Source organism: Streptomyces macrosporus (assembly GCF_039533145.1).
In the GTDB taxonomy this organism is placed as follows: Bacteria; Actinomycetota; Actinomycetes; order Streptomycetales; family Streptomycetaceae; genus Streptomyces; species Streptomyces macrosporus.
Genome location: NZ_BAAASZ010000020.1, coordinates 200,053 through 255,697 on the forward strand (window position 1 = coordinate 200,053; position 55,645 = coordinate 255,697).

The 55,645-nt window shown below is 73.3% G+C and carries 53 protein-coding genes, 2 tRNA genes and 2 pseudogenes (1 of these 57 cut by a window edge); 26 read left to right on the forward strand and 31 right to left on the reverse strand.

The features are described 5' to 3' along the window. Window positions 1-205: 205 nt before the first annotated feature. From ABD335_RS12940 to ABD335_RS12950, 3 genes are all read left to right on the forward strand, one after another. Window positions 206-1,480 (forward strand): PucR family transcriptional regulator, encoded by a 1,275-nt coding sequence (locus ABD335_RS12940; RefSeq protein ID WP_344322424.1) that lies wholly within the window; start codon window positions 206-208, stop codon window positions 1,478-1,480. Window positions 1,481-1,676: 196 nt separating this feature from the next. Continuing rightward, window positions 1,677-2,939: an NAD(P)/FAD-dependent oxidoreductase gene (locus ABD335_RS12945; protein ID WP_344322425.1), complete on the forward strand. Its 1,263-nt coding sequence runs from the start codon at window positions 1,677-1,679 to the stop codon at window positions 2,937-2,939. 40 nt (window positions 2,940-2,979) lie between these two features. Continuing rightward, the gene (locus ABD335_RS12950) at window positions 2,980-3,510 is read left to right on the forward strand and encodes a GNAT family N-acetyltransferase (RefSeq protein ID WP_344322426.1); all 531 of its coding nucleotides are present in this window, start codon (window positions 2,980-2,982) and stop codon (window positions 3,508-3,510) included. 64 nt (window positions 3,511-3,574) lie between these two features. Here the strand turns inward: ABD335_RS12950 and ABD335_RS12955 are convergent, their stop codons facing one another. Together ABD335_RS12955 and ABD335_RS12960 are read right to left on the reverse strand one after the other, a co-directional pair. Further along, window positions 3,575-4,792 (reverse strand): CU044_5270 family protein, encoded by a 1,218-nt coding sequence (locus ABD335_RS12955; RefSeq protein ID WP_344322427.1) that lies wholly within the window; start codon window positions 4,790-4,792, stop codon window positions 3,575-3,577. 1 nt (window position 4,793) lies between these two features. Continuing rightward, window positions 4,794-5,336, reverse strand: coding sequence for an RNA polymerase sigma factor (locus ABD335_RS12960; protein WP_344322428.1), 543 nt, complete (start codon window positions 5,334-5,336; stop codon window positions 4,794-4,796). Between the two features lie 126 nt (window positions 5,337-5,462). Between ABD335_RS12960 and dnaG the strand changes: the two genes are divergently transcribed. Both dnaG and ABD335_RS12970 read left to right on the forward strand, forming a co-directional pair. Continuing rightward, entirely contained in the window at window positions 5,463-7,370 is a 1,908-nt protein-coding gene (gene dnaG, locus ABD335_RS12965) for a DNA primase (RefSeq protein ID WP_344322429.1), read from the forward strand. 126 nt (window positions 7,371-7,496) lie between these two features. Then, window positions 7,497-8,759 carry an RNA polymerase sigma factor gene (locus ABD335_RS12970; protein WP_425583624.1) on the forward strand — a complete coding sequence of 421 codons (1,263 nt, stop codon included), beginning with the start codon at window positions 7,497-7,499 and terminating at the stop codon, window positions 8,757-8,759. Window positions 8,760-8,802: 43 nt separating this feature from the next. On the opposite strand, the gene ABD335_RS12975 is transcribed toward ABD335_RS12970, so the two are convergent. The 5 genes from ABD335_RS12975 to ABD335_RS12995 all read right to left on the reverse strand — a co-directional run bounded on the left by ABD335_RS12975 (window position 8,803) and on the right by ABD335_RS12995 (window position 12,690). Further along, a complete protein-coding gene (locus ABD335_RS12975; protein WP_344322431.1) occupies window positions 8,803-10,278 on the reverse strand; it encodes an FGGY family carbohydrate kinase in 1,476 nt (491 codons plus the stop codon). Between the two features lie 28 nt (window positions 10,279-10,306). Beyond that, window positions 10,307-11,557 carry a cation:proton antiporter gene (locus tag ABD335_RS12980; protein ID WP_344322432.1) on the reverse strand — a complete coding sequence of 417 codons (1,251 nt, stop codon included), beginning with the start codon at window positions 11,555-11,557 and terminating at the stop codon, window positions 10,307-10,309. 2 nt (window positions 11,558-11,559) lie between these two features. Further along, the gene (locus ABD335_RS12985) at window positions 11,560-12,030 is read right to left on the reverse strand and encodes a cation:proton antiporter regulatory subunit (RefSeq protein WP_344322433.1); all 471 of its coding nucleotides are present in this window, start codon (window positions 12,028-12,030) and stop codon (window positions 11,560-11,562) included. Window positions 12,031-12,341: 311 nt separating this feature from the next. Next, window positions 12,342-12,415: transfer RNA gene (locus tag ABD335_RS12990), tRNA-Ile, on the reverse strand. 202 nt (window positions 12,416-12,617) lie between these two features. Further along, window positions 12,618-12,690, reverse strand: a tRNA-Asn gene (locus ABD335_RS12995). 203 nt (window positions 12,691-12,893) lie between these two features. Between ABD335_RS12995 and ABD335_RS13000 the strand changes: the two genes are divergently transcribed. Next, a complete protein-coding gene (locus ABD335_RS13000) occupies window positions 12,894-13,205 on the forward strand; it encodes a YtxH domain-containing protein (RefSeq protein WP_344322434.1) in 312 nt (103 codons plus the stop codon). A gap of 43 nt (window positions 13,206-13,248) precedes the next feature. Here ABD335_RS13000 and ligD read toward each other — a convergent pair whose 3' ends face one another. Further along, window positions 13,249-14,142: a non-homologous end-joining DNA ligase gene (gene ligD / locus ABD335_RS13005; protein ID WP_344322435.1), complete on the reverse strand. Its 894-nt coding sequence runs from the start codon at window positions 14,140-14,142 to the stop codon at window positions 13,249-13,251. A 186-nt stretch (window positions 14,143-14,328) separates the two neighbouring features. Between ligD and ABD335_RS13010 the strand changes: the two genes are divergently transcribed. From ABD335_RS13010 to ABD335_RS13020, 3 genes are all read left to right on the forward strand, one after another. Next, on the forward strand, window positions 14,329-15,108 hold the full coding sequence (locus tag ABD335_RS13010) for an IclR family transcriptional regulator (protein WP_344322436.1): 780 nt from the start codon (window positions 14,329-14,331) through the stop codon (window positions 15,106-15,108). Between the two features lie 27 nt (window positions 15,109-15,135). Beyond that, a complete protein-coding gene (locus tag ABD335_RS13015) occupies window positions 15,136-16,002 on the forward strand; it encodes an SMP-30/gluconolactonase/LRE family protein (protein WP_344322437.1) in 867 nt (288 codons plus the stop codon). A 63-nt stretch (window positions 16,003-16,065) separates the two neighbouring features. Then, window positions 16,066-17,046, forward strand: a complete 981-nt coding sequence (locus ABD335_RS13020) for an SCO2400 family protein (RefSeq protein WP_344322438.1) — start codon at window positions 16,066-16,068, stop codon at window positions 17,044-17,046. A gap of 87 nt (window positions 17,047-17,133) precedes the next feature. On the opposite strand, the gene ABD335_RS13025 is transcribed toward ABD335_RS13020, so the two are convergent. Then, window positions 17,134-17,601 (reverse strand): MarR family winged helix-turn-helix transcriptional regulator, encoded by a 468-nt coding sequence (locus ABD335_RS13025; protein WP_344322439.1) that lies wholly within the window; start codon window positions 17,599-17,601, stop codon window positions 17,134-17,136. 83 nt (window positions 17,602-17,684) lie between these two features. Here ABD335_RS13025 and ABD335_RS13030 point away from each other — a divergent pair, with 83 nt between their 5' ends. The 5 genes from ABD335_RS13030 to ABD335_RS13050 all read left to right on the forward strand — a co-directional run bounded on the left by ABD335_RS13030 (window position 17,685) and on the right by ABD335_RS13050 (window position 22,702). Next, window positions 17,685-18,701: an NADP-dependent oxidoreductase gene (locus tag ABD335_RS13030; protein WP_344322440.1), complete on the forward strand. Its 1,017-nt coding sequence runs from the start codon at window positions 17,685-17,687 to the stop codon at window positions 18,699-18,701. A gap of 127 nt (window positions 18,702-18,828) precedes the next feature. Next, window positions 18,829-19,257 (forward strand): organic hydroperoxide resistance protein, encoded by a 429-nt coding sequence (locus ABD335_RS13035; protein WP_344322441.1) that lies wholly within the window; start codon window positions 18,829-18,831, stop codon window positions 19,255-19,257. Between the two features lie 189 nt (window positions 19,258-19,446). Beyond that, a complete protein-coding gene (locus tag ABD335_RS13040) occupies window positions 19,447-20,802 on the forward strand; it encodes an extracellular solute-binding protein (protein ID WP_344322442.1) in 1,356 nt (451 codons plus the stop codon). Next, the gene (locus ABD335_RS13045) at window positions 20,799-21,764 is read left to right on the forward strand and encodes a carbohydrate ABC transporter permease (RefSeq protein ID WP_344322443.1); all 966 of its coding nucleotides are present in this window, start codon (window positions 20,799-20,801) and stop codon (window positions 21,762-21,764) included. The genes ABD335_RS13040 and ABD335_RS13045 overlap by 4 nt, the downstream gene beginning before the upstream one ends. Window positions 21,765-21,904: 140 nt before the next feature. Beyond that, entirely contained in the window at window positions 21,905-22,702 is a 798-nt protein-coding gene (locus ABD335_RS13050; protein WP_344323016.1) for a carbohydrate ABC transporter permease, read from the forward strand. Between the two features lie 113 nt (window positions 22,703-22,815). On the opposite strand, the gene ABD335_RS13055 is transcribed toward ABD335_RS13050, so the two are convergent. Continuing rightward, on the reverse strand, window positions 22,816-23,943 hold the full coding sequence (locus ABD335_RS13055; RefSeq protein WP_344322444.1) for an endo-1,4-beta-xylanase: 1,128 nt from the start codon (window positions 23,941-23,943) through the stop codon (window positions 22,816-22,818). A 169-nt stretch (window positions 23,944-24,112) separates the two neighbouring features. Between ABD335_RS13055 and ABD335_RS13060 the strand changes: the two genes are divergently transcribed. Both ABD335_RS13060 and arfA read left to right on the forward strand, forming a co-directional pair. Beyond that, window positions 24,113-25,111, forward strand: coding sequence for an arabinan endo-1,5-alpha-L-arabinosidase (locus ABD335_RS13060; RefSeq protein ID WP_344322445.1), 999 nt, complete (start codon window positions 24,113-24,115; stop codon window positions 25,109-25,111). Between the two features lie 85 nt (window positions 25,112-25,196). Then, entirely contained in the window at window positions 25,197-26,720 is a 1,524-nt protein-coding gene (arfA, locus tag ABD335_RS13065) for an arabinosylfuranosidase ArfA (protein WP_344322446.1), read from the forward strand. Window positions 26,721-26,817: 97 nt separating this feature from the next. Here the strand turns inward: arfA and ABD335_RS13070 are convergent, their stop codons facing one another. From ABD335_RS13070 to ABD335_RS13110, 9 genes are all read right to left on the reverse strand, one after another. Beyond that, the gene (locus tag ABD335_RS13070; protein WP_344322447.1) at window positions 26,818-27,984 is read right to left on the reverse strand and encodes an aldose epimerase family protein; all 1,167 of its coding nucleotides are present in this window, start codon (window positions 27,982-27,984) and stop codon (window positions 26,818-26,820) included. After that, a complete protein-coding gene (gene mmsB, locus ABD335_RS13075; RefSeq protein WP_344322448.1) occupies window positions 27,981-29,222 on the reverse strand; it encodes a multiple monosaccharide ABC transporter permease in 1,242 nt (413 codons plus the stop codon). Before mmsB ends, ABD335_RS13070 begins: the two co-directional genes overlap by 4 nt. Then, a complete protein-coding gene (gene mmsA / locus ABD335_RS13080) occupies window positions 29,219-30,784 on the reverse strand; it encodes a multiple monosaccharide ABC transporter ATP-binding protein (protein ID WP_344322449.1) in 1,566 nt (521 codons plus the stop codon). The genes mmsB and mmsA overlap by 4 nt, the downstream gene beginning before the upstream one ends. A gap of 27 nt (window positions 30,785-30,811) precedes the next feature. After that, window positions 30,812-31,921: a multiple monosaccharide ABC transporter substrate-binding protein gene (gene chvE, locus ABD335_RS13085; RefSeq protein ID WP_344322450.1), complete on the reverse strand. Its 1,110-nt coding sequence runs from the start codon at window positions 31,919-31,921 to the stop codon at window positions 30,812-30,814. A gap of 4 nt (window positions 31,922-31,925) precedes the next feature. Next, a complete protein-coding gene (locus ABD335_RS13090; RefSeq protein WP_344322451.1) occupies window positions 31,926-32,957 on the reverse strand; it encodes a Rossmann-fold NAD(P)-binding domain-containing protein in 1,032 nt (343 codons plus the stop codon). A gap of 100 nt (window positions 32,958-33,057) precedes the next feature. Beyond that, window positions 33,058-34,050 carry a zinc-dependent alcohol dehydrogenase gene (locus ABD335_RS13095; protein WP_344323018.1) on the reverse strand — a complete coding sequence of 331 codons (993 nt, stop codon included), beginning with the start codon at window positions 34,048-34,050 and terminating at the stop codon, window positions 33,058-33,060. 83 nt (window positions 34,051-34,133) lie between these two features. After that, window positions 34,134-34,268 carry a hypothetical protein gene (locus ABD335_RS13100; RefSeq protein ID WP_344322452.1) on the reverse strand — a complete coding sequence of 45 codons (135 nt, stop codon included), beginning with the start codon at window positions 34,266-34,268 and terminating at the stop codon, window positions 34,134-34,136. Continuing rightward, window positions 34,265-35,425, reverse strand: a complete 1,161-nt coding sequence (locus tag ABD335_RS13105; RefSeq protein ID WP_344322453.1) for a mandelate racemase/muconate lactonizing enzyme family protein — start codon at window positions 35,423-35,425, stop codon at window positions 34,265-34,267. The genes ABD335_RS13100 and ABD335_RS13105 overlap by 4 nt, the downstream gene beginning before the upstream one ends. A 136-nt stretch (window positions 35,426-35,561) precedes the next feature. Then, entirely contained in the window at window positions 35,562-36,461 is a 900-nt protein-coding gene (locus tag ABD335_RS13110) for an SGNH/GDSL hydrolase family protein (protein WP_425583638.1), read from the reverse strand. Window positions 36,462-36,843: 382 nt separating this feature from the next. Between ABD335_RS13110 and ABD335_RS13115 the strand changes: the two genes are divergently transcribed. Both ABD335_RS13115 and ABD335_RS13120 read left to right on the forward strand, forming a co-directional pair. Further along, complete coding sequence (locus tag ABD335_RS13115; protein WP_344322455.1) at window positions 36,844-37,338, forward strand: DUF3145 domain-containing protein; 495 nt, start codon at window positions 36,844-36,846, stop codon at window positions 37,336-37,338. A 70-nt stretch (window positions 37,339-37,408) separates the two neighbouring features. Further along, window positions 37,409-38,335, forward strand: a pseudogene (locus tag ABD335_RS13120) (NAD(P)-dependent oxidoreductase); the annotation flags it as partial. On the opposite strand, the gene ABD335_RS13125 reads toward ABD335_RS13120, so the two are convergent. Beyond that, window positions 38,293-38,955 carry a TetR/AcrR family transcriptional regulator gene (locus ABD335_RS13125; protein ID WP_344322456.1) on the reverse strand — a complete coding sequence of 221 codons (663 nt, stop codon included), beginning with the start codon at window positions 38,953-38,955 and terminating at the stop codon, window positions 38,293-38,295. The pseudogene ABD335_RS13120 and the gene ABD335_RS13125 overlap by 43 nt on opposite strands. A 156-nt stretch (window positions 38,956-39,111) precedes the next feature. On the opposite strand from ABD335_RS13125, the gene ABD335_RS13130 reads away from it, so the two are divergent. Next, entirely contained in the window at window positions 39,112-40,065 is a 954-nt protein-coding gene (locus ABD335_RS13130; protein WP_344322457.1) for a beta-ketoacyl-ACP synthase III, read from the forward strand. 119 nt (window positions 40,066-40,184) lie between these two features. On the opposite strand, the gene fabF is transcribed toward ABD335_RS13130, so the two are convergent. The 6 genes from fabF to ABD335_RS13160 form a co-directional block, all read right to left on the reverse strand. Beyond that, window positions 40,185-41,447, reverse strand: coding sequence for a beta-ketoacyl-ACP synthase II (gene fabF / locus ABD335_RS13135; protein WP_344322458.1), 1,263 nt, complete (start codon window positions 41,445-41,447; stop codon window positions 40,185-40,187). An 89-nt stretch (window positions 41,448-41,536) separates the two neighbouring features. Beyond that, window positions 41,537-41,785, reverse strand: coding sequence for an acyl carrier protein (locus ABD335_RS13140; RefSeq protein WP_344322459.1), 249 nt, complete (start codon window positions 41,783-41,785; stop codon window positions 41,537-41,539). Window positions 41,786-41,844: 59 nt separating this feature from the next. Next, window positions 41,845-42,879 (reverse strand): ketoacyl-ACP synthase III, encoded by a 1,035-nt coding sequence (locus ABD335_RS13145; protein ID WP_344322460.1) that lies wholly within the window; start codon window positions 42,877-42,879, stop codon window positions 41,845-41,847. Between the two features lie 21 nt (window positions 42,880-42,900). Further along, on the reverse strand, window positions 42,901-43,866 hold the full coding sequence (locus ABD335_RS13150; RefSeq protein WP_344322461.1) for an ACP S-malonyltransferase: 966 nt from the start codon (window positions 43,864-43,866) through the stop codon (window positions 42,901-42,903). 100 nt (window positions 43,867-43,966) lie between these two features. Then, window positions 43,967-45,169, reverse strand: a complete 1,203-nt coding sequence (locus ABD335_RS13155) for a PucR family transcriptional regulator (RefSeq protein ID WP_344322462.1) — start codon at window positions 45,167-45,169, stop codon at window positions 43,967-43,969. 186 nt (window positions 45,170-45,355) lie between these two features. Next, window positions 45,356-46,330 carry an aldo/keto reductase gene (locus tag ABD335_RS13160; protein ID WP_344322463.1) on the reverse strand — a complete coding sequence of 325 codons (975 nt, stop codon included), beginning with the start codon at window positions 46,328-46,330 and terminating at the stop codon, window positions 45,356-45,358. 251 nt (window positions 46,331-46,581) lie between these two features. Between ABD335_RS13160 and ABD335_RS13165 the strand changes: the two genes are divergently transcribed. Then, window positions 46,582-47,136, forward strand: coding sequence for an SMI1/KNR4 family protein (locus ABD335_RS13165; RefSeq protein WP_344322464.1), 555 nt, complete (start codon window positions 46,582-46,584; stop codon window positions 47,134-47,136). 5 nt (window positions 47,137-47,141) lie between these two features. Here the strand turns inward: ABD335_RS13165 and ABD335_RS13170 are convergent, their stop codons facing one another. Beyond that, window positions 47,142-48,476, reverse strand: a complete 1,335-nt coding sequence (locus ABD335_RS13170) for an MFS transporter (RefSeq protein WP_344322465.1) — start codon at window positions 48,474-48,476, stop codon at window positions 47,142-47,144. 73 nt (window positions 48,477-48,549) lie between these two features. Between ABD335_RS13170 and ABD335_RS13175 the strand changes: the two genes are divergently transcribed. After that, the gene (locus ABD335_RS13175; protein ID WP_344322466.1) at window positions 48,550-49,113 is read left to right on the forward strand and encodes a CGNR zinc finger domain-containing protein; all 564 of its coding nucleotides are present in this window, start codon (window positions 48,550-48,552) and stop codon (window positions 49,111-49,113) included. 39 nt (window positions 49,114-49,152) lie between these two features. Here the strand turns inward: ABD335_RS13175 and ABD335_RS13180 are convergent, their stop codons facing one another. Continuing rightward, the gene (locus ABD335_RS13180; protein WP_344322467.1) at window positions 49,153-50,037 is read right to left on the reverse strand and encodes an NAD(P)-dependent oxidoreductase; all 885 of its coding nucleotides are present in this window, start codon (window positions 50,035-50,037) and stop codon (window positions 49,153-49,155) included. A 197-nt stretch (window positions 50,038-50,234) separates the two neighbouring features. On the opposite strand from ABD335_RS13180, the gene ABD335_RS13185 reads away from it, so the two are divergent. Further along, window positions 50,235-51,248: a GlxA family transcriptional regulator gene (locus ABD335_RS13185; RefSeq protein WP_425583639.1), complete on the forward strand. Its 1,014-nt coding sequence runs from the start codon at window positions 50,235-50,237 to the stop codon at window positions 51,246-51,248. Here ABD335_RS13185 and ABD335_RS13190 read toward each other — a convergent pair. Next, window positions 51,238-52,098, reverse strand: a complete 861-nt coding sequence (locus tag ABD335_RS13190) for an SDR family oxidoreductase (RefSeq protein ID WP_344322469.1) — start codon at window positions 52,096-52,098, stop codon at window positions 51,238-51,240. The genes ABD335_RS13185 and ABD335_RS13190 overlap by 11 nt on opposite strands. Window positions 52,099-52,231: 133 nt before the next feature. On the opposite strand from ABD335_RS13190, the gene ABD335_RS13195 reads away from it, so the two are divergent. The 3 genes and pseudogenes from ABD335_RS13195 to ABD335_RS13205 all read left to right on the forward strand — a co-directional run bounded on the left by ABD335_RS13195 (window position 52,232) and on the right by ABD335_RS13205 (window position 54,111). Further along, window positions 52,232-52,672, forward strand: coding sequence for a winged helix-turn-helix transcriptional regulator (locus tag ABD335_RS13195; protein ID WP_344322470.1), 441 nt, complete (start codon window positions 52,232-52,234; stop codon window positions 52,670-52,672). A gap of 64 nt (window positions 52,673-52,736) precedes the next feature. Next, window positions 52,737-53,012: pseudogene (locus ABD335_RS13200) on the forward strand (maleylpyruvate isomerase N-terminal domain-containing protein); the annotation flags it as partial. Window positions 53,013-53,382: 370 nt separating this feature from the next. Beyond that, window positions 53,383-54,111, forward strand: coding sequence for a class I SAM-dependent methyltransferase (locus tag ABD335_RS13205; RefSeq protein ID WP_344323020.1), 729 nt, complete (start codon window positions 53,383-53,385; stop codon window positions 54,109-54,111). A 290-nt stretch (window positions 54,112-54,401) separates the two neighbouring features. Here ABD335_RS13205 and ABD335_RS13210 read toward each other — a convergent pair whose 3' ends face one another. Together ABD335_RS13210 and ABD335_RS13215 are read right to left on the reverse strand one after the other, a co-directional pair. Then, complete coding sequence (locus tag ABD335_RS13210; protein ID WP_344322471.1) at window positions 54,402-54,644, reverse strand: DUF397 domain-containing protein; 243 nt, start codon at window positions 54,642-54,644, stop codon at window positions 54,402-54,404. After that, window positions 54,641-55,462, reverse strand: a complete 822-nt coding sequence (locus ABD335_RS13215) for a helix-turn-helix domain-containing protein (protein ID WP_344322472.1) — start codon at window positions 55,460-55,462, stop codon at window positions 54,641-54,643. Before ABD335_RS13215 ends, ABD335_RS13210 begins: the two co-directional genes overlap by 4 nt. A 92-nt stretch (window positions 55,463-55,554) precedes the next feature. Between ABD335_RS13215 and ABD335_RS13220 the strand changes: the two genes are divergently transcribed. Beyond that, window positions 55,555-55,645, forward strand: the 5' end (the start) of a protein-coding gene (locus ABD335_RS13220) for a hypothetical protein (RefSeq protein ID WP_344322473.1). Its footprint extends 353 nt past the window's final position; 91 of the gene's 444 nt are visible here — the first part of the coding sequence; its start codon is at window positions 55,555-55,557; its stop codon lies off the right edge, out of view.

The window sequence follows — 55,645 nt, forward strand, 5'->3', positions numbered from 1 at the left end:
CCGCCCCCCCCCGGCCGCTTCGGAAGCCGCCTTGAAAGATGTGGCGCCACAGGGGGCACACCCCCTGACGGAGGGTGCGCACAGGCCGGAACACCTGGGAAACTGAGCGGTCGCTAAGCGATGTTGGCAGACCTCTGGCATCCCGGACCCGGCCCGTCCACAATGCGGCATCAGCCCCCTGATGCCCGCCAGGTGGAGGACCGTGATGCACCCCGTCGTACGTCCCCCTGTGAACGCGGAGGCCGTGGCCGTGCTGCACCGGGCCGCCCGCCCCCTGATGGACGAACTGCCCCGGCTCACCGACCGCATGGTCGCGCTGCTGCGCAGGGAGGAACCGGCCTACCGCGCCGCGTCGGTGGACCAGGACGAGCTGTGGCACGAGGTCCACCGCTCGCTGCGGCACAACGTGGGCTCCCTGCTGCGCCCGAGGGAACTGCGCGACGCCGCCCGGCGCTGCTCCTGGCAGATCGGCGCCGAGCGCGCCGAACAGGGGCTGCCGCTGGACGCCCTGCTGCGCGCCTTCCGGCTCGGCGGCGCCGTGGTCTGGCAGGCCCTGGTGGACCGGGTCACCCGGTGCGACCCCGACGGCGCCCGGCTGCTGGTCCACGTGGCGTCCGAGGTGTGGGACTTCGTCGACGAGCACTGCGCGGTGGTCACCGAGGCGTACCGGCAGACCGAACGGCGCCTGACCTGGCGGCGCGAGAACCGCCGGCGGCTGATGGCCGAGGCCCTGCTGGAGGGCACCATGCGCGTCGCCGACCTGTCGGAGGTCTCCGAGACGCTGGGCCTGCCCGAACGCGGCCGGTACGCGGTGGTGGTCGTGGCCGGTCCCGGCCGGGAGGCCCACCGGGCGACGATCCGCTCCCGCGTCCCGACCGGGACGCGCGTCCTGTGGCACACCCGCTCCGACGCCGACCTGGGCATCGTCCTGCTCGACGACGGCAGCGGCAGGGCCGACGGCAAGGCCGGCGGCGACGGCGGGGACCGCGGCGCGGCCCCCCTGGCGGCGCTGGCCGCCGCCCTGCCCGCCCTGCCCGGCACGCGCACCGGCATCGGCTCCGCCGTGGACGGCCTGACCGCGGTCGGCGACGCCCGCCGGTTCGCCGAGACCGCGCTGCGCTCCGCCGCGCCCGGAAGCGAGCCGGTCCTGCTGGACGAACACCTCCCGGCGGCCCTGCTGGTCTCCTCGCCCGACCTGGCCTCGGCACTGGCCGAACGGGTGCTGGGACCCGTGCTGCGGCTGGAGAGCGGCGACCGGGACCTGCTGCTGGACACCCTGACGGCGTGGCTGGAGTGCGACGGGTCGGCGCGGCGGGCCGGGGGCAGGCTGTTCTGCCACCGCAACACCGTCCTCAACCGGCTGCGCCGCTTCGAACAGCTCACCGGCCGGTCGCTCGGCCGTCCGCACGAGGTCGCCGAACTCTCCCTCGCCCTGACGGCCCGCCGACTGCTCCACGCCTCGACCCGTACCGCTGTGTGAGACCGGCCGTGAGACCGGTGCGCGGAAGCGGCGTGACGGGGACGGCGGACGGGAAGGACCCGTGGGGGACCCACGGAGGAACGTCCACCCGATACACCCGAACCGCTCATCCTCGCTCCTTTCCGGCGGCGCGGCTGATGCGGCACGCTCACGGGGACGCATACCGGTAGGGGGGCAGCGCAGCGAGGAGGAGCACGTGGTCGACGCACATCGCACGTTCGTCATCGTCGGCGGCGGCCTGGCCGGGGCCAAGGCGGCCGAGACCCTGCGGGCCGAGGGGTTCACCGGCCGCGTCATCCTGATCGGCGACGAACGCGACCACCCCTACGAACGGCCCCCGCTCTCCAAGGGGTACCTCGCCGGCACCGCCGAACGGGAGAGCGTCTTCGTCCACGAACCCACCTGGTACGCGGGAGCCGAGATCGAACTCCACCTCGGCCAGCCCGCCGTCCGCCTCGACCGCGAGGCCGGGACCGTGGAACTCGGCGACGGCACCCGAATCCGCTACGACGCCCTGCTGCTGGCCACCGGCGCCGAACCGCGCCGCCTGGACGTCCCCGGCACCGACCTGGCCGGCGTCCACCACCTGCGGCGCCTGGCGCACGCGGACCGGCTGCGCGGCACACTGGCCGGGCTCGGCCGCGACAACGGCCACCTGGTCGTCGCCGGGGCGGGCTGGATCGGCCTGGAGGTGGCCGCCGTCGCCCGCACCTACGGCGCCGAGGTCACCGTCATCGAGCCGCGGCCCACCCCCCTGCACCCCGTCCTCGGCCCCGAACTGGGCACCGTCCTGGCCGACCTGCACCGCGAGCACGGCGTCCGCTTCCGCTTCGGCACCGGGATCACCGAGATCGTCGGCCAGGACAGCCAGGTCCTGGCCGTCCGCACCGAGGACGGCGACGAGCACCCGGCGCACGCCGTGCTCGCCGCCATCGGCGCCGCCCCCCGGGTCTCGCTCGCCCGGGCCGCCGGGCTGGAGCTGGCCGAGGAGCCCGTCGGCGGCATCGCCGTGGACGCCTCCCTGCGCACCTCCGACCCGAACGTCTACGCCGCGGGCGACGTCGCGGCCTTCCACCACCCGCTGTTCGGCACCCGACTGCGCGTCGAGCACTGGGCCAACGCCCTCGACGGGGGTCCGGCCGCCGCCCGCGCCATGCTCGGCCGGGAGGTGGTCCACGACCGGATCCCGTACTTCTTCTCCGACCAGTACGACATGGGCATGGAGTACTCCGGCTGGGCGCCCCCGGGCTCCTACGACCAGGTGGTGGTCCGCGGCGACGTCGGCAAGCGGGAGTTCATCGCGTTCTGGCTGCGCGAGGAGAGGGTGCTGGCCGGACTGAACATGAACGTCTGGGACGTCACCGACCCGATCCAGCGGCTCGTCCGCTCCGGCGAGCCGGTGGACCCGGAGCGGCTGGCCGACCCCTCGGTCCCCCTGGAGTCCCTGACCGGCGGCTGACCCGGCCCGCCGCCCCGGTGCGCGCCGTAGCGTGGCGCGCATGAACAATCCCGTGATCCGCACCGCCGTGGTGCCCGTCTCCGAGGTCTTCGACCTGCGGTGGGAGGTGCTGCGGCCGGGACTGCCGCGCGAGTCGGCGGTCTTCCCCGAGGACGCCGGCCCGGACACGTTCCACATCGCCGCCTACGCCGGGGACGCCCCGGCCGTCCTGGGCTGCGGCACCTTCTTCCCCGACCCGCTCCCGGACGCCGAGCCGGGCAGCGCCGCCGCCGCGTCCGCGTACCGCTTCCGGGGCATGGCCAGTGCGCCGGCCGCCCGGGGCCGGGGCTTCGGCGCGGCCGTGCTGCGCGCGGGCACCGCCGAGGCCGCCGCGCGCGGCGCCCGGGTGCTGTGGTGCAACGGCCGCACCGTCGCGCGCGGCTTCTACGAGCACCACGGCTTCACGGTGCGCGGGGAGGAGTTCGTCATCGAGGGCGTCGGCCCCCACCACGTCTTCGTCAGGGAGATCGTCAGGGAGATCGTCGGGGAGATCGGGGACGCCGGGGAGAAGGGGGAGGCCGCCGCGCGGTGACACGCCGTCCGCCCCGTCGGCGCGCGGGCGCGGACGGGGCGGGGGCGGCGGAAGCCGGAGGGCCTCAGCGCTCGTCGGCCGGTTCGGGCTCGGGCTTCTCGACCCGTTCGGCCTCCGGGCCGGCCGGGCCGGGCCGCCGGTCCTCGTCGAACGGCGGCTTCCGGTCCGTCCAGGTCATCTCCGTGATGAGGGTGTAGCCGAGCACCTCCCCCGGCTCACGGCCGTCGTGGGCCGTGACCGCCACGTACTCCCTGGCCATGGGCGCCCCGGTGGCGGGGTCGAAGAACAGCCGCTCCTCGTCGTCGCCGGTCCGGGACTCGATCGCGACCGCCTTCCCGGTCCGGCCGTCGCGGGTCTCGGTCTCCCCCAGGTCCCGCACCCCGGGCAGGGTCGCCAGCAACCGGTAGGCGGCGGCGCGCTGCCGGGGCGTGGCGGGCATGTCGAACGCGAGGTGGACGGTGGTCCGGAGCAGCAGCTCGGCCATGATCCGCGGCGGCCCGTTGTAGTGCCGGTCGACCAGCGCGGTCAACTGGGTGCGGAGCTTCTCGGGCTCGGTGGACAGGGTGGGCAGCTCGGCCGTGTCGAAATCGCCCATGCGACCGCTGTCCGCGATGCCGCCCGGTGCGTCGGCGTCGATCAGGCCCTCGCCCTTGTGGGTGACGATCTCCCGCTCCGCGCCGTCCGGCGCGTCGGGGGGCGTGAGGTCCCACTCCTTCGGCGACCCGTCGGCGCGCCAGGCCTCCTCGTCGGCCGGGCTCGCGGGCCGGGCGCCGAGGTCGATGTCCTGCGACCACTGCTCGTCGGTGCCGGCGGCGATCCACCTCCGCGACAGGCGCCGGACGTCGAGCGTGTAGCCCTCGCCGGGGACCTCCCGCAGCGAGCCGTGGCGCTCCTCCTGGTACCAGTACGCGCCCGACGCGTCCGGCGTCCGCTCCACGTCGGAGGCCGCCGCCAGCAGCACCTGGGAGGGACCGAGCGTCCGCCGCGCGACGTCCGTCCCGCCGGGCCGCACCCCCTCCACGCCGGGCGTGCCGGAGACGATCACCGCCGCGGCCACCGCGGCCGCCGTCGCCGTCAGGGCCGCGCCCCACACCGGGCGGGGCCGCCACAGGGGCCGCCGTGCCGGCTTCGCGGCCGGCGCCCGTTCCGCGCCCTCCTCCGCGCGGGCCGAGAGCATCGCCCGGTCGAGCTCCCGGGCGCGCACCTCGGGGTCGACCGGCCGGTCGGGGTCGAGGTGGCCGGGACGCGCCGCGGCCAGCCGCCGCATGACGTCGTGCTTCATCTCAAGCGTCCTCTCCTGCGGTCCGCACCCGGAGGGGCGCGGCGGAACGTACCGGTGCGGCGCCGCTCCCGGCGGCCCTGGCCAACCGCTTGCGGGCCCGGTGCAGCCGCACCCGCATGGCGGCGGCGGAACAGCCGACGACCCGCGCGGCCTCCCGCGGGCTCAGCCCCTGCCAGGCGGCGAGGACGAGGACCTCCCGGTCCTCCTCGCTCAGCGAGGCCAGCGCGCGGCGCAGCGCCATCCGGTCGGCCACCTCCTCGGCTATGTCGTCCTCCGCCGGCTCGGCCCACTCCCGCAGCTCCGCGGCGAGCGAGGCCCGGCGGACCTCGGCGCGCACGGTGTCGCGCAGGACGTTGCGCGCCACGGTGAGCAGCCACGGCAGGGGCGGGCACGGCACGTCGCCGAACCGGCGCCACGCCACGGCGAAGGTCTCGCTCACCACCTCCTCGGCCACCTGCCGGCCCGCACGGCTGACGACGTACGCCCACACGCGTTGTCGGCAGGCGTCGTACATGGCGGTGAAGCGTGCCGCGTCGTCGGACACCGGCCGCACCTCCGTTCCTCCGGTTGTCGTGTCACCGGGTAATGGCGCGGGACGGCCGATCGTTACAGACGGGTCGGCCGATGCCCGCGGGGCGGGGGTGTCGGGGGCGCGCCGTAGACTTCTGCCGTGGCGGGCAGGATCAACGACGACGACGTGAAGGCCGTGCGGGACGCGGTCCCGATCGACGCCGTCGTCTCCGAGTACCTCCAGCTCCGCCCGGCGGGCGGCGGCAACCTCAAGGGCCTGTGCCCCTTCCACGACGAGAAGTCCCCCTCCTTCCACGTCAGTCCGAGCAAGGGCCTCTACCACTGCTTCGGCTGCCAGGCCGGCGGCGACACCCTCGACTTCGTGATGAAGGTGGACCACCTCTCCTTCTCCGAGGCCGTCGAGCGGCTCGCCTCCCAGGCCGGGATCACCCTGCGCTACGAGGAGGGCGGCTACGCGCCCGGCCGCCAGCAGGGCGAACGCATCCGGCTGGTCCAGGCCCACAAGGCCGCCGCCGCGTTCTACGCCGAGCGGCTGGACTCGCCCGAGGCCGAGATCGGCCGCCGCTTCCTGGCCGAACGCGGCTTCGACCAGGAGGCCGCGGCGCACTTCGGCGTCGGCTACGCCCCGGCCGGCTGGGACCACCTGACCCGCTTCCTGCGCGGCAAGGGCTTCAGCGACAAGGAGCTGATCCTGGCCGGGCTCGCCCAGGAGAGCCGCAACGGACGGCCCATCGACCGCTTCCGCGGCCGGCTGATGTGGCCCATCCGCGACATCACCGGCGAGGTCGTCGGCTTCGGCGCCCGCAAGCTGCGCGAGGACGACAACGGGCCGAAGTACCTCAACACCCCCGAGACGGCGATCTACCGCAAGTCCCAGGTGCTGTACGGCATCGACCTGGCCAAGCGGGAGATCGCCAAGACGGGCCGGGCCGTGGTCGTCGAGGGCTACACGGACGTGATGGCCTGCCACCTGGCCGGGGTGACCAGCGCCATCGCCACCTGCGGCACCGCCTTCGGCGGCGAGCACGTCAAGATCCTGCGGCGGCTGCTGATGGACAACTCCCGCTCGGAGGTGGTCTTCACCTTCGACGGCGACGCGGCCGGGCAGAAGGCCGCCCTGCGCGCCTTCGAGGACGACCAGAAGTTCGCCGCCCGCACCTCCATCGCCGTCACCCCCGGCGGCATGGACCCGTGCGAGCTGCGGCTGGCCGAGGGCGACGAGGCGGTGCGGTCCCTGGTGGAGGGCCGCTCCCCGCTGTTCGAGTTCGCCATCCGCTCGGTCACCGGGCAGCACAACCTGGAGACCGCCGAGGGCCGCGCCGCCGCCCTGGAGGAGGCCGCGCCGATCGTCGCCCGGATCAAGGACGGCGCGATCCAGCACCAGTACGCCGTCCGCCTGGCCGGGCTGCTGGGCATCCTCGACACCGAGTTCGTCGTACGGCGGGTGGGGCAGCTCGCCCGCTGGGAGCGCGAGCGCCGCGCCGCCGGCTCCGGCGGCCCGCAGCACCGCCCCGCCGGCCCGCCCGTGCCGGAGCGGCCGTCCGGCCCGGCCCCGCGCGGCCCCCGGCTCGACCTGCGCACCCCCCAGCGGCTGGCCGAGCGCGAGCTGCTCAAACTGGCGTTGCAGTTCCCGCAGTTGGTCTCGCCGCTCTTCGACGCCTACGGCTCCGACGAGTTCACCGCCGCCCCCTACGCCGCGGTGCGCGAGGCCATCGAGAAGGCCGGGGGAGTGGAGGGGGCCGACGGGCAGTACCTCGTCCGGGTGCGCGACGCCGCCCCGGACGACACGGTGCGGTCGCTGATCACCGAGCTGAGCGTGGAGCCGCTGCGCACCTCCCGCGAGCCCGACGAGGGTTACGCCGGCGAGTTCCTGGTCAAGGTGCGGCTGGAGGCGGTCAACCGCAGGATCGCCGAGCTGCGCAGCACCTTCGAGCGCATGGTCAACAGCGGCGACCAGGGCCAGACGGCCGTCGCCGAGCAGCTGTGGACGCTGGAGCGGTACGGCCGCGCCCTGCGCGACCGCGGCGCCGCCGCCCTCTGGGGCTGAGCGCCGCGGCCCGCCGGTCCGGCGGCCCCCTTCCGTAGCGTTCCGCACGCGCCCGGTCACGGTGGATGCAAAAACCGGGCGCACGACTCTCGTGGCCGGAGTGTGTCGTACCGCACACTGGGGGTGGTGCCTGAGTCCTCGGAGCGTGAATCTCCCGGAGAGCCGCTCACCCGCCCAGGGACGGACGGCGGCGTGGCCGTCTCCGTCCTCGTCTCGCGTGTCGCCCGCCAACCGGCGGCGATCAGCTTGGAGGCCGCCCCCGTGCAGACCCGGACCCTGGCCAGCGCGGCCCTCGCCGCCCCTACCGCAACCGTGCCCCCGTCCGTTCCGAACGCTCCGGCCCCTCCGCCCGTTCCCTCCGCCGCGGACCTGGCCGCCCTTCCGCCCGACCATCCCGAGGCGGTCCCGGAGCGGGAGGACGTCCTCGCCCCGGCCGCCGAGACCCCCCTCGCCGCGCCGGTGCGCTCCGAGGGCGCCGGCCCCTCCGCCGACCTCTTCCGCCAGTACCTGCGCGAGATCGGCCGCATCCCCCTGCTGTCGGCCGCCGAGGAGGTCGAACTCGCCCGCCGCGTCGAGGCGGGCCTGTTCGCCGAGGAGAAGCTCGGCAACACCCCCGACCTCGACGACCGCCTCGCCCTCGACCTCGACCGGCTGGTGGTGATGGGCCGGATGGCCAAGCGCCGCCTGATCGAGGCCAACCTCCGCCTGGTGGTCTCCGTCGCCAAGCGGTACGTCGGCCGCGGGCTGACCATGCTCGACCTGGTCCAGGAGGGCAACCTGGGCCTGATCCGGGCCGTGGAGAAGTTCGACTACACCCGGGGCTACAAGTTCTCCACCTACGCCACCTGGTGGATCCGCCAGGCGATGTCGCGGGCCCTGGCCGACCAGGCCCGCACCATCCGGGTCCCGGTCCACGTCGTGGAGCTGATCAACCGCGTCGTCCGCGTCCAGCGCCGCATCCTCCAGGAGCGCGGCTACGAGCCGACGCCCGAGGAGGTCGCGGCCCAGCTCGACCTGACGGGGGAACGGGTCAGCGAGGTGCTGCGCCTCGCCCAGGAACCGGTGTCGCTGCACGCGCCGGTGGGCGAGGAGGAGGACGTCAACCTCGGCGACCTGATCGAGGACGGCGACGCCCCCTCGCCCATGGAGTCCGCCGCCTTCCTGCTGCTGCGCGAGCACCTGGAGGCGGTCCTGTCCACCCTCGGCGAGCGCGAGCGCAAGGTCGTCCAGCTCCGCTACGGCCTCGACGACGGCCGTCCCCGCACGCTGGAGGAGATCGGCCGCCTCTTCGGCGTCACCCGCGAACGCATCCGCCAGATCGAGTCCAAGACCCTCGGCAAGCTCCGCGACCACGCGTACGCGGAGCAGCTCAGGGGCTATCTGGACTGAGCCGGACGGGAGGGCCGGGCGGGGCCGCGGGCCCCGCCCGGACTCAGCCGAACGCCCCCGGGTGCGTCTGCTCCCGCACGGTCACGTACTGCTGCCGCACCGCCTGACCCACCGCCAACTCCTCGCCCGGTTCGAAGACCTGGCCGGCGGGCGCGGGCCACAGCGGGGGCTGCTGCGGCGAGAGCGTGCCCTGGGCCACCCCCAGCGCCCAGGCGGCCTGACGGGCGGCGCCCAGGGCCGTGTAGTCCGCGGGCTGCGGGACCACCACCTGCGCCCCCAGCAGGGCCGGGGCGATCGCCTGGACGGCCGGGAGTTCGGCGGCGGGGCCCAGCAGGAAGACCCGGTCGACCGCCACGCCCCTGCCCCGCAGGACGTCCAGGGCGTCCGCGAGTCCGCACAGCATCCCCTCGAACGCGGCGCGCGCCAGGTGCTCCGGCTTCATGCTCTCCCGTCGCAGTCCGCTCAGGGTGCCCGCGGTGTGCGGCAGGTCCGGGGTGCGCTCGCCCTCCAGATAGGGCAGCAGCACCAGCCCGTACGAGCCCGGCGTGGACTTCAGCGCCAGCGCCGACAACCCCTCCAGGTCGGTGCCGAGCAGGTCGGCGGTGCCGCGCAGCGCCCGTACGGCGTTGAGCGTGTACACCACCGGCAGGTGCATCCCGGTGGCGTCGGCGAGCGAGGTGATCATGCCGGTCGGCTCCGCCGGCGCCTGGTGGTGGACGGAGAAGACCGACCCGGACGCCCCGAGGGAGACCACCGCGTCGCCGATGCCGACCCCCAGCCCGAAGGCGGCGGCCATCGTCTCGCCGGTGCCGGCCGAGATCAGCAGCCCCTCCGGGGTCTGCCCGGCGGCCTCGGCCGGGCCGATCACCTCCGGCAGCCGCACCGGCCGGCCGAGCGCCAGCTCCGCCAGGTCGGGCCGCCAGGACTCGGTCGCCGCCGACCAGTAGCCCGTCCCCGAGGCGTCGCCGCGGTCGGTGGTGCGCCGGGCGGGGCGCCCCAGGAGCTGCCAGACCAGCCAGTCGTGCGGCTGGAGCACCTCGGCCACGCGCTGTGCCGCGTGGGGCTCCTGCCGCGCCAGCCACCGCAGCTTCGCCACCGGCTGCGCCGCCTGCGGCACGATCCCCACCGCCTGCGCCCACGCCGCGCGTCCGCCGAGCGCGTCGATCAGGTCGGCCGCCGCGGTCTGCGCCCGCTTGTCGTTGCCGACCAGCGCGGGCCGCACCGGGGTGCCGGTCTCGTCGAGCGGGACCAGACCGTGCTGCTGGGCCGAGACGCCGATCGCCTGGACGCCCTCCAGCAGTCCGCCGGCCGCCGCCTCGCCGAGCGAGAGCAGCCACGCCTGCGGGTCGATCTCGGTGCGCCTGCCCGTGGCCGCGCCCTCTGCGCCGTCCCCGCCGTCCGTGCCGCTCGGCACGGGATGCGGGGCGTATCCCTGTCTGATGACGGCACCGGTGTCGGTGTCACAGACGACGATGCGGGTGTACTCGGACGAACTGTCCAGACCGGCGACTATCCCCATGGAGGGACATGATGCCTCACCGGACGGCTCACTGACCGCCGGGGGACTGAAGCCCCTCCGGGGCGGGGGCGGTCCGCGCCTGCGAGACCGACGTCGTCTCCGCGCCCCGCTCCGGAACCGGGCGCAGCAGCCGCGGGAACACGGTGCGGACCAGGGGCTCGGTCCAGCGGGCGGCGAGCGGTCCGAGGATCACCAGCAGCAGGACGTACGCGGTGGCCAACGGCCTGATGTCGCTGGAGACTCCGGCGGCCAGACCGGCGATGACGATGGAGAACTCGCCGCGCGCCACCAGGGCGCCGCCCGCGCGCAGCCGTCCGCGCGGGGAGATGCCCGCGCGCCGCGCCGCGTACCAGCCGGTGATCACCTTGGTGACGGCGGTCACCACCGCCAGGATCAGCGCCGGGAGCAGCACGGGCGGGATGTCGGTCGGGTCGGTGGACAGGCCGAAGAAGACGAAGAAGACGGCCGCGAACAGGTCGCGCAGCGGCGCGAACAGCCGGTGGGTGTTCTCGGCGACCTCCCCGGACAGGGCGATGCCGACGAGGAACGCGCCGACGGCGGCGGAGACGTGCAGGCGCTGGGCGATGCCGGCGATCAGCAGGGTCAGGCCGAGCACCACCAGCAGCAGCAGCTCGGGGTTGTCGGAGGAGACCGCCTTGCTGATCAGCCGCCCGTGGCGCAGCGCGAGGTACAGGACCAGGCCGACCGTGCCCAGCGCGACGATGAGGGTGATGCTGCCGCCCGCCAGGCCGACCCCGGCCAGCAGGGTGGTCAGGATCGGCAGGTAGAGGGCCATCGCCAGGTCCTCCATGACGAGGACGCCGAGGATGACGGGGGTCTCGCGGTTGCCGAGGCGGCCCAGGTCGGTGAGGACCTTGGCGATGACGCCGGAGGAGGAGATCCAGGTGACGCCGGCCAGGGCCACGGCGGCCACCGGGCCCCACCCCATGATCAGGGCGGCGATGGCTCCGGGGGTGGCGTTGAGGACGAAGTCCACCGCCCCGGAGGGGTACTGCGTCTTGAGGTTGTCGACGAGTTCCGAGGCGCTGTACTCCAGGCCGAGCAGGAGCAGCAGCAGGATCACGCCGATCTCGGCGGCGATCGCGACGAACTCCTCGCTGGCGCTGAGGGGCAGGAAACCGCCTTTGCCGAAGGCGAGTCCGACCAGCAGGTACAGCGGGATCGCGGACAGCCCGATCCGCCCGGCGAAGCGTCCGATGAGACCGAGTCCGAGGATGATGGCGCCCAGTTCGACGAGCAGGATGGTGGTGTCGTGCATACTCAGCCCCCCGTGATGATCTGGGCGAGTTCCTCGACGCCCTCGCGGGTGCCCACGACCACGAGGATGTCCCCCGCCTCCAGCCGGAAGTCCGGGCCCGGGGCGGGGTGCGGAGCGGTGCGGCGCAGCACGGCGACGATGGACGCGCCGGTGCGGGTGCGGGCGCGGGTGTCGCCCAGCGGCCGTCCCCGGTACGGGGACTTGGTGGTGACCGGGATGCGCTCGGTGGCCAGGTCCAGTTCGCCCACGGCCAGGTCCGGCCCCCTGTCGGGCGCGATCAGGGCGGCGAGCGACGCCGCCTCGTCGGGGTCGAGCTTGAAGGACGCCTGGCAGTTGTCGGGGTCGTCGGCCGAGTAGAACCCGAGGAAGCGCCGCCCGTCCTGGTGGACGACGATGGACAGGTGCTGCCCGGAGTGGGTGGTGACGTCGTACTGGACACCGACCCCCGGAAGCGGGGTGCGTTTCATGGACAAGGCTCTCTCCCGTGGGAAGCGGGTCGGGCGGGCCCTGGGACCGGCGACGGAGGCGGACGAGCCCGTACGGCTACGGGCGGAAAGTTTCTCACAAAGGGGCCGCTTTCCGGCCGGGCAGGTGCACGTCGTCGCTGGTCAGTGCGGCTCTCCGGCCCTCGCGAGGAGGGGGGAGCCGTGGCCCGGGGGCGGCGGAGCCCGTCCACCCCGCGCGGGGAACCCGGGCGGGAAACGGTCTCCGAGAGGGAGGGGCGTGGCCCGGAGGCCGGGGGAGTGTCGGACGCCCTCGGCGGCCCCGCCGAAAGTCCGGTGGGTGGGGCGGGTGGGACTCGAACCCACGGCCGACGGATTATGAGTCCGCTGCTCTAACCGGCTGAGCTACCGCCCCGGGACGGCGCGTCACGCACATCTGTGCGCGCCGTCTGCCGCAGCATAGCCGCTCATACGATCTCCCGCCCGTGCCGGGGGAGGCAACGACCGTTGAGGCCCGTGATCACCGGGTTGTCGGCTTTCGCCGCGACGCGGAGCGCTTACCCGGAAGATCGCTCGATACGCCGAGAGGGGCCCCGTTCGGAGCCCCTCTCTCACTGCTCCCCCGACTGGACTCGAACCAGTAACCTGCCGGTTAACAGCCGGCTGCTCTGCCAATTGAGCTACAGGGGAATGCTCTGCTCGGAACCGCCTTCCCGGTTTCCCGGGGGGCGTTCCCTGCTGGCGAGGAATACAGTAGCGCATGCCGGGGGGTGCTCTGAAATCGGTATTCGCCCCGGCCCTCGGGGTACTCGTGGGATGTCCGCCGCGGACCGCGGCGCGCACCCCGGTCCAGGGGGGTGTGAGGGAGAGATGCCTGAGGAGAGGGTGGAGCCATGCGCTACCGGCTCACGTTCGTCGTAGGGATGGCCGTCGGGTACGTGCTCGGCACGCGGGCCGGACGCGAGAGGTACGAGCAACTGCGCAAGACCGCGCGGCAGTTCATGGAGAACCCCGCGGTGCGCAACGCCTACGAGTCCGCCACGACCAACGGCCGTCGGATGGCCGGCAAGGCCCTCGAAACGGTCTCCGAGCGGATGGGGGACCGGCTGCCCGGCACGGTCTCGGACAAGGTGCGCTCGCTGCGGGGCCGCGGCGCCGGACAGCAGACGCCGTTCGACGACGACTGGGGCACCAGCAACACCTGAACGGAAGCGACACCCGAACGGAGGAGCGGGGCGGGGGCGGCGGTCAGTCGCCGTCCGGCAGCCGGCCCGCGCGGGAGGGGTCGAGCAGCGGACCGAGCAGGTCGCCGTGCCGCTCCAGCCGGGCGGCGATGTCCCCGGCCGCGAAGACGAGGTCGTCGGGTTCCGCGCACCCGACGACCTCGTCCCACGTCACCGGTGTGGAGACGGTCGGCCGGGGACGGGCGCGCAGGGTGTAGGGGGCGGCCGTGGTGCGCGTCCAGGCGTTCTGGCTGTGGTCGACGAAGACCCGGCCCGTGCGCAGGCTCTTGGGGACCTGGTGCACGGCCAGCTCCGGCAGTTCCTCCGACGCCTCGCGGGCCAGTCGTTCGGCGTGGTCGGCCACCGCGCCGGCGTCGGTGGGGCGCAGCGGGACGAGCACGTGCAGGCCCTTGGAGCCGGAGGTCTTGGCGTACGCGGACAGGCCGTCCCGGGCCAGCCGGTCGCGCAGCCAGACGGCGACCGCGCAGCACTCGACGATCGTGGCGGGGGCGCCCGGGTCGAGGTCGAACACCAGCCGGTCCGCCTCCCCCTCCGCGGGGAGCCGCCACTGGGGGACGTGAAGCTCCAGGGCGGCCAGGTTGGCGGCCCACAGCAGGGTCGGCAGGTCCTGGACGAGGACCTGCCGATCGGTGCTCCCGTCCACGCGGTGCACCTCGCGCACGGTCACCCAGTCCGGCGTGCCCGGCGGCACGTGCTTGGCCATGAAGGGGCTGCTCTCCACACCGCCGGGGGCGCGGACGAAGGACGCCGGGCGGTCCCGCAGGTGGGGCAGGATGGCCTCGGCCACGGAGGAGTAGTACTCCACCACGTCGCCCTTGGTGAAGCCGGTGGCCGGGTAGAGCACCTTGCCCAGGCTGGTCAGGGCCAGTTCGCGGCCTTCCACGACGGTGTTCGGCACGGGGTTCGGCATGGGGGACGAGTGCCACGCGCGGCGCGGTTCATGCGGCGGGCCGAAGCGGCGGTCGGGAAGGGGCCGTTGCCGGGCGGTTCGGGCGGTGGATAGCCTGTGTTCGCGATTCCGGTCGGTCTTCGGAATCTCGAACGGCGAAAGGCCCGGGGGTCCGGGGAGAAGGGGAGGGCGGCGATGGGGCGTCTCGTACCGGCCGTGACCAGAGCTCTCGACATACTGGAACTCTTCCTCGACGGGGACGGCACCCTGTCCGCGCCGGAGATCACGCGCAGGCTGGGGCTGCCCCGCACCACCGTCCACGAGCTGGTGACCACGCTGGCCGCGCGCTCGTACCTGGTGCCCGTGCCCGAGCAGCCCGGACGGTACCGCCTGGGGGTGCGGACCTACCAGCTCGGCAGCCGCTACGCCGAGCAGCTCGACCTCGCCGCCGAGGGGCAGCAGGTGGCCCGGAGCGTCGCCGAGACCTGCGACGAGACGGTGCACGTGGCCATCCTGGAGGGCGCGGACGTCATCTACATCGCCAAGGTGGACAGCACCCACGCCGTCCGCATGGTCTCCGCCGTCGGGCGGCGCCTGCCCGCGCACTGCACCTCGGTGGGGAAGATGCTGCTGGCCTCGCTGTCGCCGGAGGAGCTGGACGCGTGCCTGCCCGGCCCCGGCGACGAGCCGCTGAGGGCGATGACCGAGAACTCCATCACCTCGCCCGCCGAACTGCGCGAGGCGCTGGCGGAGATCCGGACGCGCGGCATCGCCATCGAGGAGCGGGAGTCCAACCCGGACGTGAACTGCGTGGCCGCTCCCGTGCGCGACGGCACCGGCAGGGTGGTCGCGGCGCTGAGCATCTCGGTGCCCACGATCCGCTGGAGCGGGGAGCGGCGCGCCGAGCTGGAGGCGCTGGCGGCCAAGGGGGCCGCCGAACTCTCGGCGCGGCTCGGGTACCGGGGCGCGGCGTAGGCGGACGAGCGGAGGAGGGGCGGACACATGAGCGGAACGGGCGGGGCGCCGCGGCCGGAGATCGCGGTGCGGCACGACGCGCTGCTGGGCGAGGGGCCGACCTGGGACGCGGCGGCCGAGCGGCTGATCTGGGTGGACATCCTCTCCGCCCGGGTGCACACCTGGGACCCGGCCGACGGTCGCCGTACGGTGCTGGCCACCGAGCAGCACGTGGGCGCGGCCAAGCCGCGCGCGGGCGGCGGCCTGGTGGTCAACCTCCGTGACGGGGTGGGCCTGTACGACGAGGACGGCTCCTTCTCCTGGCTGCACCGCGACCCCGTCCCCGGCCGTCGCGGCAACGACGCGGCCGTGGCCCCGGACGGCGCGCTGTGGGCGGGGTCGATGGCGTACGACGAGCACGCCGGCGGCGGCACGCTCGTCCGCGTCGCCCCGGACGGCTCGGCGACGACGATCCTGCCGGACGTGACGATCGGCAACGGCACGGGCTGGAGCCCGGACGGGCGGCTGATGTACCACATCGACACCCCCACCCGCCGCGTCGACGTCTTCGACGTGGACGGCCCCGGGGTGACCGGCCGCCGGACGCTGGTCGAGGTCGAGGAGGGGGCGGGCTTCCCGGACGGGCTGACGGTGGACGCGGACGGCTGTGTGTGGGTCGCCCTGTGGGGCGGCGGCGCGGTGCGGCGCTACACCCCCGACGGCCGGCTGGACCGCACGGTCCCCGTCCCGGTCTCCAACACGACGGCGTGCGCCTTCGGCGGGTCGGGGCTGCGGGACCTCTACATCACCACGGCGCGCACCGGGGTGGACCCCGCCGCACAGCCGCTGGCCGGCTCGCTCCTGGTGCTGCCGGACGCGGGGCAGGGGCTGGCGCAGCCGCCTTTCGCGGGTTGACACAAGATCTTCACGAGGGGAGCCTTTCGCTCTCCGTGCACGTCCTCGTACTCTGCGGACTCCATGACCTACTGCGTCACATGCCGTCGGCATCTGAACGGCGCCCTCTCCTGTCCGGGTTGCGGCACCCCCAGCCACGACCTGGCGCCGGTGGACACATCCGCTCCCGTGCCCGCCGGACCGGCCGCCGCACCGGAGCCGGCCGACCATGGGTACGGAACGTACGTTCCGTATGACGCGTACGGCGGCGGTGACGCGTACGGGGCCGGCGATCCGTACGGCCTCCAGGGCGGCTACGAACCCCATGTCGGGCAGGCCGTCCCCGGCGTCCCGGCCGACGGGCCCGGCGGGGAGCCCGTGCCCTACGGGGACGCTTTTCCGTACGACGGACACGGCGGACACGACGCCTCCGACGACGCCCCCGACGGCGGGCACGACGGTGACGACGGCGACGGGTACGGCGACCGCGACGGGTACCGAGAGCACGGCGCCGGGGCGCCGCGCGGCCGGCGCGGGCGCCGGGCCCGGTCCTACGCCGGACGCCGCCGCCGGGTGGCCGTGGCCGGGCTGGTGCTCGGCGCCGGGCTGGCCACCCTGGGCATCGCGGAGTTCACCACGGAGGGCGGGATCAGGCAGTTGCCCTTCCCCTCCCTCCCCACGGACGACGACGCCGACGAGCCCGGTGACGGCTCGGTCGGCGACGGCGACGTGGCGGAGCGCCTGCCCGGGGGCGAGCGGCCGGGCGCGGGCGGGCCGTCGTCGTCCGCCTCGCCGTCCGCCTCGGGCTCGTCGTCGGCGGACCCGTCGAAGTCCGCCGACGCCTCGGCCGATCCGGACGAGTCCACCTCGGCCGACCCCTCCGCCGCCGTGACCGAGTCGGGTGCCGTCACCGTGCCGCCGCAGCCCACCGCGGGCCCCACTCAGGAGCCGGAGCCGCCGCAGACGACGCCCGCCGACCCGCCGCCTCCCGAGCCCACCCGGGAGCCGGAGCCCGAACCCGAGCCGGAGCCGACCTGCAGCCGCTTCATGTGGTGGTGCGTCTAGGGGCGTGCCCGGAGCCGTCCGGGCCGGGCGGCCGGTGGGTGGGACCGGCGAGCGGGGACGGCGAGCGGGGACGGGAGCGCCGACCGGTCAGTCCCCGGCTCGGCCCCGGGAGGGCTCCGGCCGTCCGGTGCCCAGCATGCGCTTGAGCAGGTCGCGCAGGACCGCGCGTTCCGCGGAGGTCAGGTCGGCCAGGGGCTCGCGGGCGAAGTCCAGCGAGGCGCGCAGCCGGTCGGCCGTCTCGCGGCCCTCGTCGGTGACGGCGGCGAGCTTGACGCGGCGGTCGGCCGGATCGGGGCGGCGCTCGACGAGGCCGCGGGACTCCAGCCGGTCGACTATGCCCGTCACGTTCGACGGTTCGCACTTCAGCCGCCGGGCGATCTCCCGCATGGGCAGGGGCCGGTGCCGGAGCAGGGTGAGCAGGCGGGCCTGGGAGCCGGTCAGGGCGTGCCGGGCGGCGGCCTCGTCGTACTCCTGGTGGTAGCGGGCGACGACCGAGCCGATCAGTTCGACGACCTCGAGGGTGAGCGGGTCGGCCGGGGCGGGGCGGGAGGACATGGGACCAGCCTACCGAGTTGCTTGACATCATGAAACATCAAGGACATGGTTGTTTCACATCCTTAAGTTTTTGGAGGCTTTTCATGACGTTGCCCACCACCGGACGCGAGTGGCACCTGACCGCCCGCCCGCAGGGATGGCCCACCCCGGACGACTTCGCGCTGCGCGAGGCTCCCGTGCGGGCCCCCGGGCCCGGCCAGATCCTGGTGCGCAACCTCTACCTCTCGGTCGACCCGTACATGCGCGGGCGCATGGACGACCGCAAGTCCTACGTGCCGCCGTTCCGGCTGGACGAGCCGATGGAGGGCGGGGCGGTCGGCATCGTCGTCGCCTCGGAGGCCGAGGGCTTCGCCCCGGGCGACCACGTGCTGCACGGCCTGGGCTGGCGCGAGTTCGCCACGCTGGACGCGAAGCACGCCTCGAAGGTCGACCCGGAGCTGGCCCCGCCGACCACCTACCTCGGGGTGCTCGGCATGCCCGGACTGACCGCCTACGCGGGCCTGTTGGAGGTCGCCTCCTTCAAGGAGGGGGACGCCGTCTTCGTCTCCGGCGCGGCGGGCGCGGTCGGCAGCCAGGTCGGCCAGATCGCCCGGCTCAAGGGCGCCTCGCGCGTCGTCGGCAGCGCCGGATCGGACGAGAAGGTCCGGCTGCTGACCGAGGAGTACGGCTTCGACGCCGCCTTCAACTACAAGAACGGGCCCGTGGCGCGGCAGTTGAAGGAGGCCGCGCCCGACGGCATCGACGTCTACTTCGACAACGTCGGCGGGGAGCACCTGGAGGCCGCCATCGGCTCGCTGAAGGTCCACGGCCGGGTCGCCGTCTGCGGCATGATCGCGCAGTACAACGCCACCGAACCGCCCGCCGCCCCGCGCAACCTCGCGCTCGTCATCGGCAAGCGCCTGCGCATCCAGGGGATGCTCGTGAGCGACCACGCCGCCCTGCGGCCGACGTTCGTGGAGGAGGTCTCGGGGTGGATCCGCTCCGGGGAGCTCAAGTACCACGAGACGGTGGTGAAGGGCATCGAGAACGCGGTGGACGCCTTCCTGGGCATGCTGCGCGGCCGGAACGTCGGAAAGATGATCGTCGGCCTCGACGACTGATCCGCCGCACCGGGTGATCGGCGGGGCGGCCGGCCCGGAGGGACGCGGGCCGTCGGAGCGGGCACCGCGATCACCCGTCGATCCAGGACACACACCGACACACACCGACACCAGGAGGGGAATTTCCATGTCCGTCCAGCCCATCGACGTGCTGTACACCGCCGTCGCCACCGCCGAGCACGGCCGCGACGGCCGGGTCGCCACCGACGACGGGAAGCTCGACGTCGTCGTCAACCCGCCCAAGGAGATGGGCGGCAGCGGCGCCGGCACCAACCCCGAGCAGCTCTTCGCCGCCGGATACAGCGCCTGCTTCCAGAGCGCGCTCGGCGTCGTGGCCCGTCGGGAGAAGAAGGACATATCCGGCTCGACGGTGACCGCGCGGGTCGGCCTCGGCAAGGACGCGGACGGCGGCTTCGGCCTCACGGTGGCGCTGGTGGGCTCCATCCCCGGGCTGGACCGCCGGGCCGCGCTGGAGCTGATGGAGAAGGCGCACCGGGTGTGCCCGTACTCCCGCGCCACCGAGGGGAACATCGAGGTCACCCTCGACGTCGCCTGACGCCTCCGGCGCGCGACGCGGACGAGGGCCGCCCCGGCACCGCCGGGGCGGCCCTTTCGCGTGCCGCGCCCGCCGTGCCGCCCGTCGCACCTGTTTCTGCGCAAACCATTGACGCGGACGGACGCTCGACCTACCTTCCTGTTCGGACCTCCGATCGCCATTCGAAATTTCGAACGTTGGGTGGATGGTATGCGTCGAACCTCCCTGCCGAGCCGCGCCCTCGACCGGCGGCGCGTGCTCGGCGGCATGGCCGGACTGGCCGCCCTGGCGGTCACCGGGGCGGTCGGCACCGCCGGATGCGCGGCGCCCGCGGCCGTGGGTCGGGGCCGGACCAGGCTGCGCTTCTGGCACCTCTTCGGCGGAGGCGACGGCGTGAACATGCGGACGATGCTGGGCGCCTACCGGGCGGCGCACCCCGAGATCGCCCTGGAGGCGTCCACGCTCCAGTGGGGCGCCCCGTACTACACCAAGCTCGGCATGGCGGGGGCCGGCGGACGTGCCCCCGAGGTCGCCGCCCTGCACCTGGCGCGGCTGCCCGGGTTCGGCCCCGGCAGACTGCTGGACCCCTTCGACCTCGACCTGCTGGCCCGCCACGGCGTCACCGAGCGGGACTTCCCCGCCGACCTGTGGCGGCGCGGCCGGATCGACGGGGCGCAGTACGCCATCCCGCTCGACACGCACCCGATGGTCCTCTACTACAACACCGACCTCTGCGAGCGGGCCGGACTCCTCGGCCCGGACGGCAGGTTGAGGCCGATCCGCGGCACGGACGAGTTCGTCGCCGCGCTGCGCGCGGCCGGAAAGGTCACCGGCAAGCCCGGACTGGTCGTCGAGACCCTGGGTGCCGGCACCATCGGCCCCTGGCGGCTGTTCTCCACCTTCTACTCCCAGACCGGCGGCACCCTGCTGAACGAGGACGCCACCCGCATCACCGTCGACGACGCCAGGGCGCTGAGGGTGCTGCGCTTCATGCGGCGGCTCACCGAGGAGGGACTGGCCCACCGCCGGGTCGACTACAACGGGACGGTCGGCGTCTTCGGCGGCGGCGAGACCGCCTTCCTCCTCAACGGCGAGTGGGAGGTCAGCACCTTCGCCAACCTGGGGCTCCCGTTCTCCATGACCCGCGTGCCCGCCCTGTTCGGCCGCCCGACCGCCCAGGCCGACTCCCACTGCCTCGTCCTCCCCCACCAGCGCGACCGCGGCGGCGAGTCCAACGAGGCGGCCCACGCCTTCGTCGCCTGGATGCTGAGGAACACCGTCGAGTGGGCCAAGGGCGGCCACGTCCCCGCGTACCTCCCCGTCCTGGAGGAGCCCGCCTACCTCGACCTGGAGCCGCAGTCGGAGTACCGGTCCGTCATCGACGACGTGGTCCTGGACCCGCCCGCCTGGTTCGCCGGTTCCGCCTCGGCGATGTGGATCGAACTCGGCGCGGTCTTCTCCGGAGTGCTCACCGGCTCCCGCACCCCGCGGGACGCCCTGGACGAGGCCATGTCCCGGCTCCGGGAACTGCTCGACACCCCCGACCCCCTCGGAGGCCAGGCATGACCGCGACCGCGCCCACCGCCCCGGCGCCGCCCCCCACGCCGGCCGCCTCCGCCGCCCGGGAGGCCCGGCCCGCGACCGTACGCCGCCGATGGACCGAGCACGGCCTGGTCTTCACCGCGCCCTTCCTGCTGCTCTACGCCGCCTTCCTCGTCTGGCCGCTGCTGCTGGGCCTCGGGATGAGCCTGGGGAACGACAACATCGCCGGCACCGGCGGCGACTTCGTCGGCCTGGAGAACTACGCCGAGGCGCTGCGGGACCCGGCGGTGTGGTCCTCGCTGTGGCACACGGTCTGGTTCACGCTCCTGTCCACCGCGCCGCTGGTCGTCACCGGGCTGGTCATGGCCCTGCTCGCGCACCACCTGCGGGTGGTCCAGTGGCTGTGGCGGCTGTCGTGGTTCGCGCCCTTCCTGCTGCCCTCGGGCGTCGTCGGCCTGCTGTGGCTGTGGATGATCTACCCCTCCGACTTCGGCCTGGCCGACCTGCTGCTGAAGTCCGTCGGCCTCACGCCCGAGATCGGCTGGCTCACCGACACCCGCTACGCGATGCTCTCCATCGTGCTGACCACCCTGTGGTGGACGGTCGGCTTCAACTTCCTGCTCTACCTCGCCGCGCTCCAGGCCATCCCGCACCACCTGTACGAGGCCGCCGAGTTGGACGGCGCCGGCGCCTGGCACCGGCTGCGGCACATCACCCTGCCGATGCTCGGCCGTACCACGGGAGTGGTGGTCGTCCTCCAACTCCTCGCCTCGCTGAAGGTCTTCGACCAGATCTACATCATGACCGGCGGCGGACCCGACGAGAGCACCCGTCCGATCCTGCAGTACGTCTACGACGCGGGCTTCACCGGCTACCGCATCGGCTACGCCTCGGCCGTCTCCTACGTCTTCTTCGCCCTGATCGTGATCGTCTCGCTGATCCACCTGCGGATGACCCGCCGTTCCCGTGAGGAGGCCGCCAAGTGAGCGCGACCGTGAAGGCCGGACCGGCCGTCGGACGAGACGCCGGCGCGGCGGGGGCCGCGCCGCGGAGCGCCGGGGCGGGGCGGCGCGCGCGGAAGGGGGAGGCCGGGCGCGGACCGCGCTGGACCCCGGGCCGCGCCGCGATGCTCGCCGTCGCGCTCGTCCTGGCGGTCCTGTGGGTGCTGCCGCTCGCCTGGGCGGTCGCCACCTCCCTCAAGCCCGAGAACGAGACGACGCGGACCTCGCTGGAGTGGATCGGCTCGCGGATCACCTTCGACGCCTACGAGAAGGTGTGGGCCTCCGGCGACCTGGGGCGGTGGATGCTGAACTCGGCCTACGTGTCCGTCGTGACGACGGTGCTGACCGTGGTCACCTGCGCCATGGCCGCCTACGGCTTCTCGCGGACCGAGTTCCGGGGCCGCAGGTTCCTCTACGGGCTCGTCCTGGCCGGGATCATGGTGCCGCCGCAGGTGCTCATCGCCCCGCTCTTCGCCGAGATGGTCTCCCTCGGGCTGGTCGACACCTACTGGGGCGTGATCCTGCCCCAGGTCGCCGTCCCCGCCATGGTGTTCATCCTGGTGAAGTTCTTCGAGGGGGTGCCGCGCGAGGTGGAGGAGGCGGCCTTCGTCGACGGCGCGGGACGCTGGCGGGTGTTCTGGACCGTCGTCGTGCCGCTGTCGCGGCCGGTCCTCGCCGCCGTCGCCATCTTCACCTTCATCCAGACCTGGAACAATTTCCTGTGGCCGTTCCTGGTCACCACCGATCCGGGCGGGATGACGCTGCCGGTCGGCCTGGTCAACGTCCAGTCCACCTACGGCGCCCGCTACGCCCAGGTGATGGCCTCGCTGGTGATCGCCGGGCTGCCGCTGCTGCTGGTCTTCGCGTTCTTCCAGCGGCAGATCGTCCGCGGTGTCGCCCACACGGGCTTGGCCGGACAGTGAGCGGGACGGTGGGTCGGCCGGTGCGCGGGACCCGGCCGGCGGGGCGCGGAACGTGGGCGGGGGCGGTGCCGTCGGACACCGCCCCCGCGCGCGGACTCAGTGGTCCGGAGCCGTCACCGGCCCCGGGCCGCCAGCCGCAGGTCCTGCTGGACCGCCTTGTAGGCGGGCTTGGGGTTGTACTGCTCGTCCAGCAGCAGGGCCGCGCCCTCGCCCTCGAACCAGTCGGGAATCCACGAGTACTTGTCCGTGAAGCCCCACACCGTGAAGGAGGTGCACTTCGGCGTGAGCAGGCACGCCTGGAGCATCGTGTGGTAGCCCTGGGACTGGGCGTTGAGCTCGATGGTCTCGGCGGGCACCCGCATGCGCACGTCCGCCTCGGTGACGGCCGTCTCCACGCCCAGCCTGTCGAAGCGCAGGAAGTTCTCCGTCATGTCGTGCGGGAGGTCGTACTCCAGCGACAGATGGCCCTGGGCGCCGAAGCCGTGGACCGGAACGCCCTTGGCCCGCAGCTTCTTGATGAGCTCGTAGTAGGCGTCGCTCTTGGCGTTGACGCCCTCGACGTTGTAGTCGTTGAGGAACAGCTTCGCCTTCGGGTCGATCGCGTGCGTCCAGCGCAGGGCGTCCTCGACGTAGCCCGGGCCCAGCGTCTTGTACCAGACGCTCTCGCGCCAGGTGCCGTCCTCGTTGAAGATCTCGTTGGCGACGTCCCACTGGTAGATCTTGCCCTTGTAGCGCTTGACCACGGTGGTGATGTGGTCGCGCAGGATCGAGCGCAGCTCCTCCTTGGAGAAGTCGCCCTCGTTCACCCAGGCCGGGAGCTGGCTGTGCCACACCAGGGTGTGGCCGCGCACCTCCTGGCCGTTGGCGCGGGCGGTCTTCATCAACGCGTCGGCGGCGGTGAAGTCGTACACGCCCCGCTCGGGCTGGACGACCTCCCACTTCATCACGTTCTCCGCCGTCACGGAGTTGAACTCCTTCGCGACGGTCTCCCGGTAGGTGGCGTCGTCCGCCAGCGCCGACATGTCCACGGCGGTGCCGATGCGCACCTTCGTCTTCGTCCGCTCGGCGAGCTTCCGCAAGGGCGCGTCGGACAGGTCGCCGTGACCCCCCTTGGTCCCCTCCGTGGCCGCCTGCCCCGGAGCGGGGGAGTCGGCGGACGCGAGGGTGGCCGGAGCGGCCGCTGTCGCCAGCAGCGCCGTGGCCAGCGCGCCGTACACGGCCGCGCGTTTCACTCTGAGCACGAGGGCGTCCCTCCCATGTGTTACCGAAAAAGTTCCGGAAGAATCCCGCAACTGTCAGGCGAACCTAGAGAGGGGAGAGGCGCCCGTCAATCCCTCTGACCGCAGAGAAAAGAGGAGTTCGGAGAGCAGTGCGCTTCGAACGATTACCGAAAACTTCCGAAGGAGCCGCATGAACGACCGACCGCGCGGGCGTACGCGCGCCCGCCGTTCCCCCACGGTGTTGGTCGCCGTCCTCCTGGGCCTGCTCGTGGCCCTGGTGCCGGGCAGCGCGACCGCCTACCCCAACCCCGGCCGGGTGACCGGCGACGTCTCCGTCCACGACCCGTCGATGATCCGCCTCGCCGACGGCCGGTACGTGCTGTACTCCACCCACAACGGACCCCAGGCCCGCATCTCCACCGACCGGGTCCACTTCACCCACGCCGGTCCGGCCTTCCCCGACCCGCCCTCGTGGTGGGCCCGGTACTCGCCCGAGGAGAGCCCCTGGGCCCCCGACATCTCCCGGCACGACGGGCGGTACTGGCTGTACTACTCCCTCTCCACCTTCGGCTCCAGCCACTCCGCCATCGGACTGGCCACCAGCCCCAGCGGGCTGCCCGGCACCTGGACCGACCACGGCCCGGTCCACTCCACCACCTCGACCTCCGGCTACAACGCCATCGACCCCAACCTCTTCGTCGACGGCGACGGGAAGTGGTGGCTGACCTTCGGCTCCTGGTGGTCGGGGATCAAGACGATCCGGCTCGATCCGGCCACCGGCAAGCAGCACTCCGGCGACCGCACCGTGTACTCCGTCGCCGCGCGCAACCCCACCGGCAACGGGATCGAGGGGCCGACGCTGATCAAGCGCGGCGGCCACTACTACCTCTTCGCGTCCTTCGACCGCTGCTGCGCCGGCACCGACAGCACCTACAGCATCCGCGTCGGCCGCTCCACCAGCCCCACCGGGCCCTTCCGCGACCGGAACGGCGTGGACATGCGCGACAACGGCGGCACGATCGTCCTGGAGACCCACGGCCGGGTCGTCGGACCCGGCGGCCAGTCGATCCTCGCGGACGTCGACGGCGACCTGCTCGTCTACCACTACTACGACGGCGCCAACAACGGCTCGCCCACCCTCGGCATCAACCTGCTGCGCTGGGACAACGGCTGGCCGGTGGCCTACTGAATCCTTTCAAACCCGGGCGGGGCCCCACCGGGCCCCGCCCACCCCTCTCCACCCCGCACCGGACCGTCCTCGACGGAAGGAATCCATGAGCACCGCGAAGCCCGCCCCCGCCCACCCGGCCCGGTTCACCCTCGACCCCGCCTTCACCGTCGGCGAGGTCGACCCCCGGCTGTTCGGCTCCTTCGTGGAGCACCTCGGCCGCTGCGTCTACACGGGCGTCTTCGAACCCGGGCACCCGTCCGCCGACGAACAGGGCCTGCGCACCGACGTGTTGGAGCTGGTGCGCGAACTGGGGGTGACCGCCATCCGCTACCCCGGCGGCAACTTCGTCTCCGGCTACCGTTGGGAGGACGGCGTCGGCCCCGTCGAGAAGCGCCCCCGCCGCCTGGACCCCGCCTGGCGCTCGGTGGAGACCAACCGCTTCGGCCTGTCCGAGTACATGGACTTCGTGCGCAAGGTCGGCGGCGAACCCATGCTGGCCGTCAACCTCGGCACCCGCGGCGTCCAGGAGGCCAGGGAACTGCTGGAGTACGCCAACCACCGCGGCGGCACCGAACTGTCCGACCTGCGCGCCGCGCACGGCGACAAGGAGCCCTACGGCATCCGGCTGTGGTGCCTGGGCAACGAGATGGACGGCCCCTGGCAGACCGGCCACAAGACCGCCGAGGAGTACGGCCGGCTGGCCGCCGAGACCGCCCGCGCCATGCGCCAGATCGACGACTCCCTCGAACTGGTCGCCTGCGGCAGCTCCTCCCAGGCGATGCCCACGTTCGCCGCCTGGGAGGCCACCGTCCTGGCCGAGACCTACGACCTGGTGGACCACGTCTCCCTCCACGCCTACTACGAGGAGATCGACGGCGACCGCGACTCCTTCCTGGCCTCCGCCGTGGACATGGAGTCCTTCATCGAGAACGTCGTCGCCACCTGCGACCACGTCGGGGCCCGGCTGAAGTCCCGCAAGCGGATCAACCTCTCCTTCGACGAGTGGAACGTCTGGTACCAGCGGCGTTACCACGCCCAGACCCCGCCCGACTGGGAGGAGGCGCCGCGGCTGCTGGAGGACGACTACTCCGTCACCGACGCCGTGGTCTTCGGCTCCCTGCTGATCACCCTGCTGCGCCACGCCGACCGGGTGACCGTCGCGTGCCTGGCGCAGCTCGTCAACGTGATCGCCCCGATCATGACCGAGCCCGGCGGCCCGGCCTGGCGGCAGACGACCTTCTTCCCCTTCGCCCAGGCCTCCCGGTACGGGCGCGGGCAGGTGCTGGACGTGCGGGTGCAGTCGCCGACGTACACCACCGCCCAGTACGGCGAGGTGCCGCTGCTCCACGCCACCGCCGTGCGGGACGAGGCGACCGGCGCCGTCACCGTCTTCGCCGTCAACCGCGGGCAGCACGACGCCCTGCCGCTGGAGGTGAGCCTGCACGGATGGGACCTGGAGCGCGTGGTCGAGCACAGCGTGCTGGCCGACGCCGACCCCGAGGCCCGCAACACCCTCGCCGACCCCGAGCGGGTCGTCCCGCACCCCGGCGAGGGCACCGAGCTGAGGGACGGCGTGCTGCGCACCGTCCTGGAGCCCCTGTCGTGGAACGTCCTCCGGCTCGCCTGAGCCCGTACCCGTAGGGGCCGGGCGACGCCCGGGGGAACACGGCGGCGGGGGCGGCCCTCTCCGGGACCGCCCCCGCCGTGCGTCCGTTTCCCGCGCCCTACTCGGCGGAGAAGGAGTGGACGGTCGTGGTCCGGTACGTCTGCCCCGGACGCAGCACGGTGGTGGGGAAGGAGGGCTGGTTGGGGGAGTCGGGGAAGTGCTGGGTCTCCAGGCAGAACCCGTCGCCCTGCCGGTAGACCCGCCCCGAGGTGCCCTCCAGGGTGCCGTCGAGGAAGTTGCCGCTGTAGAACTGCACGCCCGGCTCGGTGGTGGCGATCCGCATCGTCCGGCCCGAGGTGGGCTCGGAGACGGTGACGACGTGCTCGGGCTCGGCCGTGATGCCCTTGTCCAGCACGAGGTTGTGGTCGTAGCCCCGCCCGAACAGGATCTGCTCGTGCGCCTCGCGGATGTCCGTCCCGATCGGCTTGGCCCGGCGGAAGTCGAACGGGGTGCCTCCGACCCGCGCCAACTCCCCGGTGGGGATCAGCGTCTCGCCGACCGGGGTGTAGCGGGAGGCGGCCACCTCCAGACGGTGGTCCAGGACGCTGCCGGCGCCCTCTCCGGCCAGGTTGAAGTAGGTGTGGTTGGTGAGGTTGACGACGGTGGGCTTGTCGGTGACGGCCTCGTAGTCGATCCGGAAGTCACCCTTCCGGTTCAGCGTGTACTCCACCCGGACCTCCAGCGTGCCCGGGTAGCCCATCTCGCCGTCGGGGCTGGTGCGGGTGAGGACCAGCCCCGCCTCGCCGCGCCGGGTGAACGGCTCCACCCGCCACACCCGGGTGTGGAATCCCTGGTCGCCGCCGTGGAGGCTGTGCCCGTTGTCGTTGCGCGGCAGCTCGTACGTCTTCCCGTCGAGCGTGAAGCGGCCGCCCCCGATGCGGTTGCCGTAGCGGCCGATGAGCGCGCCGAAGTACGGCGAGCGCTCCACGTAGGAGGCCAGGTCGGAGAAGCCGAGGGAGACGTTGGCGTACCGGCCGTGTCGGTCGGGCACCTCCAGGGACTGCACGACGCCGCCGTAGGACAGCACCTTCAGTCGGGTGCCGCCGTTGGCCAGCGTCCAGACGTCCACCTCGGTGCCGTCCGCCAGCTCGCCGAATCGTTTCCGCCGTGGCGGCGCCGGCTCCCCGGTCCCGGCCTGCGCCTCTCCCGCGCCCGGCCCCACGGCCGCGGCCGCCAGTCCGGCCGCGGCGGCCGCCGTGATCACGGCGCGTCTGCTGGTGCTCATGAGCCCACCTTCCTCTTGTTCCAGACGTCGAATCCCACCGCCGCCAGCAGGACCAAACCCTTGATCACCTGCTGGTAGTCGGTACCGATGCCCACCAGGGACATGCCGTTGTTGAGCACACCGAGCACCAGCCCGCCGATGACGGCACCCAGCACGGTACCCACGCCGCCGCTCATGGAGGCGCCGCCGATGAACGCCGCGGCGATCGCCTCCAGCTCGAAGTTGATGCCCGCCTGCGGGGTGCCGGCGTTGAGCCGGGCGGCGTACACGCAGCCCGCCAGCGCCGCCAGCACGCCCATGTTGACGAAGACCAGGAAGGTGACCCGCTTGTCCTTCACGCCCGACAGCTTGGCCGCGGCCTTGTTGCCGCCCAGCGCGTACACGTGGCGGCCGACGACGGCGTTGCGCATCACGAAGCCCAGCCCGATCAGGATGGCGCACATGATCAGCAGCACCACCGGGACGCCCCGGTAGCTGGCCAGGGTGAGGGTGAAGGCGAGCACCGCCGCCACGATCGCCACGCACTTGAGGACGAACAGGTTCGTCGGCAGCACCTCCAGCTCGTACGCCCGCTGCCGGCGCCGGTCGCGCCACTCCTGGACCAGGACGAACGCCACCACGACCACGCCGATGAGCACCGTCAGGTCGTGGTAGTTCGACAGCGGGCCGCCCTCGGGCAGGAAGCCCTGGCTGAGGTCCTGGAAACCCCGCGGGAAGGGCGCCAGGGACTGGCCCTCCAGCAGGATCTGGGTGCCGCCGCGGAACAGCAGCATCCCGGCGAGCGTCACGATGAACGACGGGATGCCGACGTAGGCGATCCAGAAGCCCTGCCAGGCGCCCGCCAGCGCGCCGATCAGCAGGGAGCAGAGGAGCGCCGGGGGCCAGGCCATGTCGTACTCGACCATCATCACGGCCGCCGCCGCGCCGACGAAGGCGGCCAGCGAGCCGACGGACAGGTCGATGTGGCCCGCGATGATCACGATCATCATGCCCATGGCCAGGATGAGGATGTAGCTGTTCTGCTGGACGATGTTGGACACGTTGACGGGCTTGAGGAGGTTGCCGTCGGTCCATATCTGGAACAGCACCACGATCAGCGCCAGCGCGACGAGCATCCCGTACTGCCGCATGTTGGCGCGCACGGTGCGCACGAGCACCGCCCCGGCGGTGCCCCTCCCGGCGCCCTCCGCCGGGGTTCCCTCGCTGTGTCCTGCGGTCTTCGTCGGGGCGGTCTTCATCGGGGACCTCGGCTTCTGTCCATCGTCATGTAGCGCATCAACACTTCCTGGCTCGCGTCCTCGCGGGACACCTCGCCGGTCAGCCGTCCGGCCGCCATGGCGTAGATCCGGTCGCACATCCCCAGCAGCTCCGGCAGCTCCGAGGAGATCATCAGCACCGCCTTGCCCTGGGCGGCGAGCCGGTCGACGACGGTGTAGATCTCGTACTTCGCCCCGACGTCGATGCCGCGCGTGGGCTCGTCGAGGATCAGCACCTCCGGATCGGCGTGCACCCACTTGCCGAGCACGACCTTCTGCTGGTTGCCGCCGCTGAGCCGGCCGACCTGCTCGAAGACGGTCGGGGTCTTGATGTTCATCGACGTCCGGTACCGCTCGGCGACCTGCCGCTCCCGGTGCTCGTCGACGATCCCGGCCCGAGCGAGGCCGGGCAGCGAGGCCAGCGAGATGTTGCGGCTGACGGTGTCGATCAGGTTCAGTCCGTAGGTCTTGCGGTCCTCGGTGACGTACGCGATGCCGGCCGCGACCGCGGCGGGGACGGTGCGGGTGTCGACCTCCCGGCCGTTCAGCCGGACCGTCCCGCCCGCGTACACCCCGTAGGAGCGTCCGAAGACGCTCATCGCCAGCTCGGTGCGGCCCGCGCCCATCAGCCCGGCGATGCCGACGATCTCGCCGCGCCGCACCGTCAGCGACACGTCGTCGACGACCTTGCGCTGGTGGTCGATGGGGTGGCGGACCGTCCAGCCGGAGACCTCCAGCGCCGGCCGTCCGGCGTCCTCCCCCCGGTAGGGGGTGCGCGCGGGGAAGCGGTGGTCCAGGTCGCGGCCCACCATGCCGCGGATGATCCGGTCCTCCGAGACCTCCGCGGGCGCCCCGGGGGAGGGGCGGACGGTCAGCGTCTCGATCGTCCTCCCGTCGCGCAGGATGGTGACGGTGTCGGCGACGCGGCGGATCTCGCCCAGCTTGTGGGAGATGAGGATGCAGGCGATGCCCTGGGACCGCAGCTCCAGGATGAGGTCGAGGAGCTTGGCGCTGTCCTCGTCGTTGAGCGCGGCGGTCGGCTCGTCCAGGATCAGCAGCCTGACCCGCTTCGCCAGCGCCTTGGCGATCTCCACCAACTGCTGCTTGCCCACGCCGATGTCGGCGACGCGGGTCTGCGGGTTCTCGTGGAGTCCGACCCGCCGCATCAGCTCGGCGGCGTGGCGGACGGTCTCGTTCCAGCGGACGATGCCGCGCCGGGCGTGCTCGTTGCCCAGGAAGATGTTCTCGGCGATGGACAGGTAGGGCACCAGCGCCAGTTCCTGGTGGATGATGACGATGCCGCGCCGCTCGCTGGCCCGGATGTCCCGGAACGCGCACGGCTCGCCCTCGAAGAGGATCTCCCCCTCGTAGCTGCCGTGCGGATGGACCCCGCTGAGCACCTTCATCAGCGTCGACTTGCCCGCCCCGTTCTCCCCGCAGACGGCGTGGATCTCGCCGCGGCGGACGGTCAGGTTCACCCCGGACAGCGCTCTGACCCCGGGGAAGGTCTTGGTGATCGAGCGCATTTCCAGAACGCTGCTCATGGTCCTCCCTCGATGGTGTCGGGCGGGCTACTTGAGCTGGTCGGCCGTGTAGTAGCCCTCGTCCACGAGCAGGTCGGTGTTGGACTTGTCGATGCTGACCGGTTCCAGCAGGTAGGCCGGGACGGTCTTGACACCGTTGTCGTACGAGGTGGTGTCGTTCACCTCCGGCTTGCCGTCGTTCAGCACGGCGTCGGTCATCTGCACGGCCCGCTCGGCGAGTTCGCGGGTGTCCTTGAAGACGGTCTGGGTCTGCTGTCCGGCGATGATCGACTTGATGGAGGCCAGCTCGGCGTCCTGTCCGGTGACGACGGGGTAGGGCTTGGCCTCGGTGCCGTAACCGGCGCTCTTCAGGGCCGAGATGACGCCGATCGAGATGCCGTCGTAGGGGGAGAGCACCGCGTCCACGCGTTCGCCGCCGTAGTGGCGGCTGAGCAGGTCGTCCATCCGCCTCTGGGCGGTGCCGCCGTCCCAGCGCAGGGTGGTGACCTGGCTCATCTTCGTCTGGCCGCTGCGGACGACGAGCCGCTTGTCGTCGATGTACGGCTTGAGGACGCTCATCGCGCCGCGGAAGAAGAAACCGGTGTTGTTGTCGTCCGGCGAGCCGGCGAACAGCTCCAGGTTGAACTTCTCCCCCTCGTTCTCCTCCAGTTTCAGCGCGTCGACGATGTACCGCCCCTGGAGTTCGCCGACCTTGAAGTTGTCGAAGGTGGCGTAGTAGTCGACGTCCTCGGTGCCGCGGATGAGGCGGTCGTAGGCGATGACGGGGATGTCCGCCTCCTTGGCGCGGCGGAGCACGTCGGTCAGCGAGGAGCCGTCGATGGCGGCGATCACCAGGGCCTCGTGCCCCTTGGAGATCATGTTCTCGATCTGCGCGACCTGGTTCTCCACCTTGTCGTCGCCGTACTGGAGGTCGGCCTTGTAGCCCTTGGCCTCGAACGCCTTCACCATGTTCTCGCCGTCGGCTATCCAGCGCTCGGAGGACTTGGTGGGCATGGCGATGCCGATGGTGCCGCCCTCGGTGTCGTCGCCGCCGGCCTTGCTGCCGCCCTCGGAGTTCTGGCCGCAGGCGGTGAGGGCGAGGGCGAGGACGGCGCCGAGGGCGAGGGCGGTTCCGGCGGTGCGGGTGCGGGTGCGCATGGGCTCAGTTCCCTCCGTGTGGGTCGTGGGGATCGCGCGGTGCCTCGGGGGAGTCGGGTTCGTCGGGGAAGCGGTGGAGCGGTCCGGGCAGCCGGGAGCCGAGCGGGGACATCCCGGTGTCGGCGCCGAGGCGGGCCAGCAGGTCCAGGGCGAGGCGCCCGCGGCGGACCCGCTCCCGGGCGGTGTCCAGGGTCACGTCGCGCAGGTGCGCGCCGTAGGGGTAGATGCCGGGTGCCTTGCTGAGACCGAACTTGAGGTAGATCGGCGCGCCGCGCCGGATCAGCTCGGCGATGTCGTACATCCGCACGTAGCCGCCGAGGTCGTCGGGGGCCTCCAGGTAGAAGTCCATCGGGGCGCGGCTGACCCGGCGGATCTCGGTCAGGTGCGCCAGGGTCAGGTCGGAGGGGACGTTGATCGAGTCGGCGCCCAGGCGCTCGTAGACGGCGTACGAGGCCGGGTTCACCGGGCCGATGAGCGCCGAGACCTTGAAGGTGGTGTCGGCGGGCAGCACGCCCCGCGTCCGCAGCCGGTGGAGGGTCAGCAGCACGCCCTCGTCGGCCACCAGCAGGCAGCGCACGCCGAGTTCGACGGCGCGCAGGGCGTCCTCGACGCACCCGGCGAGCGCGTCGTGGCCGCGGGCGCGCAGCCCGGCGCCGCCGGAGGAGGTGCGGGTGCCGGCGCCGGTGTCCCAGGTGCCGCGCGGGCCGGTGAACAGGCAGAGTTCGACGCCGTGTTCGGCGCAGGCCCCGACCATCTCGGCGATCTCGGAGTCGGTCAGCATCCACACGCCGCTGCCCTGGCTGATGCGGTGGACGGGGACGTCGAGGGCCCCGGCCTCCTTCAGCACGGTCGCCACCGCCTCCGGCCCCTCCACGGAGGGGATCTCGGTGCGCCAGGTGCCCCCGTCGGGGAAGGCGTGCGGGGAGGCGGCGGAGGGGTCGACGGGCGGGACGGGATGGCCGAGGGCCACGAGGGCGGACTCGCCGGGGCGACGGCCGGCGGGCGAGTCGGGCAGAGAGGTGGACGCGTCGGTCACGATGCTCCCAGGTTCGGTGTGGCGTACGACGTTCGTGGACGAGGGCGGGGGCCGGAAGCGGCCCGGCGTGGGGGGTGGGAGTGGGGGACGGACGGGCCGGTCAGGGGCGCAGCAGGACCTTGCCGACGTCCGGATCGCCGCTGCCGACCAGCGCGACGGCCTCCGCGAAGCCGGCCAGCGGCAGCTCGTGGGTGATCAGGGCGGCGGGCGCGAGCAGCCCGGCGTCGAAGGCCCGCACCGCGTGGGCCCAGGCGGCGGACGGGGCGCCGAAGACGGACCGGACGGTGAGTTGTCCGACGGTCAGGAGGACGGGGTCGATGCCCCGCGCGCCGGGCTCGGGCAGACCGGTCAGGACCACCCGGCCGCCGCGCCGGGCCAGCAGGCAGGAGTCGTGCGCGGTGGTGGGCGCGCCCGCGGTCTCCACCACCAGGTCGTAGCGTCCGCGCAGCTCCTCGGCGCCCGACGGGTCGCGCACCTCGCCGGCGCCCATGGACAGCGCCCGCTCGGCGCGTCGCACCCGGGGGTCGACCACCAGCAGTTCGGCGGGCGAGACGGCGGCCAGCAGCTGGACGGCCAGCAGGCCGAGCGTGCCCGCGCCGACCACGGCGACCCGCTCCCCGGGCCGGGGCTCGCCCGCCGACACCGCCGCGGCCACCACGGCGGCCGGCTCCAGCAGCGCGGCCGAGCGCAGGTCGGCCCGGTCGTCGAGGACGTGCAGCAGCCGGGCGGGCAGGACGAGGCGGTCGGCGAAGGCGCCGGGGCGGGTGAAGCCGGTCTCCTCGTAGCCTCCGCCGCACAGGCTGGTGGCGCCCTCCCGGCAGCGGTCGCAGACCAGGCAGGCGCGGAACCCCTCGCCCACCACCTTCCGGCCCACCAGCGCCGCGTCGACGCCGGGGCCGACCGCCTCCACCGTGCCGGACCACTCGTGGCCGGGGACCACGGGGTAGCGGACGTAGCCCTCGGCGCGCGTCCCGGCGTACACCTCGCGGTCGCTGGCGCAGACCCCCGCCGCGTACACCGCGACCCGCGCCTCGCCGGGCCCGGGCTCGGCGCGCTCCACCTCCACCAGCCGGTGGACGCCGGGCCGCTCCACGACGACGGCGCGGTCGGCTCGGGCGGCGCGCGGGGCGCCGTCCGGCGCCGGTGGTCCCGACTCCTGGTCCTGTACCGGTGTGTTCACTGCCGTATCCTCCCCGCGCCGCGCGGGCCGTACGCGCGTACGAGCACGGCCCGCGCGGCGCCGTCGCGCTGCCCGTCCGCCGGGGGACGGCCGGACCCGTCGCCGCGGCGCCGGGCCGCGCCGCGCGTCATGCCCGCGTCCCGTTCGGGTTCCGCTTCTCCCACCCCTCGGCCCACAGGTCGAACCGGGCCTGCTGCTGCGGGAACTCCGCCGCCGCGTCGGTGTCCAACTCCACGCCCAGACCGGGCGCGTCGGGGAGGGCGAAGTAGCCGTCCACGACCTCCGGGGCGCCCTTGACCACCTTCTTGATCTCGGCGTCCGCGAAGTCGTTGAAGTGCTCCAGGATCTTGAAGTTCGGTGTGCAGCCCGCCAGTTGGAGGGAGGCGGCGGTGAGCACCGAGCCGCCGACGTTGTGCGGCGCGACCATCACGTAGTGGGTCTCGGCGGTGGCGGCGAGCTTGCGGGTCTCCAGGATGCCGCCGAGGTGGCCGAGGTCGGGCTGGATGACGTCGGCGGCCTGCGACTCGAACAGCTCGCGGAACTCGATCCGGTCGTGGATGCGCTCGCCGGTGGCGATGGGCAGGTCCACCTTGTCGGCCACCTTGGCCAGGGCCTTGAGGTTCTCCGGCGGCACCGGCTCCTCCAGCCAGCTCGGCGCGAACGGCGCGACCTCGCGGGCGATGCGGACCGCCGTGGCGGGGCTGAACCGGCCGTGCATCTCCAGCAGCAGTTCGGTCTCCGGCCCGATCGCGTCCCGCACCGCCTCCACCAGGGAGATCGAGCGGAGCGTCTCGGCGTGGTCCAGCTCGAAGTGGCCGGTGCCGAAGGGGTCGAGCTTGAGCGCCCGGTAGCCGCGCTCGACGACCTTCAGGGCCGCCTGGTGGAACGCCTCGGGGGTGCGTTCGACGGTGTACCAGCCGTTGGCGTACGCCTTGACCCTCTCGGTGACCTTCCCGCCGAGCAGTTGCCAGACGGGGACGCCCAGCGCCTTGCCCTTGATGTCCCAGCAGGCCATCTCCACGACCGCGATGCCGGACATCACGATCTCCCCGGCCCGCCCGTAGTCGCCGTACTTCATGCGCCGCACCAGGTCCTCGACCGCGAAGGGGTCGGAACCGGCGATGTGGTTGACCTCGGCCTCGCGCAGGTAGCCGATCAGCGCGTCGGTGTGTCCCAGCATCCGGGTCTCGCCGACGCCGGTGAGTCCCTCGTCGGTGTGGACCTGTACGTAGGTCAGATTGCGCCACGGGGTGCCGACGACGTGGGTACTGATTCCGGTGATGCGCACAGCGGTTGCCCCTCTACGCTGTTCGAGATTTCGTCAGGTGTTCGAAATGCTGGCGTGAATCTAGTGACACGCGCTGATCGGCGTCAATGGGTCGTACGGAGATCCCCGGAGGCGCCCGCGGCGATCCCCCCGTCCGTCACCTCGTGCGGGAGGGCGGGTGTTCGGCGGTGACCCGGCGGTGGGCGATCTCGGCGAGCTTCCGCTGCCCCGCCCGGCCGGGGTGGAACCAGTCCCAGCCGCTCAGCTCACGGGTGGTGAAGCGGTACGCGTGGACCGCCCCGCCGTCGTGGCGGCAGCGCGCGTCGCGCGCGCAGACCTCCCGCAGCGCGGCGTTGTACGCCCGCACCCGCTCGGCCACCTTCGCGCGGCGCTCCACCGCCGCCGCGTCCACGGCGTCGGCGTCGCCCAGCATCGAGGGGCAGATGCCCAGCTCCCACACCCGCGCGGCCAGCGGGTGGGACCGCCCCTGCTCCCACAGCCGTTCCAGGTCCGGCACGCCGGCCACGTACACCCGGGTCCGGGGCGAGGAGCGGCGCAGGACGCGCAGCGCCTCGGCGAAGTCGGCGCGGAACTCGGCGACCGGCGTCATCCGCTCCACGCTCGGCCGGCAGGCGTCGTTCGCCCCGATCAGCACCGTGACCAGGTCCGGCCGGTGTGCCGCGGCCCGCCCGGCCTGGGCGGGCAGGTCGGCCATCAGGGCGCCGGAGCGCGCGAGGTTCCAGCGCGCGGAGGTCGGGATGCCCAGCCGTTCCGCCAGGCTGTCCACCTCCGGGGAGGTGCCGGTGGCCCAGGACGCCTCGGGGCAGTCGGACAGCAGCGAGCAGGCGTCGTAGGCGCGGGTGATGGAGTCGCCCAGCGCCGCCAGCGAGTCGGGATCGGTGTCCCACTCGGGCGTGGGGGAGGGCGAGGGGGAGGGACGGGCGTCGGCCGATGCGCCCGGAACGCGGGGCGCGCCGCGGTCGTCCGAGGAGCCGCCCGAGACGACCAGGACGATCAGCGTCACGACGACGGCGACGACGGCACACGCGCCGAACATCAGCCGTCCGCCGCGCGCGCGGCCGAACGTCGCGCTGTCTCGCACGTCTCCTGCCCCCGATTCTCCCCGTTCTCCGGTGGGGTGATGGTTCGGACGGGTGGGTTGACCGCCTCGACCGACGGTACGTCACCCCTCGCGCGCCAGGGCGCGGTAGCTTTTCCCATGACGGTCCGAAAATGGCCGCCGGACACAATTGACAGATTACATCGCGTCACTTGCTGTCCCTTTTAGGGAGAAACGGCACGGATAGTGTTTACTGTTCGTAACCTCGGGCTGGAGGAGACGTGACCGATGGGACAAGATGTCAAGTGCTGATCCGGCGCACGGCCGGCAGGGATTCGAGGCCGCCACGGAAGGTCGTCGAACCGCACAGGAGGTCCCCGTGACGACACGTGGAGTTCTGTACGTGCACTCCGCGCCCCGCGCGCTGTGTCCGCACGTGGAATGGGCCGTCGCGGGAGTGCTCGGCACCCGCGTCGGCCTCGACTGGATCAAACAGCCCGCCTCGCCGGGCACCTGGCGCGCGGAACTCTCCTGGCAGGGCGAACCCGGCACCGCCTCCAAGCTCGCCTCCGCACTGCGCGGCTGGCGCATGCTCCGCTTCGAGGTGACCTCCGAACCGTGCTCCACCGCCGAGGGCGAGCGCTACAGCTCCACCCCCGACCTGGGCATCTTCCACGCGGTGACCGGTCTGCACGGCGACATCCTCATCCCCGAGGACCGACTGCGCGCCGCGCTGGACCGTGCCTCGCGCGGCGAGACCGACCTGGAGGCCGAGATCGCCAAGCTGCTCGGCAAGCCCTGGGACGACGAGCTGGAACCCTTCCGCTACGCGGGCGAGGGCGCCCCGGTGCGCTGGCTCCACCAGGTGGTCTGACACCCCGTCGCCCCCCGGCCCGCCCCGCCCCCGCACGGCCTCCGCGCGCCCCGCGCGTCGCGTCGTCCGCCCCGAACACGCCGCGAGTCGTACGGTCCCGGGTATGACAACCCAACCGACGACCGTGGCGGTCCTGGGCACCGGCATCATGGGCGCGGCGATGGCCCGCGGCCTCCTGCGCGCCGGGCCGGCCGTCAACGCCTGGAACCGCACCCCCTCCCGCGCCGAACCGCTGACCGCCGACGGCGCCCGCGTCACCGCCACCGCCGCCGAGGCGGTCGAGGACGCCGACGTGGTGCTCACCATGGTCCACGACGGCCCCGCCGTCCTGGAGGCCATGCGCGCCGCGGCCCCCGGGCTGCGGCGCGGCACGGTCTGGCTCCAGACCACCACCACCGGACTCGACGCCCTGCCCGCCCTGACCGCCTTCGCCGACGACCACGGGCTCCGCTACGTGGACGCCCCCGTCCTCGGCACCCGCGAGCCCGCCGAGAGCGGGCGGCTGACGGTCCTGGCGGCCGGACCCGACGACACGCGCGAGCGCCTGGCGCCCGTCCTGGAGGCCGTCGCCGCCCGCGTCCGCTGGCTCGGCGACCGGCCGGGCGACGCCACACGGCTGAAACTCGTCTGCAACTGCTGGGTGCTCGCCGTCAACCACGGCGTCGCCGAGACGCTCGCCCTGGCCAAGGGGCTGGGCGTGGACCCGCGGGAGTTCCTCGACGCCGTCGCCGGCGGCGGGCTCGACATGGGGTACCTGCGGATGAAGTCCGACGTCATCCGCTCCGGCGACTTCACCCCCAGCTTCGCCGTCCACACCGCCGAGAAGGACGCCCGGCTGATCGTCGAGGCGGGCCGGGCCGCGGGGGTGCGGATGGACGTGACGGCGGCGGGCGCCGAGCGCTTCCGCCGCGCCGCCGAGCAGGGCCACGGCGACGAGGACATGGCGGCCTCGTACTACGCCGGTTTCGACGGCGTGCCCGACTCCCCGGGCCGCTGAGGCCCGGCGGGGCCGGCCGGCGGGGGCGGCAGCAGCCGGTCCACCGCGCGCCGGGCGCGGGCGGCGGCCCCGGTGTCGCCGTAGAGCTGGATGGTGTGGTTCAGGCTCATCAGGATCCCGTTCAGCTCGAACACGACCTGCTCCGGATCGGTGTCCGGGGGCAGTTCGCCGCGCCCGGCGGCCACCCGCACGTCCGCCACCAGCCGGCGTCGCCACGCGCCGAACTGACGCCGCAGCAGATCCCGTACGGGGCCGTCGCGGCCGTCGTACTCGAAGGTGGAGGCGACGAAGAGGCAGCCGCCCGGGAACACCCCGCGCTCCAGGTAGGAGATCCACGTCGTACAGACCGCGCGCAGCCGCGCCAGCCCCGGCGCGGCGTCCGCCGCGGGGCGCCAGACCTCGCGGTCGAAGATCACCGCGGCCCGCTCCAGGGCCGCGATCTGCAACGCCTCCTTGGTGCCGAAGTGGCCCAGCAGACCGGACTTGCTGATGCCGAGGTCGGAGGCGAGCCGTCCGATCGTCAGCCCCTCCAGCCCCTCCAGGGAGGCGAGGGCGACGCTGCGCTCGATGATCCGCTCACGGGTGCGGCGGGCTTCGGCGGCGGATCTGCGGGGACTCACGGATGCCATCGTACCGAGGGTCGGAACGTATAGAGTCCGATCGATCGGTCGCTATAAGGTCGTGGACGTTGCCGAGCCGAGGCCGCGTCAAGACGCGCCGAGACCGCGCGAAACCGCGCCGAGGCCGAGCCGAGAAGAGCCGAGAAGAGGAGTGCCGTGCACCCGACCCGCATCATCGCCCTGGGCCACCACCAGCCCGACCACGTCCTGACCAACGACGACCTGGCGGGGATGGTGGACACCAGCGACGAGTGGATCCGGCAGCGGACCGGCATCGTCACCCGCCGCATCGCCCGCGAGGAGACCGTCGCCGACCTGGCCACCGCCGCGGCGGGCAAGGCCCTGGCCGCCTCCGGGGTCGATCCGGCCGACATCGGGCTGGTCGCCGTCGCCACCTGCTCGGCGCGGGACCGCTGCCCCTCCACCGCGGCCCAGGTCGCCGGGCGCCTGGGCATACCCGACGCCGTCGCCTTCGACCTCAACAACGGCTGCGCGGGCTTCACCACCGCCCTGGCCACCGCCGACCACTCCCTGCGGGCCGGGGCCGCGCGGCACGCGCTCGTCATCGGCGCCGAGAAGATGTCCGACGTCACCGACTGGACCGACCGCTCCACCTGCGTCCTCCTCGGCGACGGCGCGGGCGCGGCCGTGGTCGGCGCGGACCCCGACGCTCCCTCCGACGTCCTCGGCATCGGCCCCGTCGTCTGGGGCTCGGACCCCTCGCGCGGCGACGCCGTACGGCTGATGGGCGACTGGCAGCCGCGGTTCGCCCAGGAGGGCCAGACGGTGTTCCGGTGGGCCACCACCGAGCTGGCGCCCCTGATCGAGCAGGCGTGCGAGAGGGCCGGGACCACGCCGCGGGACCTGGGCGGGATCGTCACCCACCAGGCCAACCTGCGGATCATCGAGGCCCTGGTCCGCAGGCTCGGCGCGGACGGCGTGGTCGTGGCGCGGGACGTGGTGGACTCCGGCAACACCTCGGCCGCCTCCGTCCCCCTGGCCCTCTCCAAGCTCGTCGAGCGCCGCGAGATCGAACCGGGCGCGCCCGTGCTGCTGTTCGCCTTCGGCGGCGGCCTCTCCTGGGCCGGACAGGTCGTCACCTGCCCCTGACGCCACCGGGATCGCCCACGGCCGAGCGCTCACGACCGAGGGGCCACCGGACTCGTCCGGTGGCCCCTCGGGGCGAGTGCGTTCCCGCGGCGCCGCGGGTCGGTCTGTGTCGGCCTGTGTCAGACCGTGCGGAGGGCCAGGACGACGTTGTGGCCGCCGAAGCCGAAGGAGTTGTTGATCGCGGCGATCCGGCCCTCGCCCAGCGGGCGGGCCTCGCCGCGCACGATGTCGGCGTCGACCTCCTCGTCGAGGTCGTCGAGGTTGATGGTCGGCGGCGCCGTACGGTGGTGCAGCGCCAGCACCGTCGCCACCGTCTCCACGCCGCCCGCGCCGCCCAGCAGGTGGCCGATCATGGACTTGGTGGCGGAGATGGCCACGTGGTCCAGGTCGGCGCCCAGCACCTTGCGCAGCGCCCGGATCTCGCCGACGTCGCCCTGCGGGGTGGAGGTGGCGTGCGCGTTGGCGTGCACCAGCTCCGCCGGGTCCAGGCCGGTGGCCTCCAGCAGGTTCTGCAGCGCGGCGGCGATGCCCCGGCCGGTCGGCTCGGGCTGGGTGATGTGGTGGGCGTCCGCGGACAGTCCCTGGCCCAGCACCTCGCAGTAGACCTTCGCACCGCGCCTGGCGGCGTGCTCGGCCGACTCCAGCACGACGACGCCCGCGCCCTCGCCGAGCACGAAGCCGTCCCGCGCCTTGTCGAAGGGGCGGGAGACCTCCTCGGGAGCCCGCTCGTTCTTCGACAGCGCCATCATGTTGGCGAACGCCGCGATGGGCAGCGGGTGGATCGCCGCCTCGGTGCCGCCCGCGACGACCACGTCGGCGCGTCCGGTGCGGATCATCTCCACGGCGTAGCCGATCGCCTCGGCGCCCGAGGCGCACGCGCTGACCGGGGTGTGCACGCCCGCCTGGGCGCCCACGTCCAGGCCGACGTTGGCCGCCGGGCTGTTGGGCATGAGCATCGGCACGGTGTGCGGGGAGACGCGGCGCACGCCCTTCTCCCTGAGCACGTCGTACTGGTCCAGCAGCGTGGTGACGCCGCCGATGCCCGAGGCGATGACCGCGCCGAGCCGGTCGGGGTCCACCAGGCCGTTCTCGCCGGCCTTGCCCTCGTAGCCGGCGTCGGCCCACGCCTCACGGGCCGCGACCAGCGCGAACTGGGCCGAGCGGTCCAGCTTGCGGGCCAGCGGACGCGGCAGGATCTCGGACGGCTCGACCGCCACCGTGGCGGCGATCCGCACGGGCAGTTCGGCGGCCCAGTCGTGCTCCAGGGGCTTCACCCCGGAACGACCGGCGACCAGGCCCTCCCACGTCGATGCGCTGTCGCCACCCAGCGGTGTGGTTGCGCCGATACCGGTGACGACCACGGAGTGATGGGTCGCGTTCACAGGAATTCTGTCTCCACTGGTAGAGGTGTGTGGTTCTCCGCCACCGCGGAGCGGGTGGCGACAAGCGCGTCCTCGGACGTCGGACCGGGTCAGTCCTGGTGGTTGAGGATGTAGTCCACGGCGTCGCCGACGGTCTTCAGGCCCTTGACGTCGTCGTCCGGGATCTTCACGCCGAAGCGCTCCTCGGCGGCGACGACGACCTCGACCATGGAGAGCGAGTCGACGTCCAGGTCGTCGGTGAAGGACTTCTCCGGCTGGACGTCCTCGACCGGGATGCCGGCGATCTCGTTCACGATGTCGGCGAGACCGGCGACGATCTCTTCCTTGCTGGCGGCCATGGTGGCGCTCCTTTGCTGATGTGTTGTGGTCTGGTGTGCTGTGGTGCGGATGAACCGACTCAGGGGAGGGTAACGACCGCTGCCGCGTAGACGAGACCCGCCCCGAAGCCGATGACGAGCGCGGTGTCGCCGCTCTTCGCCTGCCCGGTCGCCAGCATCCGCTCCATGGCGAGCGGAATCGAGGCGGCCGAGGTGTTGCCGGTGGTCTCCACGTCGCGGGCGACCGCGACGTGCTCCGGCAGCTTGAGGGTCTTCACCATCGAATCGATGATCCGCATGTTGGCCTGGTGCGGAATGAAGACGTCCAGATCGTCGGGGGCGACGCCCGCGGCGTCCAGCGCCTGCTGGGCGACCTTCGCCATCTCGAAGACGGCCCAGCGGAAGACCGTCTGGCCCTCCTGACGGATCGCCGGGAACCTCAACGCGCCGTTCTCGCGGACGGGGAGCTTCGACACGTCGTCGACGCGGAGCTCGTCCCACGGCACGGTCTGCGAGATGACGTCCGCCTTGTCGCCCTCCGAGCCCCAGACGGTGGGGCCGATGGCCGGCTCCTCGGACGGACCGACGACCACGGCCCCGGCGCCGTCGCCGAACAGGAAGGCGGTGCTGCGGTCCGTCAGGTCCGTCAGGTCCGAGAGCCGCTCGACGCCGATGACCAGGACGTACTCCGCGCTGCCCTCGACGATCAGCCCCTTGGCGATGGTCAGGCCGTAGCCGAACCCCGCGCAGGCCGCGGAGATGTCGAAGGCGGCGGCCTTGCCCGCACCCAGCCGGTGGGCGACCTCGGTGGCTATGGAGGGCGTCTGCTTGAAGTGGGAGACGGTCGAGATGACGACCGCGCCGATCCGGTCGGGGGAGATCCCGGCGTCCGCGACGGCCTTGCCCGCCGCGGCCAGCGACATCTCGGCGACGGTCTCCTCCGGGCCCGCCCAGTGGCGGGTGGCGATGCCGGAGCGGGAGCGGATCCACTCGTCGGAGGAGTCGATGTGCTTGAGGATCTCCTCGTTCGGCACCACCCGGGTCGGGCGGTAACCGCCGACACCGAGAATGCGCGCGTACGGGGCGCCCTTGGCGGGCCGGATCTTCGCGGTCATGGTCTCGGGGCTCCTGTTCGACTACTCGGCCGTGGCGCCTGCGGGCTCGTCGCCCCGGGCGGGACCGGTGTACTCGGCGATCAGCTCGCGGGCCGCGTCGAGTTGGTCGGGGGTCTTCAGCGCCAGCGTCCTCACGCCCGGCAGGGCGCGCTTGGCCAGGCCGGTGAGGGTGCCGCCGGGGCACACCTCGATCAGCGCGGTGACCCCCAGCTCCTTGAAGGTCTCCATGCACAGGTCCCAGCGCACGGGGTTGGAGACCTGGTGCACCAGCCGCCGCACGACCTCCCGGCCGTCGGCGACCACCCGGCCGTCCTGGTTGGAGACGTAGCGCACGCGCGGGTCGCTCGCCTCGACGCCCTCGACGGCCTTCTCCAGGGCGGAGACGGCCGGGGCCATGTGGTGGGTGTGGAAGGCGCCCGCGACGGCCAGCGGTCGCACCATCCGCACCCCCTCCGGCTTCTCCTCGGCGAGCGCGGCGAGCTGCTCGGTGGTGCCCGCGGCGACGATCTGCCCGGCGCCGTTGATGTTGGCGGGGGTGAGCCCCAGCTTCTCCAGGTGCGCGGTCACCGTCTCCGGGTCCCCGCCCAGCACGGCGGTCATCCCGGTCTCGGTGACGGCCGCGGCCTCGGCCATCGCCAGGCCGCGGCGGCGGACGAGCGCCATCGTGGCCTCGGGGGTGAGGACCCCGCCGATCGCGGCGGCGGTCAGCTCGCCCACGCTGTGGCCGGCGACCGCGCCCAGGACGCTCTCGTCGACACCCTCCAGCAGGGCCCGCGCGGAGACCAGTCCGGCGGCCACCAGCAGCGGCTGGGCCACGGCGGTGTCACGGATCCGCTCGGCGTCGGCCTCGGTGCCGTAGTGCACCAGATCCAGGTCTATGGCGGCCGACCACTCCCGCAGCCGATCGGCGACGCCGGGGAGTTCGAGCCAAGGAGTCAGGAAGCCGGGTGTCTGGGCACCCTGGCCGGGAGCGACGAGTACGAGCACTCTCTCACTCTCTCTTGTCGACGGAGGTCCCCGCCGGTGGGGACCGGCACGAAGAACGGTCGGGGTAGTTGTGGAAGGCCGACAAAAACGTTGGGGACGACTATATCCGGCCGCTCTGCTCGGCAAGGCGACCGAGGATCAGCGCGATGCGCAGGGTGAACGCCGAGCGGACATCGGAAGGGGACCAACCGGTGACGTCCGTCACACGTCGCAGCCGGTAGCGGACGGTGTTGGGGTGGACGAACAGCATCCGCGCCGCGCCCTCCAGGGAGCTGGCCTGTTCCAGATACACGCTGAGCGTCTCCAACAGCGCCGCGCCGGCCTCCTGGAGCGGTCTGTAGATCTCCTCCACCAACAACGTGCGCGCGGTGGGGTCTCCGGCCATCGCCCGCTCCGGCAGCAGGTCGTCCGCCAGCACCGGTCGCGGCGCGTCCGGCCACGCGGCGCACGCCTTCAGCCCGGCGGCGGCGGCCCGCGCCGAACGCGTCGCCGTCAGCAGGTCGGAGACCACGGGCCCGGCCACCACCGGACCGGGCGCGAACGGCCCGATCAGCGCCTTGGCGACGTGCAGCGGATTGTCCGAACCGCCCGCGATGACCACCAGACGGCTGCCCAGCACCCCGGTGAGCACCTGGAGCTTGGCGTGACGGGCGGCCCGCCGGATCGCCTCCACGGTCAACTCGCTGTCCCCGTCGGGCGCGGTGCCCAGCACGACGACGACGTGCTCGGGGGAGTTCCACCCCAGCGCGGCGGCGCGGGAGACGGCCCCCTCGTCGGCCTCGCCCGAGACCACGGCGTTGACCACCAGCGACTCCAGCCGCGCGTCCCACGCGCCGCGCGCCTCGGCGGCCTGCGCGTACACCTGGGCGGTGGCGAAGGCTATTTCGCGGGCGTACACGAGCAACGCCTCGCGCAGCACGCCCTCGTCGCCGGGCGCGGCCACCTCGTCGATGGCCGACTCCACGACCTCGATGGTGGTGCGGACCATCTCCACGGTCTGCCGCAGCGTGATGGCGCGCGTCAGTTCGCGCGGCGCGGTGCCGAACACGTCCGTGCTGATCGCCTGCGGCGTCTCCGGGTGCCGGAACCACTCGGTGAACGCCGCGATGCCGGCCTGCGCCACCAGCCCGATCCACGACCGGTTCTCCGGCGGCATCGCGCGGTACCACGGCAGTTGCTCCCCCATCCGCGCGAGCGCGGCGGCGGCCAGCTTGCCGGAGGACTGCTCCAGCCGCCGCAGCGTCTCGGGGTGCGGGTGCGGACGCTGCTTGTCGGGTGCTGGTGTCTGCGTGGGTTCGGGCACGGGACAAGACTGCCCTATTGGTACGGCGCGGTGAGGGGCGGGTGTCGGATTCGTACAACGGGCGGGCCGGTGGGCTCCGTTTCCGTTCGCGCCGGCCCACCGGCGGGCGTCATGACGTTCCAGGGCATTTCCTCCGGGGGGTGACGGTGCCTGCCGTACCGCCCCGTTCGGGGCGGTTTCCGGCGTTCAGGACCAGGGGAGTCGGGACCGGTGTGCCCAGTAGGCGTCCGGGGTTTCGGCGAGTTCGGCCAGGCGCGCGAGCCGTGCGCCGTCCAGCCGCACGTCCGTGGCGCGGAGGTTGTCGGAGAGCTGTGCGGTGGTCGCCGCCCCGGACAGGACGACGTCGACCCAGGGTTGGTGGAGCACCGCCGCCAGGGCGACGGCGTCCGGGGGCGTGCCGGTGTCCCGGGCGACGGCCTCCAGGGCGGCGTGCGCGGGGGTGCCGGGCGCGAGGAGCCGCCCGTTGGCGAGCGCCTCCTTGACGATGACCGTGCGGCCCGCGTCGTGCGCCTCGGCCAGGGCCGGTCCGGCGGAGGGCTCCAGCAGGTTCCAGGTGGCCTGGACGCTGCGGAAGAGCGGCTCGCCGTCGACGGTGACCTCCAGGGCGGCGCGGATGGCGTCGCCCTGCCGCGGACCGCTGGTGGACACCCCCACCGCGACGCCCCGGGCGGCCAGGTCGGCGAGCCGGCGGTGGAGGGCGGTGTCGGTCAGGGCGGGGCTGTCGGGGGTGACCGAGTGGATCTGGTACAGGTCGAGCCGGTCCCCGAGCAGCGCCCGGGTCTCGGCGAGTTGTCGTTCGAAGGTGGCGACACCGTGGTCCTTGACCTCGTGCACGGCGGCGTCGACGGTCCAGTCCGCGGTGTAGGTGTAGCCCCACTTGCTCCCCACGACCAGGCCCTCGCGGGGGTCGTCGCCGTGCAGCCAGTCGGCGAGGAACTCCTCGGCGCGGCCGTAGGAGCGGGCGGCGTCGATGTACCGGACGCCGCGGGCCCAGGCGAGGTCGAGCAGTGCGTGCGTGCGCCGGCGCAGCGCCTCGACGGTCCGCTCGGCGGGCAGGTCCCGCCCGCGCCCGAGGTTGATGTACCCGGGCCGCCCGACGGCGGCCAGCCCCAACCCGATCCGTGCGTACGGCGTGAGCGGGCGCATGCGGTCCAGGGCCATGGTCTCGGCGTCCTCCCGGTGCGTGACGGTGGGCCGGACCAGGCTATGCGCCGGCGCGGTGACGGTCTTCCCCCGCCGGCCCCGTCGGCGCGTACGGCCGATAGGCGCCGGCGCCGCCCGGCGGACGGGGGGAGCGCCGCGTCCGCCGGGCGGGTCGAACTCCCCACCGTCCGACCGGTGGTGACGGGGCGACCGGGAGACGGCGGCCGTGGGGAGGGCGGTTGTCGGGGGGTGGTGGTACTCATGGGCGCGTGGAGACCGAACACGCCCGTCCCGACGACCTCGCCGCCCTCCGCGCGGCCTTCGACGCCGACTCGTGCGAACCGCCCCTGGGGTGGGACGCGGTGCGCGCCTTCGAGGCGGAGCACGGCGTCGTCCTGCCCGAGCCGTACCGGACGTTCGTCGCGGAGGTCTGCGACGGGTCCCGGGTCGGACCGCCCGCCTACGGCCTGACGCCACTGGCCGAACTGCCCGACGACTGGGGGGACGACCGTCCCCGGCGGGTCCTGGCCGAGCCCTTTCCCCTGACGGAGGCGTGGCTGTGGGAGGAGGACCCGGACCCGGAGGCGGCCGAGCCGGTCCTCGACCGGGTCTTCGACCACGGTTCGATCGTCCTGGGCACCGACGGCTGCGGCATGTACTGGCACCTGATCGTCACCGGGCCGCACCGCGGGCACGTCTGGAACATCACCGACGTGGGCGCCGTCCCCTTCGGCGCCGAGTTCGGCCACACCACCTCCGAGCCGGGGTTCGCCGGCTGGGTGCGGCACTGGGCGGCGGGCGGGGAGTGGTTCGACGCGGCGTGAGACCCCTACCGGCGGGGCGGTTCGTGCGGTGACCGCGCGGCGCCCGCCGTCCGCCGGTCCGGCGCGTCCGCGCCGCCGGGAGGGTGAGGCGGGCGCGTGCGCGTGGTCGGGAGGGCGAGGCGGTGGAGGAGCGCCGCGGCGAGGTGGACGGCGGCGATCCCGAGCAGGAGGAGCGGCGGGGGCAGCGAGGCGGCGAGCCCGACGAGGGCGGAACCGCAGGCCGCCGCCGAGATCTTCAGCCCCGCCCCGATGGTGAAGACCTGCGCCCGCACCCGCTCCGGGGAGTGGGCGGCCCGGATGCGCAGGGTGGCGCTCAGCAGCGGCCCCTCGAACACCCCCGCCACGGCGAACAGCACCGCCAGAACGGCGAACGAGGCCGTGGACGAGGCCGCGAACGAGGGTGCGAACGAGGCGGCGGCCAGGACGAGGCCGGTGCCCGACAGGGAGGCGGAGACCAGACGCCGGGCCGGGAAGGACCGCAGCCACCTGGCCACCGCCAGGGAGGCGGCGAGCGCCCCGACGGCGAACGCGGTCATCAGCAGGCCGCCGGAGTCGGGGCGGTCCAGTTCGGTCGCGAGCAGGATCGCGGTGGTGGTCAGGCCGCCGATGCCCAGGGAGTTCAGGCAGGTGGCCGCCGTGACCGCGCGCAGTTCGCGCACCCGCCACACGGTCGCCAGGCCCGCCGCGAGGTCGGCGCGGAGTGTCGTCCGCGCGCCGGCCCCTTCGACTGCCCCTTCGCCGGACGCCTCGCCGGACGCCCGGACCGGGGCCGCCGACCGTCCGTACGGCAGCGTGGACGCCAGGACGGCCGCGCACGCCGCCGACACGCTCAGCAGCGCCACGGCCGTACCGGGGGAGCCCAGGGCGGAGACGGCGCTCACCAGGGCGGGGCCGGTCACCGACACGGCGTTGTACGTCGCCGCGTCCAGGGCGTACGCGCGGTCGCGGTCCGGTCCCTCGGGGACGAGCCGGGCCACCAGGCCGGAGAGCCCGCCGGTGACCACCGGCCCGCACGCGCCGCCGAGCGCGGCCACGGCCAGCACCACGGGCAGGGGGACGCGTCCGACGAGCACCGCCAACGCGGCGATCCCCGAGGCCAGGCCGCCCAGTCCGCACGAGTGGAACAGCCGGGCGCTGCGCACCCGTTCGGCCAGGGCTCCCGTCAGCGGCGCGACGAGGACGTGCGGCGCCATCCACGCGGTCAGCACGAACGCGCCCTGGGCCGCGCTGCCGGTGCGGTGCACCGCCAGCATCACCACGGCCACGGCCATGCCCTCCTCCGCCAGCCGCGCGAGGAGGGCGGTGGCCAGGTAGGGCCGCAGCCCGGTGTGCGGTCGCACGTGCGCCTCCCGTGTGTAACGCCATTTTTCAAAAAGACGTTACCCTGTGGAGCGAGGAACAAGGGAGTCGATCGTGAACGACACCGTGACCACGGGGGGATTCCGGCCGGCCCGGCGGCTGGTCGACCTGGCGAACGCGGTCCGCGCGAACCCCGACCTGCCCCGGGCGGAACTGGTCGAACTGCTGATCCGCCACGGGGAGAACCCGGACGACCTCACCGAGGAGGCGTTCCCCCCGGCCCACGAGGAGGCCCTGCGGGCCGCCGCCGCCCGCATGGCCGCCGTCCTCGCCGAGACCGACACCGACCGGGCCGCCCACGCCCTCAACGAGATCCTCGCCGAGTGCGGCGCCCGCCCCCGTCTGACCGACCACGGCGGCCGGCACCCCTGGCACCTGCACGTCGACCGGGGCGAGGACGCGGACTGGGCCGACTGGTTCCTGGCCTCCGGCGCCCTGGCCCTGGCCCAGATCGTCACCGAGTACGGCCGCGCCACCTGGGGCGAGTGCGCCGCCCCGGGCTGCACCACCCTCTACCTGGGCACCGGCCCCGGAAGCGCCCGCCGCTACTGCTCCACGACCTGCGCCTCCCGCGCCCGCGTCGCGGCCCACCGTCGCCGCAAGCGGGGCGAGGCGTAGCGGAGGCCGGTGGACCGGTCCCGGCGGCGCCGGGGCGCGTCACCCGCCGGTCGACGGGTTCCGCAGGACCTCGATCACGCTCGCGTAGCTGTCCCGGCCGTGTCCGGCCGCCTTCGCCCGTTCCATGGTCGTCTTCAGCAGCTCCGGCAGCGCGTTGTCCAGGCCGCGGGCCTCGGCCGCGTGGAGAAGGTGGTCGATCGTCGCGATCTGCACGTCGACGGTGGCGTCGTCGCCCGGGTAGCGGCCGGCGTCCACCTGGGGCGCGTACGTGGTCATGAAGCCGGCCACGGCGGTCAGCCAGCGGACGGCGACGGGAGTGAACGCCGTGGCCTCCGTCTTCTCCGCGCCGACCAGCGCGGTGCCGTGCAGCCAGCCCGTCAGCGTCGCCCACATCAGGCCGAGCAGGGCGGCGTCGTGGAGGGACGCCGTCCCCGGGTCGGCGCCCAGGTACAGGGGGTCGCCCAGGGTGGCCAGGGTCGATCGGTGGGCCTCGAAGACGGTCTCCGGGCCGCTGTAGAGGAACATCATCTCCGGGCTGCCGACCCCCGGCGGGGTGGTCATGATCGCCCCGTCGAGGTAGTCGGCCCCGTGCGCACGCGCCCACTCGGCGGTCTCGCGGGCCTGCTCCGGCGAGCCGGAGGTGAGGTTGACCAGCGTCCGGCCCGCCAGCGTGTCGGCCACGGGGTCGAGGACGGTGCGCAGCGCGCCGTAGTCCAGTACGCAGGCGACGATCAGCGGACTCGCCGCGACCGCCTCCCCGGCCGTCGCGGCGGCCTTCGCCCCGCGGTCCGCGAGCGCCTCCGCCTTGTGCGCCGAACGGTTCCACACGGTGGTCGGGTGCCCCCGGTCCAACAGCGTGCCGGCCAGCGCCGAGCCCATCGATCCCAGTCCCAGCACGGTCACGGCCGGACGGTCCGCATTCATGTCACAACTCCTCAGGTACGTCCGCCTGCGGCGGCTCACCACGTCGATCACGTCGATCACCTCGATCACGTGGGAGCCACGCTCGCAGCGCGCGGAGGCCGGGAACAGTGACAGGGGTGACGTCCGGCACCGAATTCCTGCCACGTCCCCGCCGGCGCCGGCGTACGCTGCCGGGCATGGGTGCCGGTTCCGTCGCCGTGGTCGTGCCCGAGGGCATCGGGGTCCCCTCCTGGGACCTGTACGAACTCGCCATCCCCTGCACCGTCTTCGGGAAGCCGCAGCCGGACCTGGCCGACCCCTGGTACGACCTGCGGCTGTGCGGGACGGGGGACGGCCCGGCGGACGGCACGGGGCTGGCCGTGCGGACCCCCTACGGCCTCGACGACCTCGTCGGCGCGGACACCGTCGTCGTCCCCTCCGTCCCCGACGCCTGTGTCGAGGAGGGCGAACCGCTGCCGCCGGACCTGATCGAGGCCCTGCGCCGCGCGCACGAGGCGGGCGCCCGCATGGTCTCCCTGTGCACCGGCGCCTTCGCGCTCGCCGAGGCGGGGCTGCTCGACGGCCGCCGCGCCACCGCCCACTGGACGCACACCGCCCAACTCGCCGCGCGCTACCCCGAGGTGGAGGTCGACGACTCGGTGCTGTACGTCGACAACGGCGATGTCCTCACCAGCGCGGGGCTCACCGCCGGCCTCGACCTCTGCCTCCACATCGTGCGCCGCGACCTGGGCGCCCACGTCGCCAACCAGCTCGCCCGCCGGATGGTCGTGCCCGCCCACCGGCCGGGCGGCCAGGCGCAGTTCGTCGACCTGGCCGTGCCCGCCACCGACGACGAGGGCCTGGCGCCGGTCCTGGAGTGGGCCCAGGCGCACCTGGACGAGCCGCTGACGGTCGGGGACCTGGCCCGGCGCGCGGCGATGAGCCCGCGCACGTTCCACCGGCGGCTCCGGGCCGCCACGGGCACCACGCCCCTCCAGTGGCTCCTCGGCCGGCGCCTGGCGCGGGCCCAGAGCCTGTTGGAGTCGACGGACCTGCCGGTCGAGAAGGTCGGCGAACTGAGCGGCCTCGGCACGGCGAACAACCTCCGCCACCACTTCCTGAAGCACGTCGGGGTCTCGCCGAGCGACTACCGCCGCGCCTTCCCCCGGACGCCTCCCGCCCCCGTAGGCGCCCCGACTCCCCGCCGGGGCGCCCGCGCGGTCAGCCCTTGAGCGCCTCGGCGACGGCGTCGGACAGCGGGGTGGCGGGCCGGCCCAGGAGGGCCGCCAGGTCGCCGGTGGTCCTGGCCAGGGCGCCCCGGGAGATCTTGACGTCGGAGTCCACCAGCAGCTCCACGAAGAAGGCCGGCAGGCCCGCGTCGGTGAGGACCCGCCGGTACTGCTCGGCGGGCAGGTCCCGGTAGACGACCTCCTTGCCGGAGACGGCGGCGGCCTCGGCGGCCAGGTCGGCGAGCGTCCAGGCGGTGTCGCCGGTCAACTCGTGGACCTTGCCCGCCTGGTCGTCGCGGGTCAGGACCACGGCGGCGGCCTCGGCGAGGTCGGCGCGGGTGGCCGAGGCGACGCGGCCCTCGCCGGCGGCGCCGACGATCGCGCCGCGCTCGACGGAGTCGGCCAGGGTGGCGGTGTAGTTCTCGGTGTACCAGCCGTTGCGCAGCAGCACGGTGGGCAGGCCGGACTCGGCCAGGGCGGCCTCGGTCTCGCGGTGGACGCGGGCCAGCCCCAGCGGGTTGGTGTCGGCGTCGACGACCGAGGTGTAGGCGACCAGGCCGACCCCGGCCTCCCGCGCGGCGGCGACGACGGCGCGGTGCTGGACGACGCGCAGGTCGTCGGGGCCGTTGGCGGAGACGAACAGCAGCTTGTCGGCCCCGGCGAACGCGGGGGCGAGGGTCTCGGGCCGGTCGTAGTCGGCCTCGCGGACGGCCACGCCGCGCGCGGCCAGGTCGGCGGCCTTCTCCGGGGTGCGTACGGCGGCGGCGAGCTCGGAGGCGGGCACGCCGCGTTCGAGGAGCTTCTCCACGGTCAGGCGGCCGAACTGTCCGGTGGCTCCGGTGACGACGATCATCGCAGGCGTCCTTCGGGTGTGGGAACGACAGGGGGACGGCTCGGACCCGGCGGTCCGGCACGCCCCCACCGTACGCTGTGGAATCGAAAGCGCAAACTTTTCCACAGTGCTGTATCTCGGGTAGTCTTCAGATATGGACACACCGACCGCCCCGCCGAAGACCGCGGAGACCGCGCCGGAGGCCGCGGAGGAGCAGCGGGTCCGGGAGTTGGAATTCGACGTGTTCGCCCGCGCCTGCCCCTCCCGGCCGGTGCTGGAGCACCTCACCGGCCGCTGGGGCGTCCTGGTCCTGGCCGGCCTCCACCACGGGCCCGCCCGCTTCAACGCCCTGCGCCGCCGCGTCGACGGCGTGAGCGAGAAGATGCTCGCCCAGACGCTCCAGGCCCTGGAACGCGACGGGTTCGTCCACCGCGAGGTCCGCGCCGTGATGCCGCCGCGGGTCGAGTACAGCCTCACCGAGCTGGGCCGCACCACGGCCGCCAAGCTGATCGACCTCATCGAGCACCTCGAAGCCCACATGCCCGCCGTCCTGGCCGCCCAGCAGCGCCACGACCGGGAGCGCGACGGCGACTGAAGGCCCCGCCGGCACCGCCGAAAACCCCTGGCGGGGAACGGATCTCCCGTGGTTCAGTGCCCCGATGGACCGGACCTGGCTGGGGCCTCCGCTGGACGTACGGCCGCTGTTCCCGCCGGAGCGGCGCGCGCTGATCGACCTGCTGTCCGCGCTCGACCCCCACGACCGGTCCCGCGCGACCGTCTGCCCCGGCTGGTCCGTGCACGACGTGACCGCGCACCTCCTGCACGACCACGTCCGCCGCCTGTCCGGCGACCGCGACGGCCACCCCGGACCGGCCTTCCGCGCCGGCGAGACCCTGCCGTACTTCCTGACCCGCACCAACGAGGACTTCGTCCGGACGGCCCGGCAGTCCAGCCCCCGGCTGATGATCGACCTCCTGGCCCACCTGGGCCCCTGCTGGACGCCGAGTGGGCGCGCCGAGAACCGATCGACCCGGCACGGGTGGGCGTCTCCTGGGCGTCTCCTGGGCGGTCTCCGACGGGCCGTCCCCGATGTGGCCGGACATCGCCCGCGAGCACACCGAGTTCCGGGTCCACCGGCAGCAGATCCGCGATGCCGTCGGCCGTCCGGGCGCGTCCGAACCGCGCCTGCTCCACCCGGTCCTGGACACCTTCCCGCGCGCCCTTCCCCTGACGCTGCACCGCACGCCGGCGCCCGTGGGCACGGCCGTCCGCGCCCGGGGCGCCGCCCTCACGAGAGGAGAACCGATGGACCGCCACATCCGCACGGTGGAGGACGTGTTGAGGCTGCTGGACGGCCTGTTCGCACCCGAGGCCGACCGCTGGACGGACCGCGCGGCCTCCTGGTGGGACGGCTTCTACGCGGACCGCTCCAAGCCGGTGCCGTTCTTCGTCGCCAAGCCGGACGAGAACCTGGCTTCGTACCTCGACCGCGGCCTGATCACGCCGGGCCGGGCCCTCGACCTGGGCTGCGGTCCGGGCCGCAACGCCCTCCACCTCGCCTCCCTCGGGTTCGAGGTGGACGCCGTCGACCTCTCCCCGGAGGCCGTCGCCTGGGCCGAGGAACGCGCCCGCGAGGCGGGGGCCGACATCCGCTTCCACCGAGGGGACGCCTTCGCCCTCGGCGACGACCTGGCCGGCCCCTACGACCTGATCTGCGACTCCGGCTGCTTCCACCACCTGCCGCCGCACCGCCGCGTCAGCTACCTCGCCCTCGTGGACCGCGTCCTGGCGCCCGGCGGCCACCTCGCCCTCACCTGCTTCGCGGCCGGGGGAATGGGCTGCGAACTCCCCGACGAGGAGCTCTACCGCCGGTCCCGCCTCCACGGCGGCCTCGCCTACACGCCCGAGTCCCTGCGCCGGATCTTCTCCGACCTGGAGGAGATCGAGCTGCGCCGCATGACCGACGAGCCGCCCGAGTCCCCGTACTTCGGCGAACCCTTCCTCTGGACGGCCCTGTTCCGCCGCCCCGCCTGAACCGGTCCCCGACGCCCGCTCGGTCCGGGACGTCAGCCGGGGTGGGGAGCGATTTCTCGTTCATGCGGCGTGCGTGCACTGTCAACGGCGTCCACCTGCCGGGCGGTGGACGGCCGCCGGCCGTCCCGACTCGTGGATCGGGGACGGAAGAAGGGGGACGAACGCGGAACGGAGTGGACAAAGGGAATCCGCGGCGTGATCGCCGCGGATTCCCTTTGTCTCCTCGGGGCTCTCTTCAGGACGCTTCCGCGATCCGGCGCACACGTGCGCGCCGCTGCGCGGTCTTCGGGTCAGGCGCGGGTGGCGCCGAGGAAAGCGGACCAGGCGCGGGGGGTGAAGGCCAGGGAGGGCCGGGAGACGTCCTTGGAGTCACGGACGTGGACGGCGTGCGGGCAGGCCGCGACCTCCACGCACTCACCGCCCGCGTCGCCGCTGTGGCTGGACTTGCGCCACTCGACGGCGACTTCGACGCACTGGCCGCCCGCGTCGCCGCTGTAACTGGACTTGCACCACGCCAGGTCTGCGGTGTTCATAGTTCGCGGATCATCTCCTCGATCAACTGCGCGGAGTCCTTCGGGGTTAGAGCCTGCGTTCGAAGCATCCCATAGCGGGTCTGGAACTCGCTGACCTTGTTTCGGTCGTCGATCACCTCGCCCCCGGCTTGAGTCTCGACGTAGGCCACCCACTGTCGTTCGGGGGTCTCCAGCAGAGTGAAGGGACCGTTGAACCCGGCGTGGGTCTCGTAGTGCGTCGGCATGACCTGGATCGACACATTTCGCATCTTCGACAACTCCAGCAGCCGCTCCAGCTGCCCCCTGAGTACGTCCTTTCCGCCCACCGGGCGCCGCAGCACCCACTCCTCGACGACCATGGCCAGCGAGACGGGCGGCTTGCGGGTCAGCAGTGTCTGACGCTCCATGTGCGCCTGCACCCGGCGTTCGATCTCCTCCTCGTCCAGGGTCGGGACGTAGGCGCTGAGGACCGCACGGGCGTAGTCCTCGGTCTGTACCAGGCCGAGAATCACGTGTGTGTCGTACGTCCACAGGCTGATCGCCTCCTGCTCCCGCCGGGCGTACTCGCCGAACCAGGCGGGCAGCCTGGTCCACTTCAGGTGCGGGGCGGCGGCGCGCAGTGCGCCCTTGGCGTCCAGCAGTTCCTCCGCCTTGGCGATGAACGCCGGGCTCGCCAGTCGTTCCCCGTACTCGATCTTGGCGACCATCGACTTCGAGTAGCCGACGTGTTGGCCGAGTTCCTCCCGTGTGACTCCCTGAGCCTCGCGCAGGGCGTTCAACACCGCGCCGAAGACCTTCATCCCATCCGAGCCCGTGCAGTTGGGCGTGGTCGAGGACATGCTTCTCACTCCCCCTGGCTCCCCGCTACAACGCGGAGATGTGGAACGGTCACTGCTGGTCACGCTAGGCACAAGCCGGAAAAGTCGGGGGTGTGAACGGAGAAACAACCACCGAAAGCGTCAATCCGGCCTGGAACTGGATTCCTCGGACCGGGCACTCGCTGCGGCTGGCCGGGGTGCACT

Excerpts from the sequence above, each read along its gene's own strand:
- ABD335_RS12940 (WP_344322424.1), top strand. The coding sequence starts at position 206 with ATGCACCCCGTCGTACGTCCCCCTGTGAACGCGGAGGCCGTGGCCGTG.
- ABD335_RS12950 (WP_344322426.1), top strand. The coding sequence starts at position 2,980 with ATGAACAATCCCGTGATCCGCACCGCCGTGGTGCCCGTCTCCGAGGTC.
- ABD335_RS12955 (WP_344322427.1), bottom strand. The coding sequence starts at position 4,792 with ATGAAGCACGACGTCATGCGGCGGCTGGCCGCGGCGCGTCCCGGCCAC.
- ABD335_RS12975 (WP_344322431.1), bottom strand. The coding sequence starts at position 10,278 with ATGGGGATAGTCGCCGGTCTGGACAGTTCGTCCGAGTACACCCGCATC.
- ABD335_RS12980 (WP_344322432.1), bottom strand. The coding sequence starts at position 11,557 with ATGCACGACACCACCATCCTGCTCGTCGAACTGGGCGCCATCATCCTC.
- ABD335_RS13000 (WP_344322434.1), top strand. The coding sequence starts at position 12,894 with ATGCGCTACCGGCTCACGTTCGTCGTAGGGATGGCCGTCGGGTACGTG.
- ABD335_RS13010 (WP_344322436.1), top strand. The coding sequence starts at position 14,329 with ATGGGGCGTCTCGTACCGGCCGTGACCAGAGCTCTCGACATACTGGAA.
- ABD335_RS13015 (WP_344322437.1), top strand. The coding sequence starts at position 15,136 with ATGAGCGGAACGGGCGGGGCGCCGCGGCCGGAGATCGCGGTGCGGCAC.
- ABD335_RS13020 (WP_344322438.1), top strand. The coding sequence starts at position 16,066 with ATGACCTACTGCGTCACATGCCGTCGGCATCTGAACGGCGCCCTCTCC.
- ABD335_RS13025 (WP_344322439.1), bottom strand. The coding sequence starts at position 17,601 with ATGTCCTCCCGCCCCGCCCCGGCCGACCCGCTCACCCTCGAGGTCGTC.
- ABD335_RS13030 (WP_344322440.1), top strand. The coding sequence starts at position 17,685 with ATGACGTTGCCCACCACCGGACGCGAGTGGCACCTGACCGCCCGCCCG.
- ABD335_RS13035 (WP_344322441.1), top strand. The coding sequence starts at position 18,829 with ATGTCCGTCCAGCCCATCGACGTGCTGTACACCGCCGTCGCCACCGCC.
- ABD335_RS13040 (WP_344322442.1), top strand. The coding sequence starts at position 19,447 with ATGCGTCGAACCTCCCTGCCGAGCCGCGCCCTCGACCGGCGGCGCGTG.
- ABD335_RS13045 (WP_344322443.1), top strand. The coding sequence starts at position 20,799 with ATGACCGCGACCGCGCCCACCGCCCCGGCGCCGCCCCCCACGCCGGCC.
- ABD335_RS13050 (WP_344323016.1), top strand. The coding sequence starts at position 21,905 with ATGCTCGCCGTCGCGCTCGTCCTGGCGGTCCTGTGGGTGCTGCCGCTC.
- ABD335_RS13060 (WP_344322445.1), top strand. The coding sequence starts at position 24,113 with ATGAACGACCGACCGCGCGGGCGTACGCGCGCCCGCCGTTCCCCCACG.
- arfA (WP_344322446.1), top strand. The coding sequence starts at position 25,197 with ATGAGCACCGCGAAGCCCGCCCCCGCCCACCCGGCCCGGTTCACCCTC.
- ABD335_RS13070 (WP_344322447.1), bottom strand. The coding sequence starts at position 27,984 with ATGAGCACCAGCAGACGCGCCGTGATCACGGCGGCCGCCGCGGCCGGA.
- mmsB (WP_344322448.1), bottom strand. The coding sequence starts at position 29,222 with ATGAAGACCGCCCCGACGAAGACCGCAGGACACAGCGAGGGAACCCCG.
- mmsA (WP_344322449.1), bottom strand. The coding sequence starts at position 30,784 with ATGAGCAGCGTTCTGGAAATGCGCTCGATCACCAAGACCTTCCCCGGG.
- chvE (WP_344322450.1), bottom strand. The coding sequence starts at position 31,921 with ATGCGCACCCGCACCCGCACCGCCGGAACCGCCCTCGCCCTCGGCGCC.
- ABD335_RS13100 (WP_344322452.1), bottom strand. The coding sequence starts at position 34,268 with ATGACGCGCGGCGCGGCCCGGCGCCGCGGCGACGGGTCCGGCCGTCCC.
- ABD335_RS13110 (WP_425583638.1), bottom strand. The coding sequence starts at position 36,461 with ATGTTCGGCGCGTGTGCCGTCGTCGCCGTCGTCGTGACGCTGATCGTC.
- ABD335_RS13140 (WP_344322459.1), bottom strand. The coding sequence starts at position 41,785 with ATGGCCGCCAGCAAGGAAGAGATCGTCGCCGGTCTCGCCGACATCGTG.
- ABD335_RS13145 (WP_344322460.1), bottom strand. The coding sequence starts at position 42,879 with ATGACCGCGAAGATCCGGCCCGCCAAGGGCGCCCCGTACGCGCGCATT.
- ABD335_RS13160 (WP_344322463.1), bottom strand. The coding sequence starts at position 46,330 with ATGGCCCTGGACCGCATGCGCCCGCTCACGCCGTACGCACGGATCGGG.
- ABD335_RS13180 (WP_344322467.1), bottom strand. The coding sequence starts at position 50,037 with ATGAATGCGGACCGTCCGGCCGTGACCGTGCTGGGACTGGGATCGATG.
- ABD335_RS13190 (WP_344322469.1), bottom strand. The coding sequence starts at position 52,098 with ATGATCGTCGTCACCGGAGCCACCGGACAGTTCGGCCGCCTGACCGTG.
- ABD335_RS13195 (WP_344322470.1), top strand. The coding sequence starts at position 52,232 with ATGGACACACCGACCGCCCCGCCGAAGACCGCGGAGACCGCGCCGGAG.
- ABD335_RS13205 (WP_344323020.1), top strand. The coding sequence starts at position 53,383 with ATGGACCGCCACATCCGCACGGTGGAGGACGTGTTGAGGCTGCTGGAC.
- ABD335_RS13210 (WP_344322471.1), bottom strand. The coding sequence starts at position 54,644 with ATGAACACCGCAGACCTGGCGTGGTGCAAGTCCAGTTACAGCGGCGAC.
- ABD335_RS13215 (WP_344322472.1), bottom strand. The coding sequence starts at position 55,462 with ATGTCCTCGACCACGCCCAACTGCACGGGCTCGGATGGGATGAAGGTC.